Source organism: Bdellovibrio bacteriovorus str. Tiberius, assembly GCF_000317895.1.
GTDB lineage: Bacteria > Bdellovibrionota > Bdellovibrionia > Bdellovibrionales > Bdellovibrionaceae > Bdellovibrio > Bdellovibrio bacteriovorus_F.
In genome coordinates, this window is sequence record NC_019567.1 from 1,951,942 (window position 1) to 2,006,750 (window position 54,809).

Here is a 54,809-nt window from a genome sequence, read left to right on the forward strand (position 1 = left end):
ACATGTCCCAGAAGTTCACCCTGTATGATGATATGACCGTGGCGGAAAATCTGGCCTTCACTGCGGCCTTACGAAAACTTCCTGATCAGCAGCTTAAAAGCCAAAAAGAACGATTGCTTGATTTCATTCGCTTTAAAGCCTCGGAAAAAACTTTGGTGAAAGATCTGCCGGGCGGGATCAAGCAACAAGTCAGTCTGGTGTCGTCACTATTGCATGATCCCGAGATTGTGTTTTTAGATGAACCCACGGCGGGTGTCAGTCCGGCCTATCGGCAGCGATTCTGGGCGCTGATTCGTGAACTGGCCAAAGAAGGCAAAACCGTTTTTGTCACGACTCACTATATGGATGAAGCCGAACACTGTGGCCGGATTGCTTTGATGAGATCCGGGGAGCTGATAGCCCTGGATTCACCTGACGGGCTGAAGTCTGCGAACTTCCCTGATCGCAAGTCCGCTGAAGTCAGTTTGGAAGAGGTCTTTATTGCGGAAGTGGAGGGACGATGAAAATTCGTTCCATCTGGGCCATTGCGCAGAAAGAAGTTTTTCATATTGTACGGGACCCCTTCACGCTGGCGCTGGCTTTGGGGATGCCGGTTATTATGGTGCTCTTTTTTGGGTTTGCCATTGAATTCAATATGGAACGCATTTCATTGGCGATTCACGATGCCAGTAAAACCCCAAACTCGCGTCTGTTGGAACAAGCGTTTACCAGTTCTGATTACTTTCAGTCCCGCTATGTGCACAGTCCGGCCGAGGCCCTGCAATATTTGGATGAAGGCCGGGCGCATGCCGCTCTTTTGGTGCCGCCGGCATACGCGCGGGATCTGAAGCCCCTGCAGGAAAGTGCGGTGCAGATTCTGATCGACGGGGCGGATAATTCTTCAGCCGGATCAATTCTTGGGTACCTGGGCGGGGTTCAAAAGCGGGTGTTGCAAAATGAATTTGGTGAATTTCGCGAGCCCATTGAAATCAAAACGCGGTATTTATTTAATCCAGAGCTTAACAGCCGCTGGTTTGTCGTGCCGGGGTTGGCGGCCGCGATCATCGCCATCTTGTCTATTTTACTGACGGCCCTGACCGTGGCACGCGAATGGGAAAATGGTTCGATGGAATTATTATTGGCTACACAGGTGCGTCCCATTGAAATCATTCTGGGAAAGCTTTTGCCTTATTCAGTGATGGGAATTATCGCCGTGTTTTTTGTTTTTCTGATGTCGCAGGTGGTGTTCTCGGTCCCGTTCCGGGGGAATTTCATTTTGTACCTGCTGGCGTGTTTGATCTTTCTTTCGACCTATCTGGCGCAAGGGTTGCTGATTTCAGTGGTCACCCGAAAACAGCAGCTGAGTATGCAGTTTGCGATGCTGTCGGGACTTTTGCCGACGATTCTGCTTTCAGGTTTTATTTTTCCGGTGGAACATATGCCAAAATTCTTTTTCTATTTCACCATGCTTTTGCCCGCGCGGTGGTTTATTGAAATCAGTCGTGCGCTGTTTTTGCAAGGCGCAGGGTTTTTCAGCATTCTGCCGTCATTTTTGGCGCTTTGTGCGCTTTTCACGTTGATGATCACTCTGGCCACCAAAAAATTTAAAAGAGACGTCGAACCATGAAAACACTGCTGGGGTTTATCCGAAAAGAATTTCTTCAGACCCTGCGGGATCCGCGCATGCGTATTTTACTTTTCCTGGCGCCCTGTGTGCAGCTGACCATCTTTGGCGTGGCCTTGTCCACTGAAGCCAAAAACATCCGTCTGGGGATTTTTGCGGCCCCCAACGACAGTGCCTTGCAGGAAATTCACCGCAAAGCTTTAGCCTCGGGCTGGTTCATTCCGGCCAAGACCCGGACGACGGATCCTTATGAACAAATTCAAAAAGGTGAAGCCGACGCCGTCTTGGTGGCGCCAACCGGGGGGCTTGATCGCAGCATGGGTCGGCGCGAGGGCGAAGTGCAGCTTCTGATCAACGCCACCAACGTCACCCGGGCCCAGGGGATCGAGCGCTATATGGGAAGCATTGTACGATCGCTGTACCCGCAGGATCCGCCTTTGCGTTTTGATGTGCGGGTTTTGTACAACCCGGCGATGCGTTCGGCTTTGTTTCTGGTGCCGGGTGTGATGAGCATGCTGGTGTGTCTGATCACAATTTTGCTGACCAGTATGTCGATCACAAAAGAAAAAGAGATGGGCACATTTGAAACTCTGATTGCGGCCCCCGTGTCGCCCGAGGAAGTCATTCTGGGTAAAACCGTGCCGTTTGTTTTGCTGGGGTTAAGCAATATTCCTTTGATTGTCGGCGTGGCCATGGCGTTGTTTGATATGCCTTTGCGGGGAAGTTTATGGATGCTGCTGCTGGCGGCGGTGGCCTTTGTGTTTTGCACGGTGGGGATCGGATTATTTATTTCTACGATCGCCAAGAACCAGCAGCAGTCGATGATGGGTGGTTTCTTATATCTGTTCCCGTCGGTGCTTTTGTCCGGAATGGTCTTTCCGGTGGAAAACATGCCGTGGGTGATGCGGATTTTTTCTTACATCAATCCGCTGACATATTTCATTGAGCTTCTGCGAAACATAATGCTTAAGGGTGGGGATCTGCGCCTGATAACGACGAATGTTCTTATTTTGGTGGTGATGGCGGTGATTGCCATCACCGCCAGCTGGCGTCGCTTTAAAACGACTCTGTCGTAGGCCCTGGTGCTGTATCGGGTGCTGGGCGGGACATGGTTGTCAGGCGCTCTAAATCCATTTCAATCACATCCAGAGTGCCATAGTTGTCAGCGCGTAAGTGGATGGACAGGTGATACAGGTCATCTGTGGTGCGCTTCATGATCATGACTTCACCTTGGCCTTGAGAGACGCGTTCATAGGCTGCATACACGTCGCCCTTTTCGCAGTAACGGCTTTGCGGGTGGTGACGGGTCGAAACAGGCAGACCGAAAGAGCGGACATGTTCCTGTTCGCCTTCCCAGCGCGAGAAATAAATCGCGGTGGCATCGCTCATCGGATGCACGCTCACCTGGGAATACTCGCACAGGGATTCGTGGGGCTTGGCGCCCAGGTTTTCACAGGAAAGCATGCGATAGGTGCCTTCCATGTTGGAAAAAAGCGCCGCGTTTGCCGACGGGACGGCAGACAGAAGGGTCAAAGTGCAGAGCCAAAGCTTCAACATGGGGTCTCCTAAAATGTGTTTAGGGACCTTTTATGCGATTAAATGCGAGAGTCATCTTTTAAGCAGGTAACCTAGATGACGTTTTCGACAGGTCTATTCAGGATTACTCAGAACTGGTGGCGGCGGTGGAGACTTTTGTTTTTGATGTTGCCCCCAAATATAGCCTGTAAAATAGGCAACGCAGCCTATGAGAGCAAAAACCATCCATTTTTTGATGCGACCAACCAACAAAGTTTTCATTTTTTTGATTTTTACCCGTTGACAATAGGGTCAGGCAACAGTAATTTTGTGTCTCTCGAAACGATGCGGGAGTAGCTCAGTTGATAGAGCGATGCCTTGCCAAGGCATAGGTCGCGGGTTTGAGCCCCGTCTCCCGCTCCAATTTTTCTTTAAATTGGAGTGACCGCATCCGAGATATTCTAAAAAATTTAAAACCCCTGAAGGAAACTTCAGGGGTTTTTTTATTCCCAAAATCCCGTATTCTTACAAACAACAAAGGAGCCTCTGTCGTGGGACTTTTTTCAGTGATCTATGCGGTGATATTCAGTGTTGCGGTTGTGATTTATATCGCCTCCACGATTCAATACCAGCGCCTTATGCGCAATATGGAAAAGATCGCTCAAAGATCCGGCCTGCGGGTGGATGATTCCCTGCAGGGCGTGAAAAGAGCTCACGAAATCCATGCTCGCGTCGGAACGGCCGACTCTAAACAGGTGCTGGATAGAATTGAAGCCATCATTCCGGCCTTCATGATGCGTTTTCGTGTGGTTGTAGGTCTTGGGGTGGTCGGTTTGGTTCTGGTTCTGTTTGAAATGTAAAATCCCCGGCTGCCAAAGAAAAGTTGCCTCCAGGTGAAGTGTCAGACACCCTGATAAAGATTCTGTTTCAATAATCTGATGAAGGAGAGTTCCAATGACTGAGTTAGTGACTTGTGTTTGGTTCGATCACGGCGAAGCCAGTAAGGCTGCCGCATTTTATGCAAAGACTTTTCCCGGCAGTGAAGTGGGGCGTGTGAACACAGCTCCGGGTGATTTTCCTGGTGGCAAGAAAGGGACCGAGTTGACGGTGGAGTTCACCGTGATGGGGCGCAAATTTGTGGGCCTGAATGGCGGTCCGATCTTTAAGCCCAATGAATCGGTCAGTTTCATGGTTATCACCGAAAATCAGGCTGAAACCGACCGCCTTTGGAATGCCATTATCGAAAACGGTGGCGCGGCCAGCGACTGCGGATGGTGCAAGGATCGCTGGGGGTTCTCGTGGCAGATCACGCCTAGAATTTTGCTGGATCTGACGACCAGTAAAGATGCAGACAAAGCCAAGAAGGCTTTTGAATCCATGATGACGATGCAAAAGATTGATATCGCCAAACTGGAAGCCGCAGTTAAATAATAAATTTTAAGTCGGAATGATTTGAAAAAGAAAAAGGCGCAGTCTCCTGCGCCTTTTTTATTTAGTGCGGTTGTACGTCCGTCATTTCAAAGAAGCTGGTGGACAGGGCGAACAAAGAGTCTTTGTTTTCGCTGTTTTGCAGATCGGCCATCACTTCCAGACGGAACTGGCGAATCTTGGCAGCGATCTCTTTGGCTTTCTCGCGGCTGGTGGGAACCATGGTGCAACCCATGTCCCAGCGACGTTTGTTTTCGCCACTCATCGCTTCTGTCGCCTTGGTCTGCATCTGCAGGAAATAGTTGCGGGCTGCCACGGAAGAACCGCCATAGCTTGAAGAGTACTTCGCATCACTGGAAACCCATTTGCCATCAGCAGTTTTTTCAACCAGCTTCATGGCTTCCAGGCGCTCCAGGGCTTTTTCAGTCACATCCGTCAGAAGGCCCAATCGGCGGGAGATGTTTTCAGCAGTAGGCTCGAAGTCTTTCAATTGCAGAATCTGAGTGATGGCTGTGTAGTACCAGTCAGAGATAACCGCGAATTGGTCTTCACCGATTTTTTCAAACGCTTCTTCACGGGCATTCACACGTTGCAAAGCCATTTCACGAAGAACGGCGCTGCGGGCGTGTTCAGACAAAGCCAGATCCACGAAGAATTCACGCTCGGACGGGGAAAGGTTTAGTTTTGTTGCCAGATTCACCGCACGGCTTTCAGACAAGCCGACTTTGCCGTTTAGAATCTCAGACAGACGAGAGCAAGGAACTTCCAGGTCACGGGAAAACGCGCGAAGAGAATAGGAAGGATTTTTGCGCTGGCGACGCTCAAGTTCTTTCAGGATAAAGTCTCTGTAATGATGCTTTTTGGTCATAAGAGCTCCTCTTTTGTGACGCCCTTTATATATCTGAATTTCGCTGTGTCATCTAGAGGAGTGACTCTAATCCTGCAATTTGTTCCAAAAGTTTCCACGAGATTCCGATTTTGGAACCTGTCGTGAATCTAGACACTTAAGTAAGAATTGCAAGGACGGCTCGTTTGCGTGGTGAGGACCCTTTAAATGCGATAAGAAGGTGTTTTCACTTCCCAGGGGTGGCTTATGAATTCGTTAAAATCGAGTGTTTGTGTTGCTGTGGTTTTGTTTTTGTCTTCGCTGGCGTTTGGTAAAGATTGCACAGTTTTGGTGTCCTCCCATTATCGTGATGAGCTTCGCGAAGTCATCCGCACAGAACTTTCCGGTCACGGAGTGACGGCGCTTTTTGCTGATGAACTTCAGGTGCATGATCTGGACACGCCCTTTGAAGAAGTGCCACCTGAAATTCTGCCGGGTCAGGAATTCAGTTATCTGTATCTGCCAACGCCCAAAGCCCTGCCTTCGCTTTATCTGGGGCAGCTTTATACAAGTTATGAAGAAGGTCTTTATAATATCACCACCATCACCGAGTTTACTTTCGGAGTGGGGCGCATTGGTTCTTGCAAAAGCACCAAGCATGAAGGTGTTCGCTGTTCAGTCAGGCTGGTGGAGCCGGGGTTGACTTATGAGCGAGTGGTGGCTGAATCCACGCGCGACCTGGTGGTGGTGGATGGGCGACTGAAAAGTCTGGATCGCACCAAGGCCACTTCGGCTGACGTGCGAGAGTATTTACGTCAGTTTGCCACGCGCGCCTGTCAGAAATAATGCTGAAAAACCTCTTCCTCTGATGGCGCTTAAAGCATATCCTGTTTGTAAATTCAAACCGGGGATATGAATGAAGTTACCGCATGTGAAGATTGTACCGGCCGTTATCGCTTTTTTTGTGACCTGTCTTTTCTGGTTCGTGATTTCTCCGCCGGAAGGGGTCGACATCAATGCCTGGCGTTTGCTGGGGATCTTTGTAGGCACCATCACCGCCATCATCGGTAAAGCGCTTCCAATCGGGGGTGCTGCCATGATCGGGATCCTGCTGGTGGGTATCACGCAAGTCACCAATCCCGGAAATCCCGGCAAAGCCATGGGTGATGCACTCAGTGGATATTCCAACACCCTGATCTGGTTGATTGGTATTTCGTTCTTTATTTCCCGCGCTTTCATTAAGACCGGCCTTGGTTCCCGCGTGGCATATTACTTTGTTCGCGCCATTGGGAAAAAGACTTTGGGTATCAGCTACGGACTGTCTTTTGCCGAGTTGGTGCTGTCTCCGGTCATGCCAAGTAACACTGCTCGTGGTGGTGGCGTGCTTTATCCGATCAATCGCTCCATCTCAGAATCCATGGGATCACTTCCGGATGAGGCCACTCGATTGAAGGTCGGTGCGTTCCTGACTTTGGTGGCCTATCAGATCAACGTGATCACTTCGGCGATGTTCATCACTGCGACTGCGCCCAATCCTTTGGTGACAGCTGGGATTCGTGACATCGCCAAGATCGATGTGTCTTGGGCACAGTGGGCGATGGCGGCATTTGTGCCGGGCTTGCTGGCGATTCTGATCATCCCGTGGGTGTTGTTTAAGCTTTATCCGCCGCAAATCAAAGAAACTCCGGATGCTGCGGGTTATGCGAATAAAAAATTGCAAGAACTGGGGCCGCTCAGACTGGATGAAAAAATTCTGATCGGTGTCTTTTTCCTGCTTCTGTTTATCTGGGCAGGTGGACCTGAGTTGTTGTCGTCAGATCCTTTGTTCAAGGTGGATGCAACTGCTGGCGCATTTGTGGGGCTGGGGGTGCTTCTGTTCAGTGGGGTGCTTACTTGGGATGACCTGTTGAAAGAAAAGGGCGCCTGGGACACGGTAACGTGGTTCTCGTCCCTGGTGATGATGGCGACGTTCTTAAACAAGCTGGGCGTCGTGGCGTGGTTTTCTAAAACCGTGGAATCCTCGATCGCACATTGGGATCTGGGGTGGATGCAGGCAGCCGCTATTTTGGTTCTGCTTTATGTGTTCATTCATTATTTCTTTGCCAGCAACACGGCCCATATCTCGGCATTGTTTGCGTCGTTCTTTGGAGTGGGTGTGGCCTTGGGGGCTCCGCCATTGATGTTTGGTCTGTTCCTGGGCTTTGCATCCTCGTTGTGTGCGTCCTTAACCCACTATGGAACGGGGTCGGCTCCGGTGCTGTTTGGAGCTGGATATGTGACGATGGGAGAATGGTGGAAGTGGGGCTTTGTGGTGACGCTTCTGAACCTGCTGATTTTCGCTGGCGGCTGTGCCATTTGGTGGAAGGTTTTGGGGTATTGGTAAGTTTAAAAGCCTAAAACTTGGGCAACTTGTAAATCCTTTTATGACCTTCTGCGAAAACTGTTTTCAAAGCGGGGGAAAGCGTACAAGATAGTTCTTCATTCCAGCGCGCGGGTGGTGGAATTGGTAGACACGCAGGTCTCAGAAGCCTGTGGCCGAAAGGCTGTGGGGGTTCAAGTCCCCCCTCGCGCACCAAACAAAAAAGCCGACTTTGTCGGCTTTTTTTGTTTTATCTGTTAGCACTCCAGCTTCGCTGGAGTAGTTTCTGAAGTTTCCCGCCTTCGATTTTCGTTTTGGGTTTTGTCGTTTTCTGCCGATGGCAGAAAACTCCGGTCGCTCGTTTGGAGCGGATTCAGTTTTTTTGCCTTTTTATTTCTTCTCAATCGCGAGAACGAGACCTGAAATTCTGCTGTCGTCGCTGTAGCGGATAATTATGTTTGATTTCGGGGACGTTGCTTCATTCAGCAGATCGCCCATGGTCATACCCAGGCGAAGAGCACTTTCCTTTGTCAGAACGATCTTGCCTTTTTCGGTGACAATGACGATGGCGGGAGAGGCGTTAATCAATTCTCCGGACTTGTTGTAAAAGTCGGCGTTGCTGACCAGCGTGGCGCTTTTGATTTTTCCGTTCAGGTATCCAGAATTGGGCTTCTTGGCCTGCTCCAGGCAAAAAACATCAGAAACGGAAGGTTCGCAATTGAACCCCAGATCCATGACTTTCACAGTGGCAGCCAGGGATGTAGAAGAAATAGCCAATAGACAAAAAGCGGCAATGGACGCTCTCATAAGACAACCTTTGTTTTAATTTAAAACTATTCAGTCACCTAAAGTGCATGAACCGTGCTCGTTATTTGGCCTCTAAGGCAATCAGGAACTGCTTCTGTTTTTTGTAGGCTTTAAACAGTTCATAGTATTGCTTCAGCTTCCTTTCTTTGATGCTTTCAACGGTTTCTTCGTGGGCTTCCTGCCACAGAAATCTCAGTTCGCGGTCCATGCGATCCAGTTGTTGGGGGATGTTTTCTTTGCTCATATTTAGTCCTTTTGTTTATTTCCAAAGTTTCATGAACTTAAACTGCTATTCCCGGGCCGGGGTGTAAGGGCTTGAAAACTTTTAGGTCTTAAAATGGAACGCCAACAATTGGTGGCTTAAATGTGGAAAGTGCAGTTGGCAGCCTACTTTGGTTGGCAAAACATACCGATATCAAGAACATGTCAAAATCACATGACCTTCTTAAATTTATCGGCGACTCTGCGCAAATTTTCTTTGAGCAGCAGGCGGGGGAAAGTCTCATTTCGCGAATCCTGGATCTGTGTATTCAGGCCACCGGGGCTGATCGCGGAACTATTTTTTTTGATTCCCAAATCAACCTTGAGCAGCATTTCAAATACCTGAACAGCTATATCGCCACGGGCATCCGCAATCAGACCATCGTGATCAACACAGATCAGGGGATTGCCGGAAAGGTGTTCCGAACCCGTAAAAGTCATTTTTCCAACTGTGTGGCTCAGGACGGCGACTTCTATCTGGGGGTCGACAGCAAGACGGGATATCAGACAGAAAAAGTGCTGGCCGTTCCCTTGCACTGGAAGGATGGCAAAGTCATCGGGGTGATCGAGGTTCTGAATAAGGCCGACGGAGACTTTGATGAATCCGACCAGCATGCGCTGGAGGCATTGTCCATGCTGGCAGCCGTGGCCTTTGAAAATTACGAAATTCATCAGAAAAATGAAGATTCTGAATCCGCCATTGAGCATCGCAAGAATATCTGGCGCAAAAGTATTTCTTCCGTCAGCCTGCATTCAAAAGCCCCGGAACTGCAAAAGATCTATGATCATATTGAAGACTTCGGAAAGTCAGATTCCAATATTTTGATCACCGGCGAAAGCGGTGTGGGAAAAGAAGTCATCGCAAGGCTTGCACATCATCATTCCAGTCGTCGCGACGGGCCTTTTATTGCCATTAACTGTGCTGCTATTCCTGAGTCACTGTTTGAGGCCGAGCTTTTCGGCGTGATGAAGGGGGCTGCGACCGGGACTGTCGCTAGGCAGGGGCAGATTGAACTTGCCCACCGCGGGACCTTGTTCCTTGATGAGATCGGTGAAATGCCGGTTGAAATGCAGGCCAAGCTTTTGCGTGTTTTGCAGGAAAGAAAAGTGCAGCGACTGGGTTCTACGGAATCCCCGAAAGCGGTGGATTTCCGTTTGATCTGCGCGACCAATAAACATATCGATACGCAGATTCAAGAGGAAAAGTTCCGCGAGGACCTGTTCTATCGTATCAATGTCGTGAACCTGCAGATTCCTTCTTTGCGTGAAAGAAAAGGGGACATCCCGGATCTGGCGCAGGCCATTTTGGAACAACTGCATAACAAACGCGGCTGGAAATTGAAATCGGTCAGTCCCGAGGCTCTGGAGCGGTTGATTGACTATCACTGGCCGGGGAATATCCGCGAGCTTGAAAATAAAATTGAAAGTGCCTGCCTGTCCGCGGGGGATCGTGCGGTGTTGATGCCGGATGACTTCCAGTTTAAAGCGCGCACTTCCTTGAGTGTGGTCCCCGCTGCAGAAACACCGGAGGATCATATGAGACGCTATGACAACCTCAGTTTGCGCGAGGCGCGCGAGGCCTTTGAAACGGAGTTTGTCGACCGGGCTATTCAGGGTTCTTTGGGAAATAAATCCGAGGCCGCAAGGCGATTGGGAGTTTCCCGTGAAGGTCTTAGAAAGATACTGATCAAAAAGACCGCCTAGAATCCACCAACAGTTGGCGCCAACCTGGCAACCAGGGTGGGCGTCTCATTTTTAGATTGTAGTGAAATCGTGGAGTTACCACCTGGCCCTGTCCTTGCCTTAAGGAAAGTAGCGCAGACGAAATTGCGTGAAACTTTAAACAAGGAGAGAGTTCGTGTTATTCAATAATGAAATCAGAAAAGTTCTGTCCGTAGCGATCCTGATGCATGTAGCGACCCTGGTGGCCTGTTCTGCCAAGGTGGACGAAGAAGTGATCGATTCCCCCTCTATTGTTGTATCCTCTGACAAACCATCGACTGTGATGGGAGCTGTTCAAGGAGTGATCGTCGAGGTCGGTAACGGTCTGGTGGCTGACGGCCAGTCCGCACAAAGCGTGCAGGGAAAAATCCAGGCCTTGAGTAATGTCAATGATTTGTGTAACGAGCACGCCATGCCGCTGGATGAGCAGGGTGGCTATATGGACAGTCAGGGGCCTGATTATCCGTCTCGGCTGTTTTACTGTAAGCTTGCTCAAAACAGCGGATCTCCGGATTCGATCCCGGGTTCGTTTCAGCAGATTAAAGCGATATCCTGCATGCTTGAAAAGGCGGGTTTGGTTTTCGACAATCAGGACCGTCAGGTCCATCTGACCCCGGATACGAGCTGTTTCACCGCCCAGCAATTGGCTGACATGAACATTCAGGCCATGACCGTGACGGTGCGGGCCTCAAAACCGGCCTTCTTTAACACGTATTATGACTCAGGGGTTTCTTTGACCATTCCGGATATGGGAACCTACCGTATTGCTGCCAAACTTAGCGGTACGAAAATGGAGTTCCTGACTCATGATGACCAGTCGGCCTATAGCCCGAATAAATCCGGCACCTATGCGGCAAGTTTTGATGTGCTGACGGGCGAGCTGAAGTACGAAAGCCGTGGTGACCGTTTTCAGTGCTCTGAAAACAGTTCCTGCGGTTGGTCCCGTCATGATCGTCTGCTGGCGCAGGTGGGTATGACAAACGGGGAAATCACTTCCGTTTCAAAAATTGAGGCCATTGCAGGTGAAATCTACACGGACCATAACAATGCTTACTCGGCTCGTGTGTCCACGATCAAAGGCAGTCTTGCAAGTGGCCTGAAGGCTCGCTACTTTATGGTGAACACCAACACCAGCAATGATCTGGGTGATGCCACGAAGTATTCTGAGGTTGTGAACAACCGTTGTTATACTCATGCTTCGGATCAGGCGGATTGCAGCACCAACCCGGGAATTGAGCTGCCGCAGGAAGTGAGCTTTAAGTTCAACCTGCATCCAAGTACGCAGTTTACTTCGACTCAAGACTGGGTTTCTCAGTTGACCGGACTTGGATTCTCAAGTGTTAACTTCAGCGATGTACAGTAAGTTCTGTGCCAACGAAGGGGGCTTTGGCACCCTTCGTTTTGCTCTTTGTGAAAAGGAAAAGGGGCTGATATTATGGATTCCATGAAAAATTCCCTGATGCAGTTTTTTGTCTTTTGCAGTTTGCTGGCCGGATGCGGTTTGAAAGTCATAAGCCCGGCGGATGAAAATCCGAACAAAGGAACTTTGGCCGTGGACTGGTCGGGCGATGGTCCGAAGGTTGTGGGGACATTCACATGCCGGATGAAATCCATGGGGAACCGCTTCTTCGGTTTTGGCAAAAGCGAGGATGAAGCCCGTCAGGACGCCATGGGTAAATGCAAAAGCCACACACTGCTTTCCTTCTGCGAGAAAGAAAAGATCACCTGCGAAAAGAACTAAGTGTTGCAGACTCAAAAGTTTGCAACGACTTTATTACCTGAACCTGCCGCCCGGCAGGTTTTTTCTTTATTGATTCCTCAATCGTGGTTATTCCTCCCTTCACATTTTTGGAGGAAACTATGCGTATTCTTGTATTGTCTTTCGTCGCTTTGATTTCTTTATCTGCCCAGGCTCAGACGGTGTCTTTGGATGCTCCAGAGCATGCCAAATATTACTGCGAAAAACAGGGTGATGCCCAGGATCTTGTGGTTCCATCTGTTTTTATGGTGATCAGAAAAGCTCACACCACCCAGATCGTTCTTAACGTATTGGATGCCGAGTGCAAAAACCACAAGGTGGTGCCAAAGGCCTCCAATCGCTTCGCAAAGCCTTCACTGACTGATTTGAGCGATGTGCACGCGATTGCGGCATCCCCGCGTATCTTCCGTTCCAATGAGGTTTATCACAATGTCGTGCTGGAATTCTATTCTGATGCTTTGGCGGCAGGTGAGCGTAACTTCCTTTTGAAGCTTTATTCTCATGACGGGGGCGTTTATCAGATTATCGTGACAGTTCGTAACGGTGCCACATTTCTTCAGGCTTACTAAATTCGATTGTACCTTGAGCGTGAGGGGCGCTCAAGGTTTCACGATTTGGGATCCTTCCTGGCTTAAAACCAATGGTCCTGTATATTCAGAGCTTTCAATAGTTCCAGTGTGCAGTTGACCGTTGGGCCAGAAGGTCACGGCCCCGTTCAGATTGGACAGCAAAACTGTTTTGCCGTTTAAGAGGAACGGGGTCTTGTTTTTTATTGAACCCGACATCAGCATTCCGTTTTCATGAAATTTCAGCAGAATCATACGTGATAAAGGACCCGCGTAACCGATCGGGAAAATCTGCCCGTTGATATTGAAGGTGTATTCGTCCGCGCTGGTGTACAGGAAGGATTCGATCTTTCCGCTCGGATAAAAATTGACGTATTTACCGGAGATGTTTTGTCCGTGCAGATTCCCGCCCCAGACAGTGGCGGTCTTTATGTTCCCATTTTCGTCAAATTGGGCTGCTTCCAGTCCTACGGCAAAGCCATGATAGTCGACATGCTTAAGACCTGCCGTGCGCACCAGATCCAGCATCATGCGGTTGTCGAAGGTTTTCATCAGGTAAGAGCTGATAACCTGATTGAAATAGCGGACCCCTGGTGAAGAAACAATACCCGTTTCGATGGCCTCGCGATAGATCAGTTCATGAAGCACCAGTCCGGCTTTATGATCTTCACTGAGTTTTTCAAATAATCGCAAATCAATCACATATCGCTGATCCCCGGGCATAATCAAAGCCTTGGGGCGCTGGATGGCGACCTGTTTGATTTCACATTCCTCAGGGATGATGACCACGCCGGAATCGCGAATCGGCAGGAACTTGCCAACAAAGAACCACTGGGTTTCTTCATCAAAGGTCCGGAACCATTTTTTATACATTTTAGCGCGGGTTGGATTCACGTCCTCCAGACGGTGCAAGACATAGTACACCTTTTGCTGAAAGCTCATGTGTGCGGGGCCCAGCTCCAGTGGAATGCGGCGCTGTTCTTCAGCTTCATAATAATCCAGCAGTCGCAAAGAATTTCCACAGGAAATCACGTTGCCGCCATTGCCAACCCAGTCACCACCGGCCAAAGACATCGCAGAATAAAAAAGAAGATGAATCAGTGTTGTCAGATGAAGCTCCTAATTGGATTTCGGGGGAAGGATGGGGAAGCACTGCAGATTCACGCGGTAAAGGTCGCCCTTCTTGGATTTTTCATCCAATTCAAAGACGTCGTCGCGAAACTTTAGCGTCAGTTTCTTAAGTTTCTTGAATTGTTTTTCGTCCAGGGCCACGGTCAGGAAAGAATAGTCACGTTCTTGCACCGGGACACGGGAAAGCATCTGCCTTGCCAGTTCCAACGTGTTCAAATGGGCCTGCTGCAGGGATCGGGAAGGGATGTCGTGAGGCGAATACAAGTTCTTGTGGTTGCGCTCCCATACAGGGCCTTTGCGGGAAATAACCTGCAGGTCTTCCAGATTTTCCAGGCATTCGTTCACGCGGGGCTCGTTGATTCCGGTTTTGGCGGCGATCCAGGTTGCGGTGCTTTTGAAATCGGCCAGGCGAAACACTGCCAGAATCACAAAGTATTCCCATTCATCAAAGAGCACAGCATAGCGGCTGGGATCCAGTTTGTATGAGGATTCGGCCGGTGGTTTGTTGACCCCCAGGCTTAGCAGGAACATTTCCTGATCTTTGGGAGCAAGGGAAAGCTTTTGCATCACTTTGGCAGCTTCTTGCAGGGGCACCAGGCGTTTGCCTTTGATAATCGAAGACACCGTGCCAGGATTCATTTCCAGAAACTGGGCGTAGGAACGCAAAGAATAGCGTTTGTTTCGGGCTTTCTTGGCCTGAAACTGTTCCTGAAGTTTGATTGCGAAATAAGGCAGATTCTCAAGTCCCGACATAAGAATCGCAGAACTAACAGCCCCCTCAAGTTCGAGCAAGTTTACATTAGGGAACAGGCGCTTTCATGGGGGCAATTGAAATAATTCGCCACTTCCTTTTGAAAAGAACGATGAAAACGACATTTCAAAAATGTAAGGAATAACTACTTGGGATTTTTGTCGGTTTCTTCGCCAGTGTTCCATTTCTGATGGGCATTGTAAATAGCATCAGTTGTAGCCTGGCGCACGTATTCAGCTTTCATTTCGTCTTCAGGTATGGAGTAAATTTCGCACATCTTCTTCAGTACATCGATTGGCGGCTTGCGATTGCCGCGCTCCAAATTGGAAAGAAACTGCGGTCGGTTGTAGCCGAGCAATTTTGCGGCGTCTTGTTGGGTTAGAAAAGCGCCGAGTCTCTTTTTTCGGATAAAGTCAGATAAGGACACGTCCACCTATGCATGATTAGTTCAGATTTAAGTTTGTTGCCTTAGTACTGATAATAAAGCGGACTCAAAAAATCCTCATGCGAAATTCAATTTCCTTGGAACTTGTCATAAATGTAAACCAATGAAGCTGTAAATAAACAACCACCATTGGTTGATAGTCGAAATACAATACAATTGCCAAGGCCCCACTCAATACTGATAAGGTACATTATAGGTAAAAGCTCGGTAAAAATGGAGTTTTTTATGTCACTGGTACATCTCATCCGAAATGAGTTTGAAACACCCTCTTACATGACAGATGAAGAGGGCATTATCCACGTGTGGAGTCCCGCCGCAGAAAAATATTTTGGATTTTCAGAACAGGAAATTCTGGGTTCATCCGAGTATCAGCTGTTTTATGATACCGCGGAAGAAGTAAGTCAGGGGGGAATTCGTTTCAGCTGGCGGTATCGCAGGGATGGTGAAGTGCTTTTCGTACAGGAACAGGTCGTGGAAATCTCTGATCCGGATGATCACGACATTCGCTTTATGAAAGTGCTTACGGATTACACCGCGCAGTTTACTCCTGCTGAGGAATGTGAGTTGTGGGTTGCACACTATGCAAAACGCAGGGTCGGAGTGGCGGCCTTTGATTTGCAGTCTCAGCTTTTTTCCAGTCTGAATGAATCGTTCGCCAAAAACTTTGGTTATACTCACGATGAAATCAAAGGCGTCAGTTACGGGTCTCTTTTGACCCCTGAATCCAGCAATCTCAGCCCGCGCGTGCTTGAAATCATGGGACGTGATGGGTGGGGAGTTTTCAATGTGACTTATCGTCGCAAGGACAATACGACGGGTCTATTCAAGGCCGAGGTTGTTCCGGTGTGGCGTGATGGCCATGTGGTGATGAGTGCCTGCCACGCGACCAATGAAGAATGGACTTCGGATATCAGCAAAGCTCTTGCAAAGACTGCCACCTGTGTCGTTGACAATATAGGCAAGGTTCACAGCTGGGGACCCGATGCCCCGATGTTGTATGGATACAGCGGAGAGGAACTTCAGGACTATTCATTACTGTGCGATGAAGGCAGCAAGGTGGAATGGTCCCCGCAGACTCGTTTTGGCTGGCGACGCCGCAAGGATAAAAGCCGCCTGTTTGTTCAGGAAACTATTTTGCCATTTGTGGATGATGGCATCGAAAATCAATTCTTGATCTATACCAAGGATCTGACGAATCGTCTGTCAGACAGTGCCAAGAACAAAATGATGACCCTTCATCGGGGGAATGTCGTGGGCGCTCACAGTCTCTTGACCCAGTAAAAAACAGGACAGAGCAGTCTACATCCCTCTGTCCTGCCTTATAAATTTATCTGTTGGTACTTGTACGGTTGCCTTGTTGTTGCTGTTCCTGCCGGCCGCCGCTGCTTCTTTCAGAAGTCTGACCACCTTGTTGTGGCTGCTGCTGACGCTGCCCTTGACTGGATTCTCTTTCTTGATCTCTCTGATTTTGTTGCGAGCCTTGGTTTGGTCTTTGGTTATTGTCGCCCATAAATACCTCCTTGTGGTGTATGGTTTCTGAAGTTAGGCTATTCCTTTTGCTTGGGCAGCGATATAATTACCTTCATGATTTCAGACAGAGTCACGACTTTTACTGGACTGTTTTTCACACAGTCCACCAGTTGTGGTGGACATTCATTGGTTATATTTAAAACGCGCTTTGAGAAACTTGTGTGTAGGCTTCATGCACAGAACGAACGGTCCACATCAGGGAGTTTCGCATGAAGTGTTTGTTGATTGAAGACGATCAGGAAATTGCAGGGCATATTATCGAAAGTCTGGTCAGTATTTGTTATGACGTGAAATATGTTGATGATGGGACCAAAGGTCTGCAGGCGGCCCTGGTCGACCGCTACGATATAATTATTCTTGATATGATGATGCCCGGAATGATGGGCGCTGATCTGATTCAGGCTCTGCGAAAAAATAATATCAGCACCCCGGTTCTCGTTGTCAGCGCACTCAGTGCGACCAGTGATCGGGTGGAAGGATTAAGCCGGGGCGCAGATGACTATCTGCCAAAACCTTTTTCAATTCTTGAGCTGCAAATCCGGGTCAGAAATCTGGTGAAACGTTCTTCTCAAGCCGAAGAAATTGAAATTCGCTGTCAGGGGCTGCACTTAAACCGCATCCGTCGCGAGGTTTCCCGGGAAGGCAAAGTGATTGATTTGCAGGACCGGGAATACCGCATGGTGGAACTGTTGATGTCCCATCCGGACAAGATCATCAATAAGCAGCTGATTCTGTCCCATATCTGGGGCTATCACTTTGATCCGCACACCAATATCGTCGATGTTCTGATGTGCCGCGTGCGTGCGAAGATCGACAAGGGATTTAATCAGCGCATGATCTATACAGTGCGCGGCGTGGGATACACTCTTCGCACCTCAAGCCGCTTGGCCGAAGTGAGCCGAGCTGACGGACGATTTACCTCGTCGTACTTTTAATAAGACTGCTCGTGGCAGTCTTTGAACAGCAAGCTGTGATTGCCCGTGCCGGACTGGTAGTACGAGTTCACAATATAGTAACCGACCTTTTTATCCTGGTCATAACGGAAGTCCACAGTCAGATAATCAAAACCGTGAGCTTCTTTATCCAGCTGGCAGGTGGTCAGAACCTGGTTGATCCCTTTGAATTCAAAGACGCTTTGGTCGCAAGAATCATTCTTGGGGTGGATGTTGATGCCACCGACCAGGCCTGCGCCATTTAAGGGCTCGGACTTAAAGATGTTGCCGCTTTCATCATAGATATCATGGCGAAGCTCTTGAAAATCAGCTGAAAAGACGATTTTTTCGTTATCCCATTTTTCAGATGTGCATACGATATTTGCGGCCCATGTTGCAGGGCTTGCAGTCAATACCAATGCAAATAATCTTGATTTCATAGGTCCGCCTTATTTGAAAAGTGCCTCTATGGTTGATGGGGGTGGTCCTAGAGTCAATGTCGAGATATGGTGAGTGACAGAGTGTCATGGGATATTACCAGCAATTTACAATAAAAACTGTTTCGGCGTACAATGTGAACATGAAAAATCAGGGATTTTCTTATTTGAAGCGCGTTGTTCGAGTTGTGGCCATTTCTTATCTGGGAATTGTGTTCTTGTTGTACTTCTTCCAAGAGCGCTTCATCTTTTTCCCTAAAGTTCTTTCTGCGGATTATAAATTTCAATTCGCCGGGGATTTTCAGGAAAAAATTCTGACTGTGGGCGATACTCAAGTTCACAGTTTGCTGTTCAAGGTTCCAGCTCCCAACGGGATGATTCTGTATTTCCACGGCAACGCCGGAGCCATGGACAGCTGGGGGGAAGTCGCCTTGGAGCTGTCGCAAAAATCCGGTTACAATGTTTGGATGGTGGATTACCCGGGATTTGGCAAAAGTACGGGGTCTGTCCGTTCGCAACAACAGCTGCTGGATGTGGCCCAGGCCTTTGTCAATGAGGCCCGGCGCGAGGGCCCAGAGCAGCGGTTGTTCATTTATGGCCGCTCGGTCGGTTCAGGAATCGCCGTAAAGACCGCCGCAGAAAATAAAGTTGATGGATTGATATTGGAAACTCCGTACACCAGTTTGTTTGAAATGGCGAAGCTGCGCTTTTCGTGGTTCCCACAGATTCTGTTGAAGTATTCGATGCCTTCAAGTCAGTGGATACAGAATGTGAACGCACCAATTTTGATAGTTCACGGCGACGCAGACCAGGTCATCCCGGCAGAGATGGGATACAAACTTTCTCAAGCTTCCAATAGGAGCACATACGTTCTTATTCCGGGAGGGAATCACAATAATCTCTCTGAATATGGAGCATACTGGGATGCTGTACTCTCTATCCTGAAGTAAGGAACACATTGTTAAGATTCAGAGAGGATTTTAGCTAAGAAGACTCGTGTTTCATCCGAAAAAAGAAACATGATCGGTTTTAATCTGGCACGTAATCTGGTGTTAGCCTCTCTGAAGTACGGTATTCCCGTAGCTTCGGTTGCTGTTGTTGCTCACTTTGTGGCGACTAAGCCTGTATCATCAGTTCAAGTCCAGTCTGAACAAAAGCAAAGAGCCCCGGCATCCGTTGTGATGTCTCAAGGCGGGACAGCGCCGTCAAATTATCAAAAAGAAAACCGATCCCATGGGTCCCATTTTTATCAGCAGCGTAGCAACCGTCCGGATTCAGGTTCTGCATCCAGCGATCTTGGTTATCGGGAGGTGGAGGCTCCGGCTCCACCGCAAGAATCCAGTTTAAATTCTCAAGGGTATAGTTCTTCTGATGGTCAGGACTTGTCGTCTTACGCCATGAACTCTTCCAGTGCTGGTGGTTCTCGCAGCAGTAACGTGGTGGCGCGTTCGACAGCAGGGAGCTTAAAATCCAGGAAAGATGATGACGAAGATGAAGAGTCCAGATCTGCCGAAGTGACGGCGGGGGCGGGTATTTCAACTGAGGCTGTTTCCGCAAAGGCCGAGTCGTCTTCAGGCAGCCGTCCTCGTGTGGATGTTCTATCGCCGCTGGTGAAGATCGCTTCGGCGCCGGCCTCGGTGGCGGAAACAGATTTTTCTGTGGAGTTTTCAGCCACTGATGATTCAGGTGTTGTCAGCTATTTCGAATGCCGTTTGAATTCAGAGCTTTGGGCGCGCTGTGAAAGTCCGGTTGTCTATTCTGATTTGGATGAAGGCGCTTACGCGTTTGCCGTGCGAGCTGCTGATAAATCCGGAAATGTCTCTGTGGCGGTCCAGCATGAATGGAAGGTGGACCTGACAGCTCCGGTCCTGACTATGACTTCTGTTCCAGCTTTAATGTCTAATTCTTTGATTGGTGTTTTTGGTCTGCATGGTGATGATGGGGTCGGTTCAGGGATTTTGAGATTTGAATGCAGCCAGGACGGAGTTCTTTATTCTGAGTGTCCCGCGATGGTGAGTATGGCGGTGACTTCAGGGGCGCGCACTCTGACGGCGCGGGCTATAGACAAGGTCGGGCATGAATCTTTGCCCGTGGCTTATTCCTGGGTGGTTGATATTATCGCCCCAACGTTGAATTTGACTTCAGTTCCAAATGTTCTGACGAACTCGACTTCTGCCACTTTTGATTTCCTGGGCAGTGACACGGGTGGATCTGACACGATTGCTGGCTATTTCTGTTCTGTGGATTCGGCAAGCTATGCTTCTTGCGTGCCGGGAGTGTCCTATGCGGCTTTGGCTGCAGGGGCAAAAACCTTTGACGTCTATGCGGTGGATGGGGCAGGCAATACGTCTATAGTTTCTCGTCATTTGTGGAAGATTGATATTGAGGCGCCGGTTGTAAGTTGGACGAAAGTTCCGGCGGTTCATTCCAATGAAAATCCCACGTCCTTTGAATTTTCTGCTGCTGATACCGGGGGTGGAGTTGTCACTGGATTTGAGTGCCGCGTGAACAGTGGTGCTGTTGCTGCTTGTTCCAGTCCGTTTTCTACGGGCGCGCTGGGTGATGCCGCGCACTCATTTGCCGTCAGAGCTTTCGATTCTGCGGGAAATGTCGGGGCGTTTATAACGCATTCCTGGAGCCTGGATACATCAATTCCAGTTTTGACCGTAACAACGCCAGCTGCCAACAATCAGGTAATCCCTGCTGCCAGCGTGGCTAATTTTACATTTGCCGGCAGTTGTTCTGAAGAGGGGCGTGCTGTGAGTCTGTCAGGCGCAGTTGCCGCGGCGACAACGTGTACTGCCGGTGCCTGGACAGTGTCTTTGGATTTACATTCTTTGACGGATGGTCCGGTTGCAATCGTGGTCAGTCAAACAGATGTGTCTGGAAATACAGCCACGGCGTCTCGCACAGTTTTGAAAGACACAACAGCGCCGCAAATCAGTCTGGGGACTGTGGCTGCGAAAAAAGGCGGCGATGCCACAGGTCTGTCATGGACTATGACAGAATATACCGCGCCTGCGGGATCTAATTTCCAGATCGATATCTTTGACGGCAGCAGTTGGTCGGCGTGGGGCAGTAAGGCAGCTACGGCAGGAGTGAACAGTGCCGTGGCTTACACCGCGTCCAGCCTGACGGTTCCGGTCCTTAATACGACACATGCCCAAGTTCGGGTGTCCTTCACAGATGCAGCAGGAAACCACACTGCAGTGACTTCCAGCGATTTCTTGATCGACAGTCTGGGGCCTGTTGTGGGCAGCGTGACGGTGAATAGCGGGGACGGGCAAAGCTCCAATAACAATATTGCTATTGCGGCAAGTGTTACGGATGTTCTTTCCAGGGTCCTGAAGGTTTGTACAAAAAACACCAGCGTTCAGCCTTTGGTGTCGGATGGTTGCTGGGTTAATCTGGCAAGTTATGGTGTGACTCCGGCACAAAGTATTTCCACGTCAGACATCTATCATAACGTGGGTCTGGCTTCGGGTTCTTACAATGTGCATGTATGGTTTATGGACGAGGTCGGAAATATTTCCCCAGCTGGCGGTAATTCGGGTGTTGTGACTTACAATTCTCCGACGCCGCCATTGATTGAAAATCTGCAGGTGTCATCGACCGACACCCCTTCGGTGCCTTTAAGCAGCACGGATCTTATGGTCGGGGCTGGGCAAAGCATTTATGTGAAATGGAAAGTTTCCAGCACCTCGGGTCTGGGATCTGCTCCTGTGAAGATCTCCTATTCTGTTGATGACCTTACCTATTCAGGCGGTCCGGCTTCAGCGCTGGCGAATGCTGCCAATGGTGCTTGTGCACTGACGGGCGGATTTACAGGTTGTGCTGTTTTGCCGGCGCCGCAAGGAACGTACTTTAAAACGCGCGTGGAAATCACCGATACCAAAGGATTTATCAGTGTCAGCGTCAGTAACTCGATGAATGCGGGGGCGGTGCGTTTTGTTGCCGGAAGCACGGATCTGGGGTTGGGCGCCAGTGCGAAATCAGCTATTCTGCAGCCTGAATCCACAAACGGCATTGCGGTGCTTGATGATGGGCGCATGTTCCTGATCGACACCCGCGGTTTGACTTGGGTGAATCAGGCCACCGGGGTGTACGAGGTGATTGCCAAAAAGACCGGAACCACCAGCGGGGATGGCGGGGCGCTTGCCAGTGCCACCTTCACAACCCTGACGGGCATTTATGTTGATAACAACAACAATCTGCTGATTGTGGATGGCAAGCGCGTTCGTCGTGTGAATACCAAATTGGCCAATCTGCCAATTTCCACCATTATTGGCGGCGGGACCGATGGGGCGGATTCTGTGGCCGTGGCCACGAACTTCCTGGCGCCGAATAATATTGGTCGCATGTTTATTTCTCCGAACGGGGATATCGTCTTCCGTACTGATGGTACTAATGGAAAGCTTCGCAAGTACACGGCTGCAACCGGCGTGATTTCTGCCATTCAAATGAAAGGGACAGGAAATACCTTCAGTGCTTCGCAAAACGTGGCTTTGTGTGCGTGGCAGGATTATGCGGTGGCCTTCAAACCAACGGGTGAAATCGAACGTCTGTTATGGAAAGTGGAATCAACAGGTCTGACCGGAAACTGTCCATTCGGTTCAACGGCGGAATGGAAAGGGTATGCTCAGGTGGATCCAGCGACTGGCGATGCCATGCTGCCAGCGCCGGATTGGATCGTTCCTTCAGCACAAGGGCGTCGTGAGTACAGTAACTTCTATAACAATAAAAACGGTGACTTGATTGCGGCGGCTTCAAGTAGCGCCTCGTCGTCCAAGGCCGTTTATAAATTTGATACAACGACCCTGAAGTGGACCACCCTGTACGGAAAGAATGTGCACGGGACCTGTGATGAAGGAACGGATCAGGACAAATGTGCGATTGCGGTCAGCAGTCTTTCGTTCAATTCTCAAGGTCAGATTTTCTATGTGGATGCCAAGAATCGCACAGTGCGCACCATTGATGCTGATTCAAAGATTCGCAATCTTGCGGGGGATCCGCTGGGATCTCCGGATGGAATTCAGCCGGCCTTGGCGCGTTTTGCTGATATTACGGACGTTAAAGAATACGTTCATAACGGCATCCGCGATTTCTATGTCTTCGACTTGGGTAATAGCCGCATCCGTCAGTTCCAGGAAGGTGTGGGTCTGACAACCGTGGCCGGAGCACAGGTTTCCACCGGTGCTGCCAATGGTGATGTCGCGGCGACAACCACAATGAACACCACCGCTGACAGTCAGCCGCATCGTTTCAATGTGGATGCTGCCACCGGGGATATTTACTACCCGCGATCTGGTGGGATGCTGAGCCGTATCGTGCGTGCCACGGGATTGTGGGAAGATCTGACAAACTCAGGATTCGGTTATGGACCGGCTCCTTCCGGGTTGGGGAATGGTCATATTCTTCTTTATACTTTCCATTACAGTCAAACTTTGGGTCATATAAATCCTTCTTTGTCCATCGTGAACCTGACGGACAAGTCGCGCACCGTGATCGCAAACCCACCGGCGAACACAGTGGCGACAAACGTGTTTTGTGCTGAAGGTACGACTTTGAAAGGCAGCTGTATTCCTATGGGATATCGTAACAACGCCAAACACCAGGGCAAGTATGATGTCGCGACGGGCAAGTGGATGTCCCATGATGGGGATGGGAACGGTCGTTTCGTTCTGGTGGACTTTGCCGGGGCGGGCATCATGGGCGCAGATCTTGTTAAGGTGAATCGCACGATCATCGGTTTTGATTCCGATCGTAATGTCGGTTTATCCAAAAACAACATCTATGCGTGCGCAAGTAATGGGCTTCTATATAAATATGATTTGAATAACAGCAATCAGGAAACAGCGCTGCCTCTGCCGAACACGACTTTTGTGTGCGAAGGGGCGGTAAACTATTCTCCGGGCCGAAATTCCCTGTTCTTCATCTACAAACAAAATGGTTTGAAGGGTGTTGCTGAATACAAACTGTAGTTTTGTTCCGTGAGCATCGTTGAATGAAAAGATGTGTTCCCTCTGAGGGATGCGAGGAACTAAACGATTATATAAGTCTTGCCAGTGCACCCAAAAAAGTTGAAGAATTTCTCAAGATTTTTTTGGAGATGTATGTCGAATCCGTTCGGTAATTTTTTGAAAAGCAAACTCGATGAAATTCAAAAACGAAATCCACGTTTTTCTTTCCGGTCCCTGGCAAAAAAAGTAGCAATATCTCCAGGCTGTTTGAATGAACTTATGCATGGTAAAAGACCTTTGAGTGAATTTTACGCCAGTAAAATTGTTCTGGGGCTTGAGCTGGGTGTGGAAGAGCGCAATCAGGTTTATTCCATGATCGCCACGCGCTCGCGCAAATTCGGTGTGCAAAAACGATTGACCGAACAGCAGTTGGAGCTGATTTCCAGCTGGGAGCACTTTGCGATTTTAAATCTGATGCGCATCCCGCAATTTCAATCCAGCGAAAAATGGATCAGCCAGCGACTGGCGATACCGGTGGAAAAAGTGCAGCACAGTCTGGATTTGTTGATGAATCTTGGTTTTATCAAGATGCAAGGGGCCACCTTTGTGCGCACGGTGGCAAGCCTGGGGACATCCTCTGATATTCCAAGTCATGCCCTGGTGCAGGCCCACGTATCTGATATGAACAAAGCTATAGAGGTGCTGAAAGTGACAACGACAGACCGCCGGGACTATTCTGCGATCACCATGGCTTTTAATCCCGATAAAATGACCGAAGTCAAAGCGCTGATCAAAAAGTTCCGTCAGCGCCTGACCTTGCTGGCTGAAGAAGGCGAGCCCTCCGAGGTCTATAATCTGAATATCCAGTTCTTCCCTTTGACTGTGCCCATTCAATAGCGAGTAAGGGTCTTACTCGCGCGGGCGGGCTTCGATCAGTTCAACGTGAAAAATCAGGTTGGAGTGGGGTTTGATAAACTGCCCGATTTGGCGCTCGCCATAGGCCAGGTGGGCGGGCACATAGATCGTGCGCTTTCCGCCTTCCTTCATGCCTAAAAATCCAAGACTCCAGCCGGCGATCACTTTTTTGGATCCCACCACAAATTCAAATGGGCGGCCGTGGTCATAGCTTGAGTCAAACTTGGTTCCGTCTTCCAGAAAGCCTTCATAGTGGCAAAACACCAAAGCGCCTTTGCTGGCGGTCTGGCCGGTTCCAATAACGGTGTCGGTGATTTTTACTTCAGGCAGTTCAGATGTCATGGCGACATACTACGTAAAGACGGCAAAAGCGGCAATGGGGAAAATAAAAAAGGCGCTGACTTCCAGCCAGCGCCTTTTGGATTCGAATCCAGCAAAGGGTCTTATTTGCAAGTTTCGATGTATTTGTTCACAGCAGAGATCGGACGCTCACGTCTCCAGTCAGCCTGCTCATATTTGTACTGAGTGTAGGAAGTGGAGAACATAGTGTCTTTCATAACAGAGCTTACGCAACGTGGGTATGCAGAGTCATTGCGGTTCCATTTTTGGCAAACTTCTTTTTTTGTGAAAGCAGAAACGGTTTTTGTTGTCGCAGGAACAGTCACCATTTTACGGCCCACGCATACTTTTTTAGGGCGAGTGGAATCAGAGTAGTCTGTTTTTACAGAATCGCAGGTTTCAACAGTGTGCTGAGCCACGAAGATTTTGAAAGAATCTTTGCCGGCGTTCAGGCAGATTTGCTGAGCTGTAACATAGCCACGAGCTGGGATGTACGGGTTGGAAGAGCTGTTGTAAACGATTTCAGTGGCAGCAGTAGCCAAAGTCGGCAACATCATAAGCATAGCGATCATCAGTTTCATAAAAACTCCTTTTGTTTTGATGTCGAGATGTTTGACATAGATAATTTTCCAGGACAAGCGGTGCTCCATGAAAACCTTTCACTGCCCTTGTGAACGTTCACTAAACCTGTGAACGGTTGGTGGGGCCTTGAGGTATAAGGGTCCCACGATGAATAAGTCTGATATTCTGAACTACAAGGATTATCGCGCCTTTCTGGCGGACTATAACAGTTGGCGCAGTGAAAACCGCGCAGGCTGGAGTCTGTCCGTGTGGACTCGTCATCTGGGTCTTTCCTATCCATCCGCTCTGTCGATGATCCTGAATCGCAAAAGACATATCGGCGACAAGCTGCTGGATACCATGTGCCAGTACTTCGAGTTCTCTGAGCTTGAAAAGAATCACTTCGCCAATCTGGTGAAATACGAAAAATCCATCGAAAGCAGCACACTTCGTATCATGGTGCTGAACCATCTCGACGGGGATAAGAAGAACTCGCTGGCCCGCTATATCGTGCGCGAAGGTCTGCGCATGCCTCGCTTTGAAGATGCCGAAAGCCTGGCCGAGATGCTGGCGCCGATTCTGGGAATGAAGTCTTCAGAGGTTCTGGTTTTAGAGCCCGGGGTTCCGGAAAAGCCGGATCCCAAATCCATGCACCAGGAAGTGCTGGGACTGCTGGATCGGTCCTTTGATTTGGTTCCCAAAGAGTCCCGTCAGTATTCGACAAACTTCATCCGCATGGAGTCTTCGCGTCTGCCCGATGCTATTGCCCGCCTGCGGGCCTTTCAGCGCGAGTTTATCGCAGAGTTTGACTCCGAGGTTGGGGATTCCCTTGTGTGCTTCCAGAATGCCGTATTTGCAATGCTAAAAGAGTCTGCTCCAAGCCAAGAGACTTTGCCATCTTCCAAAAATCGGACCTGATCGTTCCGCGAATTTCCGCCTATATTGCGCTTTTCAGAGCTGCGGCATCTATTGAGCCCGGCTTTTTTAGTTCGTATAGTTTTTGGCGTGAAGAGAGAATTGGAAATTTTAACGAAAGGTTTTCCTGTGAAAATGCTTCTGACTGCTTTTGTTTCTTTGTTGTCTTTGTCTGCAACTGCGCAAGCCGCTGTTATGCAAGTGGACTGTGTTGGTGCTGACACTCAGATTACTGCAAACCTGATTGTTGAAGGTCGCAAGGTGACAGGTTTTGTGGCAGCGGCGGGTTCTGGCATTGATGCTTTCCAAGCTGATGCCAATGGTTCTTACATCTTCTATAAAGCGGGCGAGTACTATACAGATTTCGATCTTGAGATCATCGAGTTCTGGGGTATTTCCGGTGATCAGTCCGTAGGCTACAAATCCTACACTGATAAAAACGGTAAATTTGTTCAGACCGTATTGGTGAATAAAAAAGCGGTTAATGCCCAGTGCATGATCGGTAAGCAGTAGTCCTTTCAAATACAAGGATGGCTTTAATTAAGGCGCCGGGGAAGTCCCAGCGCCTTTTTAATTGGTTTTCAGTCATGCAAAATACGCATATCTGGATTCCGACTATGCACTCGCTGTTAACGGGCCCTTTGGGTATATTGCCTTCAAGAAGCAATTACGAAAAAAGGAGGCTTCCATGATGGGATTTATTGAATCTCTTAAAGTGAAACTGTTCGGACCATCCGTTCTAGAATGCCTGGCACATTTAGACTAGGCCCACTTAGGCCGTAGACTGTGGCCGTGAACAAGCCCGCTAATGCAGCGGGCTTTTTTATTTTCTGGACACTGGACTTTCGATATCGCTGCTTTTGCACAGGGGTCCAGTACCATCAGGCCTCCCGGGGCTTATCATAGGGTAGGTTCAAAGGGAGGTCTTTATGGCTACCAATAAAAACTTTAACGAAAGAAATGCGGATAAAAACAGCAGTGTAAAACAACCTGCCAGTAAACCCGCTGAAAGAACCGAAAGAACACAGCAGCCTTCCCATACAGAAGGTGACAACAGAAGCTCTCGCTCAACCACAGAAAGATACTCACGCGATGAGGAAATGGAAGAGTGATGAACTTGTGATATTTGCAAAAGAGGGGCGTTAAGGCCTCTCTTTTGTTATGGAGGTGTTATGGAAGAGCTTTCGTCAAATATTTCTCAAACCTCACGACGTTTTCCGCTGACCGCCTTGTTAGGGGTGTTCGGAGGCGCGGCCGTAGGTCTCTATTTCTACAACAGATATAAAAAATCAAACCGGGACAATACAGGGTTTTTACGAGAACAGCAGGAAGTCGACACTTCTTCAGAGGATTCCTTCCCGGCCAGTGATCCGCCGTCCTGGAGCAGTGGGCATAACACGGACTGGCACTGAAAGCAGTTCAATGGCCTGTCTGGCGGCCCGTTGACCGCTTTGCAGGGCTCCGTGCACAGTGCCCTGATCTGCCGGGCGAGCCGTGGCCTCTCCGGCAATGATGATCTTTTGTGCGAATGGCAGGTGCAGGCTGTGCGGGGTGTTTTCTTTTTGCAGGCCAATGTAGGAATAGGCTCCCAGGCTGAACGGGTCCGCTGACCAGTTGTGGGTAAAGTGGCGGCTGTATTGGGCGTTTATGAACGTGCTGGTTCGGCGGGTGATAAACGCCAGGGACTTCAGAGCTGCGGCAACACGTCCGGATTCTTTCCAAAAACTCATTTCGTAAGCGCGGGGGCCGCCTTGCCATGCGACCAGAAGGTTGTTGTGTACGGGCAGTTGAGTCCACCAGGTGGGGAAATCAATCCGGGGATCCGCGTGCAGAAATCCTGCGCCCCGGTCGGTCAGGTTTTCCCAAAAACGAGTTTTAAATTCAAAAGTGATGCGCTGGATGTGACCACAGTGAAGGACGTCCAGGGCCTTTTGCAACGACGGAAGTGGAGGATCCACGACCAGTTTTTTAACAACACCCAAGGGCAGGGTGATGACCACGATCGGTGCCTGCAATTTGAAGCGTCTTTTGGAAAGTCGATGATATCCGTGAATCTCGATGCTCTCAGGAGTGTGACATAATTTCTGCACCACGCGACCCAGAAGTAAACTCGAGGATTCTTGCACAGCCTGTTTTTTCAAGTTCTCGATAATGAAAGAATATCCCTGCTGGGGACGGAACTCGGTTTTTTCCTTCAGCTGCGGTTCGTCGACCTGTTCTGATTCGGCCAGATATTTTTCACCAACGAAATTCAGATCCGCCGCCAAAAAGCCTTCTACATAAGAAATGAAATTTTGTTTTTGAAAGGGGGATTCAAAGGTGTGGCTGTTGATAAATTCCTGGCCGGTCCGGTCGCGTTTTCTTTCTTTTCTCAGGTGCGATGAAACTTTGTCCATTTCTTCCCAGAACCGGGGCTTTTCGAGAATGCGTTTTTTATGGATCTGGTGCCGATGGTCGGTGACCTCGATAAACGAACCCCCTTGAGGTGTCAGCAGGTCAAAGATCTCTTTGTGTGCGCCATGAATGAATTCAGCACCGTATTCGATCAGCGGTGACGCTGATGGATGACTCCAGGCGCGTCCTCCGACCCGGTCCCGCGCTTCCAGAATCACAAAGGGGATATTCTGTTGTCTTAGTTCCCGGGCGCAGCTCAGACCCGCGGCCCCAGCGCCCACAATGATGACCTTGGGCTGCTTCATAGAACCTCCTGGGATCAGTTTTTCTTTCTTCGTGGAAAAGTTCAAAATGTATGATCTCACAACAGCAGCGACAATAGGCTGGGTGGGACGCTGTTGTTTAAAAGTATTCGGTATTTTAAGCACCTTTACGCGGGGCCTTTCGTAAAATCAGGGGATACAAAGGGGGACTCCATGCAGATTTACGAACTTCTGAAAAAGGACCACCGGGAAGTGAAAAAAATGTTCGAACAAGCGCAAGGCGCTTTGGATGATGGCAACCTGTTTGAGGCGGAAAAAGTGTTTTACAAGATTCGCACTGAGCTGACTGCTCATGCCAAGTCCGAGGAAGAGGTGTTTTATCAACCCCTGAAAGCTCTGGCGCGTGATGAAAAATCCGAAGAGCTCAGTTGGGAGGGTCAGGAAGAACATCATGTCATTGCCCTGCTGCTGAATGAGCTGTCACGTCTTGGTGCGAGTGAACCTTCGTGGAAGGCCAAGTTGACCGTTCTGAGTGAGCTGGTCGATCATCACGTCGAAGAAGAGGAAGGGGAGATATTCAAAGCCGCGAAAAAGCATTTCTCGGATGCCGAGGCGGTGGAGATCGCAGAACAGATGACGGCACTGAAAGAGCGCTACAAAACCATGATCGATGATGCGCTGGAAGAGGATGTGGAGATATTCACCCATCCGGTGCGCAAGATTCCGTCAGAGGGCTTGCGTCCATCTGCGTGAGGTGAGAAGCTGTGGGTCGAAAGAGGGGACGACCATGCGTATCAGGCAAGTGGGTTTTTCGTCACGTCTGAAGGCTCACAGAAAAATTCTGACCCTGGAGACGCTGAAATTTATTGTCGAGTTTTTCAAGGACCGCGACGCCCGGATGGCGGCGTTGCGATCGGGTGTGCCTGAAAACTACGCTTCCCGACAGGGCCAGTGGCTAAAAAAGCATCCGATTGTGCTGGCGGCGATGGAAGCGGATCTGGATGATCGTGAGATGTTAAAGCTTGAAAAGGCTCTGGTCGAAATTGACCGCCAGATGGAGACCTGCAAAGAAATTCTGGGTCTGCAGGATTTTTAGCAGCTCTTGTATTTTCACCTCGAAGCTACCGTCTGAAAATAATGTCACTAAACTGAGGGTAAAAGAGGTGACCTATGGCGCACGGTTTTTTCCTTTCAACAACCCTCGGCGTTCTTCTTTTCAGTCTTCAGATATTTGCCGCCACTCCGAAAGAGGCAGACCTGGTTTTGGCGCAGGCTCATCAGAAGATGATCCTGCTGGTGGACGGACTTTTTAATTCCGGCCAGATCACTGAAATCGACAAGTTGCTTTTGGTGTCGGATCTGAATGGCTATAAAACAGCTTATATGGCCTACTCCAATGGGGCAGCGCAAACCCACACGTATCTGAAAAACAAGAAGCAGCGTGAAGATTATTATGCCAATAAAATTCTGTATGTCTCCAGCCGCCTGGAAAATCTGGCAGCCAATCCGGCGGGCAATATTGCTGATATCACTGAAGAGGTGACGGATTTTGTTCCGGCGGACAGCAAGTGCGGGGTGCCGGTGGATCTTCCATGTGTGGCCCATGAAGTGGAACTGCGCATGGATATTATTTATCTGAATATCAACAAACGCAGCTCCAAGGTGCGGGCAAAGTTTAAAAAGGTGGCCGATCAGGGGCTGCATGCGGCAGAGCTTTATGCCCGCATACTGGCTTCACTGCGAACTGATAGGGGCGCTTTATACCCGACCGAATACATTTACAATAAAGACCGTCTGGTTATGAGTGTGAAACAGGAAATTGAAGAGGGATACTAGTGCAAAAGTCCCTGGGCCTGATAATGCTGATCTTTTATGCCACGGGTATGATCCTGGGGGCGGGTGTTTATTCGGTGATTGGCAAGGCGGCCGGAGTCGCGCATGAAGGATTGTGGCTTAGCTTTTTGCTGGCGGCGGTGGCGGCGCTATTGACGGCGCTTTCTTATGCGGAGCTTTCGACTCTTTTTCCCAAGGCAGGCGCTGAATATGTTTATATGAAAGAGATCTTTCCGCAAAAAAAGATCCTTTCTTTTTTGTGCGGCTGTTTGATGATCTTCGCGGCGATTTGCACGGCATCAACTGTGGCACTTTCTTTTGCCGCGTATCTGCAGGATTTTTTCAAAGCACCGGAAGCCTTGGTGGCTATGGCGGTGCTGGCGCTTTTTACCTTGGTGAATATCTGGGGGGTGCGCGAATCGGGCTGGATGAATATTGCATTCACGCTGGTGGAGTTGTCGGGTTTGGTGATTTTTGTCTATATGGGATTCAAACAGCCGGAATTTGGCAAAGCGCTTTCGGCTCCGCTTTCCTGGGGGGTGGCGACTGGAGCCTCGCTGATCTTTTTTGCGTATCTGGGATTTGAGAATATGGTGAACTTGGCAGAAGAGGCCAAAGAGCCTGAAAAGAATATTCCTCGCGCCATCTTAATCAGTCTGGTGTTAACGACGGCAGTCTATGTGGCGGTCAGTCTGGCGGCGCTGGCGTTGATGAATCCGGAAGATTTGCAAAGTTCAGATGCGGTGCTAAGTGAAGCTCTGCTTAAGCATTCCCCGGAAGCTGCTAAAATGCTGGGAGGTATCGCTCTGTTTGCTACAGCCAACACAGTCATGATCGCCCTGTTGGCGGCCAGCCGGATCGGTCTGGGGATGGCGCGGGGCCGGGATTTGCCAAAAATGTTTGCAGCGATCTTACCCAAGCGGCAAAGTCCATGGCTGGCGTCACTTTTGGTGTTTGCCTTGGCTTTGTTGTTTTTGCCACTGAAGAAAATTGAAATTATCGCCAGCGTTTCTTCATTTGTGACGATTGTGGTTTTTATTGTCGTCAATGCGGCTGTCATATACCTGCGTCGAAAAGAGCCCAAACGAAAAAGACCGTTTCGGGTTCCGGGATCCGTCGCCGGATGGCCAGTGCTGCCGGTTTTGGCAGCGGGGATTGCTTTGTTCTTTTTATTTAATTTTGAAGAGCAGGTTTACTATGTCGGTGTGGGTATTGTGATTTTTGTACTGGTGGTGTATCAGGCGCTGCATCGGCGCCGCGCCTGATAGATGAACTACTTGGCTTTTTCTTTTTTGCAGGTTGGGTAAATGGCCTGACCAGACCATGTGCCGTCTTTGCAAGTCAAAGTGTCGGAAATGCAGATTTCATCCGCAGGAACGGAAGGTTTCAGCCAGCCTGTGGCTTTGCCGCCGTCCGGGATTGTTCCCAGCGGGGTATCACAGCTTCTTTTTTCGCTGACCACCGGGGCTGCTTTGGAAGGGGAAGCTTCAATGGCCGTTGGGGCCGCACCTTCGTACAAGCGTGTCCCGCCGCCCGGAGGCGGGGATGCTTTAGGCAGCTCGGCTTCAGCAGATGGAGTGGCTTTTGGCTGACTGGAGCAGCCTGCAACAAGAATCAGGGTGGCAATCATGATGAGTGTTTTCATATTCTTAGTTTGCTTTCAATAGTAACCAATTAACAAGTTCCAATTTGTATTTTTGCCTGGATCACAGGTCCAAGGTTTGAGTCTGGCCGCGAAGTTTGTCTGAGAGCTGACAGAGGGAATTCTTGTCTCTTGGTGTTCGCAGAAAAATGGCATGTACTCAAAGGCAACAAGAGAGGTTTTTATGGTTCAGTGTGCACTGTTGGTTCGCTTTGAGGCCAAGCCCGGGAAAGAGGCTGAGGTGGAAAGATTTCTAAAAAATGGTCTGGCGCTGGTGGAAGATGAACCAGAAACCACGGCATGGTTCGCCTTAAGATTGAATTCTCACGAGCTCGGGATTTTTGATGCGTTTCCGGATGAATCGGGGCGAAAAGCGCACTTGGCGGGAAAGGTGGCTGAAGCCTTGTTTGCGCAGTCGCCTGATTTGTTTGCGGCCGAGCCCCGCATCGAGCAGATTGACGTGATTGCCGACAAGCTGCCGGGCTCCGGAAAAAGTGCGCGAGAACTTCCTCCGGAAGCTTACGCACCTTAAGTTTTTTGCTGCAGCCTTTTCCAGCCTTCGTAAAGTCGGTCCCTGGCGCCGACCAGCGGGGTGTGGGTGATCTTGATGGATTGTTCGGGAAGGGCTTTTTGCATTTGTTCATAGATGCGTGCCGTGGAAAGTCCCACGGCTTCGCCATCGTCGTTTGAAAGCGCGTAATACACTTCCTTGATGCCGGTCATATGCATCGCTGCCAGGCACATCGGGCAGGGTTGGCCGCTGGCATAAATCACGCAGCCATCCAAACGCGGGCTTTCCAGCACCTGACTTGCGGCCCGAATGGCAGAAAGTTCGGCGTGAGAGGTGGGATCTTGTGTCAGCAGGATCTGATTCACTCCGGTGGCGATGACTTCATTGTTTTTAACCAGCACGGCTCCAAAAGGACGGCCATGGTGTTCTTGCAGGTTTTCTGCGGCAAGATTCACGGCCATTTCCAAAAATCTGATTTGATCGTTGTTCATGAAGAACTCCTTCTTAAGTAAGAAGTTTTGGCAGGATTTCTTTCAGCAGGTCTTTGTCTTTTTTGGACAGGGGCGAAAGGAATTCGTCTTCCACCTGTCTTTGCGTTTTGGCGATGGTGTCAAGGTCCTTCGCCCCTTTCGGGGTCAATTCAATGACCTTGATGCGGCGGTCCTCCGCGCCGGGTATCCGACGTACATATTTCAATTTTTCCAGTCCATCGATGAACTTTACCATGGAGGCTTTGTCTATATACATTTCCTGCCCCAGGACGATTTGACTCTTAGGCCCTTGAACTTGAAGAAGCTTCATAATTCCCAGTTGAGGACCGACAATCTTATGTTGAAGCAGGGCGCGTCCCATCATGTCCTTGTATCTAAGTGCACACTTATTGAGACAGTACCCAAAGAAGGCCTTTAGAACAGGATTGAACGAGGTGGCATCGCAGCTGGAAGGGGTTGCGGATGATTTTTTCAAAGAAGACCTCCTGTTTGATAGATCGTAACACAAACCGTTTGCAACGCAAACCATTTGGGCGTACAACCAATAAAGATTAGGTGGCTTATGATCACATTGAAATACTACGGCAAAGTTCTTGTTGTTGGTGCGCTGCTGGGGGGCTCTCTCCATTCTCAGGCGGCGGGTCTGCATCTGCAGGATGCCTTGAATGAAGCTCTGAACAACTCTCCGAAAGTGCAAAAATCCGAATCCCAATACCGCGAAACCGGCTGGAAAAAGACAGAGTCCTATTCCGGATTTCTGCCCACGCTGTCGGCTCAGGCCAGTTACCTGTTTGATAAGAAGTACGCCCTGGTGGATGTAAATCTTAATAATGTGCCTTTGGCGATTCCGCAGGTGGTCCCGACGACCAATGCCTATTTGACGGCTCAATGGTCGGTCTTTGATGGCTTCGCCAGTACGAACCGGTACCTGAGTGCGGATGCTTTTAATGAATCCGCCAAGAGCGACTTTGACTGGACCCGTTTTCAGGTCCAGCGCGAAGTGACAGTGCTGTTCTATAAGGCACTGGCGGCCAAAGAACTGAAAACCGTGGCTGAACAAAACGTGCGTGCCCTGGAAGATCATCTGAAAGACGTGCGTCTGTTTAAAAAAGTAGGCTCTTCGACCAATTACGATGTTCTGCGCGTCGAAGTTCAGATGAGCGAGGCTCAATCCGAACTTTTAAATGCCACGGATAACGTCGAACTTTCCCGCGGACGCTTAAGTGAGTCGCTGGGAATGGATCAGGATGTGCCAGAGGTCGATGGGATTCTGCCGCGCTTGAGTCCGGAGGTTGTGGCAAAACTTGATAAAGCAACCCTGGAAGATCGCAAGGATCTGCAGGCTTTGCGTCAGCGCGCCGAAGGATTTAAGCACCAAGAGGACTCTGCGGAAAAATACTGGGTGCCGCGCATTTCTTTAATTGGTCAGTATCAGTACTACAACAATCGCAATGACCGCTTTGATGATTTCGATCAGTTCCGTGATGCCTACCAGTTCGGTGTGATGCTGAATTGGAATTTGTTCGACGGAATGACCTCGATTTCCCGTTCCAAGCAAAGCATTGAACAAAAATACCAGGCCGAAAAGACCGTGCGTCAGGCCGAGCTGAAAAGTCAGCGCGACTTCGACATGTGGAAAAAGAAATTTCTTTATTACTGCAAAGTCTATGAAGCCCGTTTGAACGATATTTCCAAATCAGAGGAAAGCGTTCGTCTGGCCCGTGAAGGTCAGAAAGTCGGGGCCCGCACCAATACGGATGTGTTGGATGCCGAGGCCGAACTTTACCGTGCTCGCGCGGGGGCGGTGAATGCTCAGGTCGGGGCGATCGAAGCGATCGTCAATCTGGAGCTTAGCACCGGTCAGCAATTGGTTAATTTTAATTAAGGATCAGGACAATGGATAAAAAGAAAAAATTATTGGCAGGTTTCGGAACTGTGGCGGTGCTGGTTGCGGGATACTTTCTGTATGAACACATGATGTACGTTGCGACTGACAACGCGCAGGTCGAAGCGCACTCGGTGATGATCGCCGCCAAAGTGGGCGGCTATATCAACGCGGTTCATATTAATGAAGGCATGAAAGTCAAAAAAGGCGATGTGCTGATCGAGATCGACGACCGCGATTATCAAAATCACCTGCGTCAGATCAAAGGCGAGCTGGCGTCTTTAGAAGCGAAGAAAAGAGACGCGGACAAAAATCTGCGCCGTATTTCTGAATTGTTCTCTAAAGGTGTGGTTTCTCAACAGCAGTTTGATGCAACGACGACATCTTTGGCGGAAGTTAAAGCCAAGTACGAGGCTGTCAGTGCTCAAGTGGCTCAGGCGGAACTGAATTTCCAAAACACTAAAATTCTTGCTCCGTCGGATGGTTTTATCGCCAAGCGCGCCGCTGAAGTGGGGCAGCTGGCCTCCCCGGGTGTTCCTTTGGTCGGCTTTGTCGACGCGGGCGAACGCTGGGTGACGGCGAACTTCAAGGAAACTGAAATTGAAGGTGTTGTTCCAGGTAAGAAAGTAAATATCGATGTGGATGCGATTTCGGGCCACAGTTTTGTCGGAGTGGTGGAATCCATCAGTTCTGCAACCGGCGCGACGTTCACATTGCTTCCCCCGGATAATGCCACTGGGAACTTTACCAAAGTGGTGCAGCGTGTGCCGGTGAAGATCCGTTTTGAAAATGTCACCGCAGAACAAGTGGAAGCTCTGAAAGCGGGACTTTCTGCATTCGTGAAAGTGCATAAGCACTAAATCCTCCGGTTAGAGGGCTATATGAAAAGAGAATCCGTACTGATTATCGTGGTGGCCGTGATGGCTTCGCTGCTTGAAATCGTCGATGCGTCCATCGTGAATGTGGCGCTGTCGTCGATGATGGGAAATCTGGGGGCAACCCTTGAAGACATCAGTATGGTCATCACCGGTTACGCCATCGCCAATGCCATCATCCTTCCCGTATCGGCGTGGCTGGGCGAGCGCATTGGTCGCCGGGTGTACTTTCTGGGGTGTATCGCTCTTTTCACCCTGACCTCGGTTGCCTGCGGTCTGGCGCCCAATCTGGAAACGCTGACCGTGTTCCGTATTCTTCAGGGGCTTGCGGGCGGGGCCCTGCTGCCAACGTCGCAAACCCTGATCTATGAACAGTTCCCGAAAGAAAAAGCCGGGATCGCCGGAGCGATCTTCGGGATGAGTGTAATGATTGGTCCTGCTTTGGGTCCGGTGCTGGGTGGTTATCTGACGGACACTTTCGGCTGGAGATCCATTTTCAACATCAATCTGCCCTTGGGATTGCTGGCGCTGTTCATCGGAAGCCTGGTCATCTTTGATCGTGAAAAAGAACCGGGGAAAGAAAATCACAAATCAGAGCTCGACATCTGGGGTCTGACGTTCCTGGTGCTGGGCATTGGCTGTTTGCAGTATGTTCTTGAGCGCGGTGAGGCTGATGACTGGTTTGCTTCGAATATTATCTTGCTCAACGCCGTCATTGCAGCAGTCGCATTGCCCCTGTTTGTATGGTGGGAATTGCGCGTGAAAAATCCGATCATCAATGTGCGCCTGTTTCTGCAGCCCTTGGTCAGCAATGGTGTGTTCCTGATGGGTATGATCGGCTTCTTCCTTTATGGCGTGGTCTTTATCCTGCCGGTGTTTGTTTCCAGAACTCTTCACTATGATGCAACCCAGATCGGGGTGCTGTTCATTCCGGGTTCGATTCTGACGGCGGCGTTGATGCCGTTTATCGGTCGGGCCATGGTGCAAGGGGTGGATCCAAGAAAGCTGATCTTTGTGGGGTTGTTGTCCTTGGAAGTGTGTCTGTACACGATGACTTTGCTTTCGCCGCTTTCTTCAGAAGGCGAGATTTTACGCATGCTCTTTATCCGCGGTTTCGGCATGGCCTTCTTGTTTGTGCCGATCAACTCAAGCATCTTAAGTCAGTTTAAGGGGGTTGAGATGGGGCAGGTGTCGGGGTTGCTGAATCTGTCCCGTCAAATCGGGGGCAGCGTCGGGATTGCTTTGATCGGCACGATGCTGAACAAAAACAGTCATCAAAACTATTTGGATCTGACTTCGAAGGTGTCCCTGTTGAATGCCAACACTCAAAGCGCTTATTACGGGGCAGCCAATACCCTGGGCTCTAAAATGAGTGAAGGTCTGGGGATGGCTACGGGGAACGAAGCGGCGCTGAAAAGTCTTTATGGGCGCATTCAGAATCAGGTGTTCATGTTGAGCTTCCGCCAACTGATGTTCCTGATGATGATTATTTTTGCGACGGCTTTCATCCCGCTGGCGCTGATCCGTTTTAAGAATAAAACCAATACGGTGGTGGATGCTCACTAAAACAAAAAAGCCCTCGTGAAGAGGGCTTTTTTATCGGATCGCCGAGATGATTGTGGCGCTGGCGAATTGGATCGGGCTTTGCGGCTTACCGGACGACAGCTTCACCCAGCTGCATAAAAGCAAAGCCAGGAATATAAAAAACCAATTACTTGGGGTCAGCTGCAAAAGCATAAGTGTCCGTTAGTCTTTACGACTTTTAAGATAGCCTAAATAGTACTCAACTCCGCTTGTTATACTCAAAATGACGCTCACCCACAAGACTCCGTACCCAATTTTGTCCAAATAAGGGATATGGGGTTCCAGGTTTCCAATAATTACAATAGGGATGGCCACCATTTGCATAGCGGTCTTCCATTTGCCGGCTGGTTTGGCCGCGATAATGATTTGATCTGCCGCAGCAACAGAGCGGATACCCCCGATAAAGTTGTCCCGGGCCAGGATAATGATCACCATCCAGGCGTCGATTTTGCCCTGAGCCAGCAACATCGCCAGAACGCTGGTGACCAGGATCTTATCAGCGATCGGGTCCATGAATTTGCCGAAATTGCTGACGGCGTTGTATTTGCGGGCATAGTAGCCGTCATAGTAATCGGTGATAGAGGCCAGAATGAAAAAGCAGGCAGCAGCGACATTCCAGCCCAGAGTGTTGGGCCACATCAGTGCCACAATAACAGGCACAAAGAACACCCGGCTTAAGGTGATTCTTGTTGGAAGATTCTTCTGAAATTCTGTAACTGCCACAAACACTCCAATCGCTTCGCGCTGGACTAAAGGTAGCAATTTAGACTAGAAAGAATCAATGTTTATTCATCGTCACAAAGTGCAGTTTTACGAAACAGATCTTATGGGAATTGTTCACCATAGCAATTACCTCAGATTTTATGAGGAAGCCCGTGTGGCCTGGGCACATGCTCACGGGTTGTTGGATTACCAAAAACCGGGTTCGGCGAGTCATTTTGCGGTCTATGAGACTCAAGTAAAACATGTGAAACCGACGTTCTTTGGGGATGACCTCGAGATCGAAGTGCAGGCGCGCACCGAAGGCAACAGACTGGTGTTTCAGTACCGTCTGCTTGGGCGTGGCCGTGATGTGTGTTCTGTTGCAAAGACAGTTCACGTCCCACTGGGGTTGGATTTAAAACTACTAAGATTCCCGGCAGATATGAAAGCCATTGTGAATAAAGAATTGGAGAAAGAAGCATGGATCGAAACCTGGCTTTAGAATTCGTACGTGTGACCGAAGCAGCTGCTCTGGCATCCGCCCGCTGGGTGGGTCGTGGCGAGGAAAAACCCGCTGACGCTGCTGCCGTGGACGCCATGAGAAAAGCTTTCGACATCATCAATATGGATGGCACCGTGGTTATCGGTGAGGGCGAGCGCGATGAAGCTCCCATGCTTTATATCGGTGAAAAAGTCGGCACCAATTCCGGTGATGCACCGGCGTTGGACATTGCCTTGGATCCGTTGGAAGGCACAACGATCTGTGCAACAGGTGGAGTGGGCTCCATTTCCGTGATTGCTGTCGCGGAAAAAGGAAAGTTCCTGCATGCTCCGGACACTTACATGGATAAAATCGCCTGTGGCCCTGCGGCCAAAGGTGTGATCGACATTGATAAATCTGCGACTGAAAATATTCACGCGGTGGCCAAAGCTTTGGATAAAGCGGTGAATGACCTGACGGTTGTAATTCTGAACCGCCCTCGTCATGAGGCTTTGATTGCTGAAGTTCGCAGAACCGGCGCACGTATTCACCTGATCGGGGACGGTGACGTTTCCGCGGCGGTGGGCGCGGCCTGGCCGGATTCTGGTATCGATCTTTTGATGGGGGTCGGTGGGGCGCCAGAGGGTGTGATTTCAGCAGCGGCGATGCAGTGCCTGGGGGGAGACTTCCAGGGGCGCCTGAAATTCCGCAACGATGAAGAGCGTGCTCGCGCCACTCGTATGGGTCTGAAAGATCTGGACAAGAAATTCACCGTGGATGAACTGGCTTCGGGTTCCGTGATGTTTGTGGCAACGGGTGTGACAGATGGTCCTTTCCTGAAGGGTGTTCGCTTCCTTCCGGATGGCAAAGCAAAAAGTCATTCCGTGGTGATGCGTTCTCAAACAGGCACTATCCGTACTATTGAAGCTTTCCACGATCTGTCCCGCAAACCGAGCAAATAGATGGCGACATCGCTTCACTGTTTTAGCTGCAACAAAGAGCTGACATTCCCCGGGAATGTCGGCCGTCGCGATGAGTGCCCGCACTGTCGCGCAGACGTTCATGTTTGTAAAAACTGTGAGTACTATGATCCCAAGGTCTATAATGAGTGCCGCGAAACTCAAGCCGACGTGGTCCGCGAAAAAGACCGCGCCAACTTCTGCGATTACTTCACGCCTCGCAAAGGGGCTAACTCTGCGGAAGACAAAAAAGCAGCGCTCAGAGCTGCGGCAGAAGCATTGTTTAAGAAAAAGTAATCCTGTCGCTCCATTCTGAGTCACTTCATTCGAGGGCCCCCATCGAGCCTCAGAAAATGAGTTCAAACTCACAAAATAAATCCAGTTTATAGTGCTAATTACCGAAATATGAGTATGGGCACACTTTGGACGTATTTAGCTCGTGTTTTACTGCTGTTTTTTTCATGTTTACAGCTCGGCTGCACGTTGTCCGCCTCGCTGGTGAAGGAAGGTTTTTTCTCCTCCACCCAGGATATTCGCATCGTAGAACAGGTCAGCTCTTTTTCTGTTTCGCCTTTGGACAGTTTTAAAAAGTACAAACTGATTTCTCAACAACCCATTCGTCCTGAATCCCTGACGGCTGCTGATTTCCTGCGGGGTGGTTCGGCTGAAGGGGTCGTGATTGTTATTGAACCCACAAGCTCGGCACTGGAATTTGACGTGTTCGTCTCGGTGTCGGCCCAAGCCGGTACGGTGGTTCTGGAGTTGCCACCCGGAGTCGTGCAATTTCAGGATGGGACGACAAACTCCCTTACGCGTTCAGAAGAGTCTTTTAGCACTGGTGCCGCCAAGCAATCCCGTGTCGCTCTGGGGGAAGAACATTTATGCTATGTCGATCAAGACAAGGCGCTGCGGTGTCAGGGGTATTACTATGGAGGGCAGACGGGCATTGGCGACAGCAGTTCCGGGTCCTGGTATACGGGGCGCACGGTGGATGCTTCTCTTGTTGGTGGTTCTGGTGAGTTTGTGAAGGCCTCCGGTGCCAGCTATAGTTCCTGTGCTTTGTCGAAAGACGGCCAACTGTACTGCTGGGGTGACAACTATGAAGATGAGCTGGGTATTGGCGCTGGTATCATTGAAGTTCTGTTGCCGACTCCGGTTTTGATGACGAATGTGACCGGCGAGGCGCGATTAATTGATTTCGCTCTGGCGCATGAATCCTTGTGTGCGATTTCCATCGCCGGGGATTTGTACTGTGCCGGCAAGGTCTCATCTGCGACCACGGGCCTGCTGACAAAGATTGATTGGACAGGCCTTGCGCAGTCGGCTGCGCGAGTTGTACAGGTGTCGGTGGGATATGATTTTGCCTGTGGCCTGACGGAACATGGTCGTATTTTCTGCTGGGGAGTCAACGATCAGGGGCAGCTGGGAGAGGGCGGTTATACTGATTCAGCGACGCCCGTCTTGCCTGATTGGAGCGCACTTTCCAGTGAGCCCAAATTTATCCATTTGGCGTCAGGGGAAAAACACACTTGCGGTGTGACTGTGGAGGGGTTGATTTACTGCTGGGGCAGCAATTCATACGGTCAATTGGGGGATGGCACGGGCGACAACAGCGCGATTCCGGTGCTTGTTGATAGTTCCATGTTAAGCGGATCAGAAAAGTTCCAGGCCGTGACGGCCAGTCATGACGGGACTTGCGCAACCTCTTCGGCGGGGAAGATTTATTGTTTTGGCGCCAACTGGCATTACCTGTCCGGGAATGGCAGTTCCGACGTGATTTTTGTTCCGACTCTGGTTGATTCATCCATGCTTCCGTCAGGACAGCATTATCGCGAAGTTTACATGCATGAAGGCCGCACGTGTGCAGGCAGTACCGGTGATGAATTATACTGCTGGGGAAGTCCTTACAATGAAGCTTTCTTCAGGGATACCGAGGCCTTTATGCCGGTGGAGGTTGACACCTCTGTTCTGCCGTCTGGACAGTATTGGTCCGCCGTCACCCAGTATTCGGGCGGGCGCGGTTTGGTGCTGCGTTCTTCCGATGGGACGGCCTATGCTTTGGGAAGTGGTTCACCGGGAACAGAGAATGGAGATTTAGCTCCACGACTTTTGGATACTTCCACGATGAGCGGCAGCACTAAGTTTAAAATGCTGACCCTGAATCGCGGGGCGATTTGCGGAATCAACAATGATGACATTTTGCATTGCATGGGATTTGGCGCCGTTGTGGGGCAGGGAGGCGCGATAGTCGAACAGGTTACTCTGAAGGCTGTCGATACAAGTTCTATGACGGGTGCGACGACTTTTGCTGATGTGGAAATAGGAGAAATGGTTGCCTGTGGTGTGGCGACAGACGGGGTCGGGTACTGCTGGGGGGGATCCTCATTTTCTTCCGGACTTTATAACCCCGTCATGGGTAACGGGTCGGCAATGATACGCTACAAGCCCCACCCTATAACTGTCACGGGGATTGCGGGTGCCAAAACTTTCAAAAAGATTTCAGTCGGTCAGTATCATGCCTGTGGTCTTCTGACCGACGGGGAAGTTTATTGCTGGGGTAACTCGGTCTACAGTCGCCTGGGTCACAGCAGTATGTTTTCGGTATACACTCCGGCGGCATTGGATAAGTCGGGTATGGTTGGATCGACCTTATTCAAGGATATTCACGGCGATGATGAAACTTTCTGCGGGATCACTACGGATAACGTCACCCATTGTTGGGGTGAAGGGTATTACGGTAATTTAGGAAACAACACGGCAGTGGTGTCTAATTCTCCGGTGCCGGTTTCTGTCGGGGGCTTGTTGACGCCGGCGGCTCCACTGATGGTGAAATCATTTGAACGTTTTGCCTGTGGGATTCTGGATTCAGCACTTAATATTTACTGCTGGGGTCGTGATATACCTGCGGGCCTTTCAGACAGCGTGAATCCACTTCCGGTCGCAGTTCAGAAAACCGGCATGCTGGGAACGCCTGTCAGCATCAATGGCGGGGATAATTTGTATGTCACAACCTCGGCCAATAAGATTTACTGCATCGGGCGTGATTGTGGTCTGGAAATGGACAGAACCATGCCCCACAAGCAGTTTTTCGAAAACTACTAAGAGGTTCCTGGTTCTTTTTTAGGCCCACACTGCGTTATCTGTGTTTGTTCTTTAGTCTGATTGTTTTTTGGATATGCTTTAAAGCATGAAAAAACTGATCGCATCCATTTTCGTTTCTGTTCTGATGTTGGGTTCTGGTGCTATGGCCGCATCCCAGTGGGAAAATCTAAATCAAATCATCAAAGACACCGGCACGATTTCAGAAACCCAGTTTGGGATTTATCTAACATTGTCCAGTATCGTACCGATTGGGACCGAAGGGGCTCGTCAGGCTGACTATCTGAGCGCTGTGGGCGGGTATGATGAAAACGGGAATTTCCACTCTGGACACCTTGAAGGCATTTCCGAGCAATGGTTGATCAACGCTGACGGCAACTGGTCGATTGATCAATGGTTGTTCCGAGTGTCTGTCGATGGCGAGATTGACTGGATCGCGCACTATCAGATGGTGCAAAAGCCCAACGGCACAATGATCAGCCATGATTCTTTGATCGTGGATGATGGCGAGGGTGAGTCCAAATGGCATTCCTGGGTTGAGGATTGGTACGCACGCGTGGGAGCGAAATAGCAAAGGCGATGTAACATAATCGTTTTGTGGTCTAGGCCCGCGTTGACTCGATGCTTTGAAATCGACACACTAAGGGCCTATGGCAAAAGCATCCACAACCGAAGTTTTCAACTGCAGCGTCGAACAATTCTTCAAAATCATCTCTGACTACGACAAGTATCATGAGTTTCTGCCGGAAGTGAAAAAGTGCTCGGTTCTTAAAACCGAAGGCAACCGCAAGCTGGTTGAATACAACGTGTCTGTCGTAAAAAGTTTTAAATATTCTTTGTGGATGACTGAATCCGCACCCAAAAGCATCTCCTGGGAATTTGCCTCTGGCGATGTGTTTAAAACTTCTGTGGGTTCCTGGAAACTGGAAGACGAAGCCGGTAAAACCCGTGCGACGTACACGGTTGAAGCCACTTTCAGCATGTTTGTACCAGGTCCGATTGCCAACGCCTTGGTCAGTGTGAATCTACCAAATATGATCAGCAGCTATCACAAGCGAGTGAAACAACTTTATGGCAACTGACGGAAGCAAAAAAGACGACAAGGACAACTCGGGGGATCTGAAAGGTCTTCTGGGTGACACGGTAAAAAAGGTTTTCACCGCGGGTGTCAGTGCCGCGTTTATGACCGAAGAAAACCTGCGCGCCTATGTCTCTGAACTGAAGCTTCCCAAAGAAGCACTGAATTTGCTGATTCAAGGGGCGCAGAAGTCCAAGGACGAGGTCACTCAGCGCGTGACCAAAGAAATCGTCGGGATCATTCAGAAGATCGACTTCGTCAAAGAAGCTTCGAAGTTCGCTGAAACCCATAAATTCAAAATCACTGCTGAAATCGATATCATCAAAAAGGATACGCCTGCTTCCAAGGACGAATCCGAAGATAAAGCCTAAAATACAAGACTTAAGTCTGTCTCAAGTTGAGACAGACTTCTGCCGAAGAGATCAGCATGGAACAACTTATTCTAAGTCTGATCTCTGTCGTTTTATTCTGTCTGTGCTGCCATCAGTTCATTCGCACGATGGTAAAGCCTATTCCTGTGCTGGCGTCGGAAAGACCTTATGCCCGGGGCGCCATGCAGCTTGGCAAGTTCTATAAATCCATGGCTTGGGGCACGATGACCATGGCATTTCTTGGAGGCCTTGTTGTTTCCTTCCAGCAGGTCTTTTTGACTTTGTAGTTTGTTTCTTTGATGCGCTGAGAGAGGCGCATCTTTCATTCTTGTGGCAGCCTTGAGTTTTCGGAGGTTGTTATGAGTGCTTTTCAAACCGTGAATCCCGCCACTGGCGATGTTCTTGGATCCTACAATCACCTTTCCTGGTCCGACACAGAAAAAAATATTGAACAGGCAGCAAAGGATTTTCAAATCTGGCGTAAAGTTTCGTTCAAAGAACGCGCGGAGGTTTTGCTAAAGCTTGCGCAGGCCTTGCGCAGTCATAAATCTGAATTGGCGCAAATGATGAATCAGGAGATGGGAAAACTCATCGCCGAAGGTAAAGCTGAAGTTGAAAAGTGCGCCGTTACATGCGAGCACTACGCCAAAGAGGCTGAAACCATGCTGAAAAATCAGGTGGCAGCGTCTTCTCCGTACAAACATGCCGAAGTCAGCTTTCAGCCTGTCGGGGTTGTTTTTAGTGTCATGCCCTGGAATTTCCCTCTGTGGCAGGTGATCCGGTTTGCGGCTCCCGCACTGATGGCGGGGAATGTGATTTTGCTGAAGCATGCGGATTTGACCGCGGGCACCTCTGAACTGATTGGTAAAATCTTTAACGACCTGACGCCGGACTATAAACTTTTGCGCAACATTCAGGTCAATCACGACGTGGCAGCCCAGGTGATTGCGCATCCGGTGGTGCATGGTGTGACGTTCACTGGCAGCAGTCAGGGTGGCAGATCGGTTGCGACTGAAGCGGCCAAGAATCTGAAAAAGATCGTTCTGGAGCTGGGCGGCAGTGATGCCTATCTGGTTTTGGAAGATGCCGATGTTGAGGCCGCCGCCAAGGCGTGTGCGAAAGTGCGTCTGGTGAACTGCGGGCAAAGCTGCGTGGCGGGGAAAAGGTTTATCGTGAACGAAAAAGTCGCCAAAGATTTTATTCATCACTTCAGTAAAGAAATGAAAGAAGCTGAGCTGGCCCCTTTGGCGTCAGTGAAATTTCAAAAAACCATCGTCGATCAGGTGGAAAAACTGAAAAAATGGGGCGGCAAAGTTGTCCTGGGTGGTTCGGCTCCGCAAGGGGCGGGGGCCTTTTATCCAGCAACGGTGGTGGTCTTTGAAAAAGATCATCCGGAAGTGCACCGCGAAGAAATATTTGGTCCGGTGGCGTCGGTGTTCATCGTAAAAAACACGGAAGAGGCCTTGGCCGTGGCCAACTCTTCGCCGTACGGTCTGGGCGGTGGAATCTTTACTCGAGACGTGAAAAAGGGCAAAGAGCTGATTGAAAAAGAGTTGCAGGCCGGATTTGTCGTGGTGAATGATTACGTGAAGTCGGACCCAAGAATCCCGTTTGGCGGGATCAAAGAATCCGGCTATGGCCGCGAGTTGGGTCATTTCGGAATCATGGAATTCGTGAACATCAAGACCGTCGCGGTTGCAGGGGAGTAGAGTGAAACTGTCAAAGGCCAAGCAGGATCTGGATCACCACGTATGGAAGCTGATTAAACTTCATTCGCTGCAGGATAAAAAAATTCTGGTGGCGCTTTCTGGTGGCACGGATTCAGTGGCTTTGCTGCGCAGCTTGACGAAGGTGCATAAAAAAAATCTTCTCGGGGTTTGTTACTTTCACCATGGCGAGGACTCCAATCAGGAATATCGCAAAGAGGCGCAGGAGTTTTGCGAAAAGCTTTGCAAGAAGCTTGAGATTGACTTTTACCCATTGCGCGCCTCGCAAATGGCTAAATCAGAGGCAGAGTATCGCGAGCTGCGTTATGAGGCTTTGGACCGCCTGAAGAAGGAAGAAGGTTTCGAACTTGTGGCTACAGGGCACCATCGGGATGACCTGCTGGAGACAAGATTGATTCGTTTGATTCGCGGCACCGGGGCTCAGGGGTTTGCGGCGATGCATATTCTGCGGGATGGTTTGTTTCGCCCGCTTTTGGAGATTTCCAAGAAAGAGCTTAAAAAATATCTGCGTGAAGAGCGGCTTCGAAGCTTCGAGGACCCAACCAACAAGGGACTGGACCCTTTGCGCAATTGGCTGCGGGAAGAGTGGCTAAAATCCCTTGAAAGACGCTCCAGAGGCTCGACTGCGGCCTTGGCCCGGTCGCTGGAAACCATTGCTCAAGAGATTGAAAATCGCCCATGGGGTGACTTGCTGGGGCAGAATGAGGCTTATAAGACACAGGGCTTGCGCCGGTCTTTTTACCTCACACTGAGTCCGTTTGAGCAAAAAAGATTGTTGGCCCAGTACCTGTTTTCCCTCGGAAAACGAGATTTTTCGCAATCTCACCTGGAAGAAATTCAAAAGCGCCTGGACAAGTCGCAAAAAGTGATCACATTCAAAGTCGCTGGATGCCAATGGGAAGTTAACGCAGAGCAAATCAAGGTCCAGTCCTGATTTGAGAGGACTTGTTTCTCACTCTAAAGTTTCTTTTTTTGAGAGGGCATTCATGCTACCCTTTGAGGGGTATTAGACCTTCGACCGAAAGGAACTGAAATGCGATCAACCCAGAAAACGCTGGCTCTATGGTTCTTCCTGATCATCATGGCTGTGTTTCTATTTCAAGCCTATGAGAGCAAGCATCAAAAAGCGATTGCTGACTTTAATTTCTCCAAATTCACTGAAGCCGTAAAGGCTGGTGAGGTGGCAACTGTCACCTTCCGTCAGGATTCCAGCGAAGTCGTTGGTGAAATGAAGCCGGAATTCGAAAAGAAATACAACGGCACTCACTTTGCCATCATCGGGAACACCCAGGATGAGGGCTATAAATTCCTGCAACAACACGGCATCACGCCAAATTACGAGCGCGCTGACAACGGCGGTTTCTTCCAGTCTTTGCTGGTGAACTGGCTGCCGCTGATTCTGATCGTGGCGATGTTCCTGTTTATCATGCGCCAGATCCAGGCCGGTGGCGGTAAAGCCATGTCCTTCGGTAAATCCCGTGCACGTCTTTTGACGGAGCATAAAAACCGCGTGACCTTCAAAGAGGTTGCCGGTGTGGACGAAGCCAAAGAAGACCTGCAGGAAATCGTAAGCTTCCTGAAAGACCCTAAGAAGTACACCAAACTTGGCGGCCGCATCCCTAAAGGGGTTTTGCTGGTGGGTTCTCCGGGTACTGGTAAGACGTTGCTGGCTCGCGCTGTTGCGGGTGAAGCGGGCGTTCCATTCTTCACAATTTCCGGTTCTGACTTCGTTGAAATGTTCGTCGGTGTTGGTGCCAGCCGTGTTCGTGATTTGTTCGAACAGGGTAAAAAGAATGCTCCATGCCTGATCTTTATTGATGAGATCGATGCCGTAGGTCGCCATCGTGGTGCTGGTATGGGTGGTGGTCACGATGAACGTGAGCAAACCCTGAATCAGTTGCTGGTAGAGATGGATGGTTTTGAATCCTCTGAAGGCGTGATCATGATCGCGGCAACCAACCGTCCTGACGTTCTGGATCCGGCGTTGCTTCGTCCAGGTCGTTTCGACCGTCGTGTGATCGTGAATAAGCCCGATCTTAAAGGACGTGAGCAAATCCTTGCGGTGCATATGCGTAAAACTCCACTGGGTCCTGATGTGGATGCTTCCAAAATCGCACGTGGTACTCCGGGCTTCTCGGGTGCGGATCTTGAGAACCTTGTGAATGAGGCAGCCCTGGTGGCGGCTCGTTCTGACAAGAAGTATCTTGAAATGGACGATTTCGAAAAAGCGAAAGACAAAGTCACAATGGGTGCGGAAAGACGTTCCATGGTGATTTCTGATGAAGACAAGAAAGTCACGGCTTACCACGAAGCAGGTCATACTCTGGTTGGTAAAAAATTGGCTGGTTTGGATCCGATCCACAAAGTGACCATCATCCCTCGTGGTATGGCACTGGGTGTGACTCAGACTTTGCCGGAAAAAGAAAGCGTGTCCTTGTCCAAGTCCAAAGCTGAAAACATGATCGCCTTCCTGTTTGGTGGTCGTGCGGCTGAAGAATTGATCTTTAAAGACATCACCACCGGTGCCGGAAACGACATCGAGCGTGCGACTGAAATCGCCCGCCGCATGGTGTGTGAATGGGGTATGAGCAAGCTGGGTCCTTTGGCTTATGAAACCCGCGACAATCCGGTGTTCATGGGTATGGGCTATGGCAACAAGTCCAAAGAGTACTCTGATGCGAAAGCTCAAGAGATCGACACTGAAGTCGAAAAGATCATCAAGGACGGTTACGAGGTTTCCATCCAGATCCTTCGTGACAACCAGGATGCTCTGGAGCGCCTGACTCAAGCGTTGCTCGAATACGAAACCATCGACGGTCATGAAGTCGACATGCTGGTGAATGGCGCGGCAGTTGCGGAAATTGAAAAATACCGCAATACCAAGAAAGACACCAACGCGGCAATTATGAACGCGGCGGAAAAGAAAGGATCTGGAGATCCGGTGGGTAACACCGGCCCGGTGACGATCTAAAAATTCTGAAACCCAATCTGCCGACACTTCGTCGGCAGAGCCTTTTTGACGACAACAATTTTTTATAAAGGCATCTTAGATGTTGCAGCAGTTTGTCGACAATCTCGTGTTCATCGTCCAGCACTTGCGGGTGCAGGATGCTATCGACATGCTTCTGGTTTGGATGGTTGTTTATCGCATTCTGGTTCTGATCAAACGAACCGGGACGATTCAAATGCTTTCCGGCCTAGGGGTTCTGGCGATCGGGTACATCCTGAGTATCTGGCTGGAGCTCTTCACCTTTAACTGGATTCTTGAAAAATTCTTCTCCAACCTGTTTGTGATCGTGGTTGTCCTGTTCCAGGGCGAGATTCGTCGTGCACTGGCTCATATCGGCAGCAACCCGTTCTTCAGTGATGCCTCCACAATTCAGGAAACTCAGGTGATTGAAGAGATCGCCAAGGGGATTATCCTGACCGCTCAAAAAGGCTTCGGCGCGTTGGTGGTGGTTGAGCGCGAAATCGTCATCGATTATCACATTGAATTCGGCACCGAAATGGATTCCAAAGTCTCTGCTGAATTGCTGGCATCCATCTTCCATCCGGAAAGTCCGATGCACGACGGGGCGGTGTTGATTCGTAATGGTAAAATTCATTCTGCGGGTTGTTTCCTGCCGCTCAGTAAAAATCCGGCCTTGGATAAGAACCTGGGGACGCGTCACCGTGCCGCCATTGGTTTGACTGAAGAAACCGACGCTTTGGTGTTTGTTGTTTCGGAAGAAAACAAATCCATTGGTATCGTTCAAGGGGGTCACTTGAGTCCTAACGTGGAACTGGGTGATATCCGTAAAGCTCTTTATGAAACTTTCGGTCTTAAGTACAAGGCCTTCTCTCAACAAGGGGAGGTTTGATGAGGCGTCGTTGGTCGAATGTCATCACCGAAAACTTCAGCTACAAAGTTGTGGCGTTGTTTATATCGTTGATTCTGTGGCTGACCATTTTGGGTCGCCGCGATTTTGTTCTAAGTAAAAATATTGATATTGAGCTGATCACGGCGCCGGGCACCCATGTGGTGGCTCAGACGACGGATCATATCAAGGTGAAGGTTTCAGGGCCTCGTTCTTCATTGAAAAAGTTCCTGGAAAGCTCACTGGCTCAAAGTATCACGCTGGATATCTCGCAAAGAGGTGAAGGTGTGGTGAACGTGGATATCCCTCTCAGCAAAATTGAAGTGCCGCTGGGTGTGCGAATTCTGGGTGTCCGTCCAAATCAAATTCAAGCAGAAGTGTTGCTGATAAAGGAAAAGCCCCGTGACGAACAAGAAAGCCGATAAAGTGGAAAAGAAAACAAGACTGTTTGGGACTGACGGTATTCGCGGGACTGCGAATCAGTATCCAATGACTCCGGAAATGGTCGTTAAAATTGGTCAGGCCATCGGTTATCTTTTGCGCAAAGAGGCTGAAGAAAAATCCTCCAGCGTGCGCAAAGTGGTTATCGGAAAAGACACGCGTCTGTCCGGTTATATGATCGAGCAGGCTTTGGCTTCCGGGTTAAACTCCATGGGTGTGTTCGTGCAGCTGGTGGGACCACTGCCAACTCCAGGGATTGGTTATTTGACCCGCACCATGCGTGCCGCGGCGGGGATCGTGATCTCTGCTTCCCACAATCCATTCCATGACAACGGGATCAAAGTGTTTGGTTCTGATGGTTTCAAAATCTCTGAAGAGATGGAACGCGAAATCGAGCGCCTGGTTCTGGAAGAAGACCTGACACCACTTCTGCCGCCAAGCAAAGAAATCGGTCGCACTCGTCGTATTGAAGATTCTCAAGGACGTTATATCGTTTACGTAAAGGGCACATTCCCTCTGGAGTACACTCTGGATGGCATGCGTATCGTTCTGGATACCGCTAACGGAGCGTCTTATAAGGTTGCTCCATCCATCTTCCAGGAGCTGGGTGCGGAAGTGATCCAGCTGGGTGATGATCCAAATGGCACAAACATCAATGACAAGGTCGGTGCGTTGTATCCGCAAAAGCTGGCTGAATCCGTTTTGCACTATCGTGCGGACGTGGGTATCAGTCTGGACGGGGATGCGGACCGGGTGATCATGGTCGATGAAAAAGGCGAGATCGTGAACGGAGACCGCATTTTGGCGATCTGTGCTTTGCATATGAAAGAGCGTGGCCTGTTGAAGGGTGACACTCTGGTGGCAACGCAGATGTCGAACTTCGGCCTTGAAAAGCGCATGAATGAAGCAGGCATCAAGCTTGTAAAGACCGGCGTGGGTGACAAATACGTGGTCGAAGAGATGCGTAAAAATGGTTACAACCTGGGTGGCGAACAATCCGGTCACATTATCTTCCTGGATCACACCACAACGGGTGATGGTTGTATCGCGGCGTTGAGTGTTCTGGCGGTGATGAAACAAACTGGCAAGAAAATGAGCGATCTGAATCATGTCTTTGAAGACGTTCCGCAGATCCTGATCAATTGCCGTGTAAAACGCCGTGCCGAGCTTTCTGAGCTTGCCGGATACAACGACATGATTCGCAGTATTGAGAAGAAACTGGCTGGCAATGGCCGCGTCTTCGTTCGTTTCTCTGGAACTGAGCCCGTGATTCGTGTGCTGGTTGAGGGGACTGAGAAAGCTCAGATCACTCAATTTGCGGAAGAGATCGCCTCTTTCCTGGAAAAAGAACTGTCTTAAATATAAGGGGGGCGACATTCTGTCGTCCTAAAAGTCTATGAAACATAAAATTCGTTTGGGTGTAAATGTGGACCACGTGGCGACGCTTCGTCAGGTGCGTGGTGGGACAACGGCTTATCCTAATTTGCTGGATATGGTGAAAAAGTCCGTCAAAGGTGGCGCAGAACAAATCACGATTCATCTTCGTGAAGACCGTCGTCATATTCAATTGGAAGATCTTAAGGTGCTTTCCAAGCATTGTTCAGTGCCTCTGAATCTCGAAATGGCCGCGACCTCTCAGATGGTGACTTACGCCAAGAAGTATCGTCCTGACTGGGTGTGTTTCGTTCCTGAGAAGCGTGCTGAACTGACCACCGAAGGTGGTTTGGATGTAAAGAAAGGCTTTAAGAAAATGTTCCCGATGGTTGAAAAGCTTCAGCGCATCGGCATTGAAATCTCCATGTTTATTGAGCCTTCCATTGAACAAGTTGAAGCCTCTTATGAAATCGGTGCTGACGCCGTTGAATTCCACACGGGTAAATGGGTTATGCTTAAAGGAGCTCGCAAAGCCGCTGAATGGAAGCGTCTTTGTGATGCTGCTGAATGGGCGCATTATCTGGGGTTGAATGTGCACGCAGGCCACGGGCTTGATTATGAACATTCCAAACTTATCAATAAGTTGCCGCATCTTCAGGAAGTGAATATTGGACATTCTCTGGTGTGTTATGCGCTCGAGCATGGCATGGAAGAATCTGTCCGTAAGATGAGAAAAATCCTGAAATAATATGACCATCCTGAATTCCCAACACATCGTAAAAAACCTCCAGGAGCTGAAAAGCTTCTGGCAGGAGTTTTTGCCCCACCTGAATGACCGCTGCATTTTACTAATGAGCGGCGATGTCGGTGCCGGCAAAACGACCTCGGTGCAAATGATTGCCGCCGAGCTGGGAATGCGCGATGTTCAGTCACCAAGCTTTGCCATTCATCTGCGCTATGAAAATGCTGAAGGCAAAGCCCTGGATCATCTGGATCTGTATCGTCTGAAGGATGACGACGATCTGGAAAGTTCCGGTTTCTGGGATCTGTTTGCCCAGAAAAATTCACTGATTATTATTGAATGGGCAAACCGCCTGGATTTCGATTACCTGCCGCTGAACTGGCAGCGTGTCGAGGTGCGCTTTGAAAAACTCAGCGACACCGAAAGAAAAATCACCACCCGCCAAGTTTAAAAGGTACCTCTTGCGGCACTCTCCGCAGGAGGGCCCACCGCAATTTTGCATAAGCGTTGCGTTAGTTGTAGCCGTTTTGATAAGCCATTTCGTAGTTCGGGAAGAATACGCGTTTCCAGACCGGGATCTTGTTGATCTCTTCAGGTGGAACCACTTTTTTCAGTTCCAGATCGCCCACTGGATTTCTGCCGACTTGTTTTTGCACGCGCATGCGGAACTGATAAGGTTCCTGGGTGTCACGATAGTCGTTTGAGAAAATGCCCAGACGGTTGTCGAAGGCTTCCTTCGAGGCTTTGCTGTAATCACTCACCACGCGTTTTTCAAACGGATAGATGAAGTAAATCATACCCCAGCCATTTTTAAGCATTTCGATATTGAGTTCATTTTTTCCATTCAACAAACGACCCAGGATACGTCCGTGTTTGTCGATCTGGCTGTCTTCACTGAGAGTGATAATGCCATCAGCCGGGATCAGGGATCGCAGGAAGTCGCGAGCGGCCAGCGCCACATCCCCTTGGGTTTCTTTCATGAAGTCCACTTCCGGGGTGTCAACGCCCATCAAGCGCACTTTGACTCGGGTGTTGTTTGAAACGTCCACTGCTGTCAGTGTGTCGCCGTCATGCACGCTGAGAACTTTAATGCGTGTGCCTTGGGCCCAAAGAAGAGAAGGAAGAAGCAGGACAATGAAAAGTACTGAAAGGTTTTTCATGGCCCTGAAAAGTAACGGCATTAAGGTTAAAACTCAATAGGGGCAGGGGGGTAACGTATTAATTTCCCGGCCCATTTTGTGAGACGGGCTTATCTTGTTCCTGAGGCGTTCTTGGTTGGATTCGCTGGGGTGGGATGGAATTTATTTCCAATTCCGTGGGCCTTCAGGTTGTTCGCAGTTTCCTTGCACTCGGAGCGAGCCCCACGATGACGCCAGGACAGCTGGGCTGATCCTTTGGCATCGGGATGGGCATCAACAAACAGCTCCACGCGACGGCGCAAATTGCGGTGGAAGAGTTTTTCCTGAGGTGAGCACCCTGCCGGAGTCATGCTAAAAATAATACGCGCGATACGGCTGCGGGAGGCATCCTGAACTGTTTCAACTGCCATCGGGCAGACCACAGTTTCGGATGCGGACTTGATTGTGATGGTCGCGTGGTCGAGGTCTTCGATGTTAATTCCGGCCGAGAGACTTTTGGCTTGAAGCCATTCGTCCTGCAGCTGGCAGGAATAAAGTGTTTTTTTATTCTGAGCTTCGGCCGCTGAAATGAATCCGAATATAAAAATGAAAATCAGAAG

The 54,809-nt window shown here is 49.7% G+C and carries 60 protein-coding genes, 2 tRNA genes and 1 pseudogene (2 of these 63 only partly in view); 45 read left to right on the plus strand and 18 right to left on the minus strand.

Going from position 1 to position 54,809, the window contains the following annotated elements:
• The 3 genes in view from BDT_RS09285 to BDT_RS09295 are tightly spaced (each overlapping or abutting the next) and all read left to right on the plus strand, a layout consistent with a single transcriptional unit that may run on beyond the window.
• Positions 1-503 carry the 3' portion of an ABC transporter ATP-binding protein gene (locus BDT_RS09285; RefSeq protein WP_015090981.1) on the plus strand. It extends 238 nt beyond the left edge of the window, so 503 of the gene's 741 nt are visible here — the last part of the coding sequence; its start codon lies off the left edge, out of view; its stop codon occupies positions 501-503.
• On the plus strand, positions 500-1,606 hold the full coding sequence (locus tag BDT_RS09290) for an ABC transporter permease (protein WP_015090982.1): 1,107 nt from the start codon (positions 500-502) through the stop codon (positions 1,604-1,606). Before BDT_RS09285 ends, BDT_RS09290 begins: the two co-directional genes overlap by 4 nt.
• A complete protein-coding gene (locus BDT_RS09295; RefSeq protein WP_015090983.1) occupies positions 1,603-2,679 on the plus strand; it encodes an ABC transporter permease in 1,077 nt (358 codons plus the stop codon). Before BDT_RS09290 ends, BDT_RS09295 begins: the two co-directional genes overlap by 4 nt.
• Here BDT_RS09295 and BDT_RS09300 read toward each other — a convergent pair.
• Positions 2,660-3,160, minus strand: coding sequence for a hypothetical protein (locus BDT_RS09300; protein ID WP_051026293.1), 501 nt, complete (start codon positions 3,158-3,160; stop codon positions 2,660-2,662). The two genes, BDT_RS09295 and BDT_RS09300, sit on opposite strands and share 20 nt — an antisense overlap.
• A gap of 305 nt (positions 3,161-3,465) precedes the next feature.
• Here BDT_RS09300 and BDT_RS09305 point away from each other — a divergent pair.
• The 3 genes from BDT_RS09305 (at position 3,466) to BDT_RS09315 (ending at position 4,549) form a co-directional block, all read left to right on the plus strand.
• Positions 3,466-3,541 (plus strand) — tRNA-Gly (locus BDT_RS09305).
• Positions 3,542-3,669: 128 nt separating this feature from the next.
• Positions 3,670-3,978: a hypothetical protein gene (locus BDT_RS09310; RefSeq protein WP_041577532.1), complete on the plus strand. Its 309-nt coding sequence runs from the start codon at positions 3,670-3,672 to the stop codon at positions 3,976-3,978.
• Positions 3,979-4,072: 94 nt separating this feature from the next.
• Positions 4,073-4,549 carry a VOC family protein gene (locus BDT_RS09315; RefSeq protein WP_041577534.1) on the plus strand — a complete coding sequence of 159 codons (477 nt, stop codon included), beginning with the start codon at positions 4,073-4,075 and terminating at the stop codon, positions 4,547-4,549.
• Positions 4,550-4,610: 61 nt separating this feature from the next.
• Here the strand turns inward: BDT_RS09315 and BDT_RS09320 are convergent, their stop codons facing one another.
• Positions 4,611-5,414, minus strand: coding sequence for a TIGR02147 family protein (locus BDT_RS09320; RefSeq protein ID WP_015090987.1), 804 nt, complete (start codon positions 5,412-5,414; stop codon positions 4,611-4,613).
• A 225-nt stretch (positions 5,415-5,639) separates the two neighbouring features.
• Here BDT_RS09320 and BDT_RS09325 point away from each other — a divergent pair, with 225 nt between their 5' ends.
• The 3 genes from BDT_RS09325 (at position 5,640) to BDT_RS09335 (ending at position 7,947) form a co-directional block, all read left to right on the plus strand.
• Complete coding sequence (locus BDT_RS09325; RefSeq protein WP_041577536.1) at positions 5,640-6,218, plus strand: hypothetical protein; 579 nt, start codon at positions 5,640-5,642, stop codon at positions 6,216-6,218.
• A 70-nt stretch (positions 6,219-6,288) separates the two neighbouring features.
• Positions 6,289-7,755 carry an anion permease gene (locus BDT_RS09330; RefSeq protein ID WP_041577538.1) on the plus strand — a complete coding sequence of 489 codons (1,467 nt, stop codon included), beginning with the start codon at positions 6,289-6,291 and terminating at the stop codon, positions 7,753-7,755.
• 105 nt (positions 7,756-7,860) lie between these two features.
• A tRNA-Leu gene (locus tag BDT_RS09335) sits at positions 7,861-7,947 on the plus strand.
• A 174-nt stretch (positions 7,948-8,121) separates the two neighbouring features.
• On the opposite strand, the gene BDT_RS09340 is transcribed toward BDT_RS09335, so the two are convergent.
• Positions 8,122-8,538 carry a hypothetical protein gene (locus tag BDT_RS09340; RefSeq protein ID WP_080602373.1) on the minus strand — a complete coding sequence of 139 codons (417 nt, stop codon included), beginning with the start codon at positions 8,536-8,538 and terminating at the stop codon, positions 8,122-8,124.
• Between the two features lie 61 nt (positions 8,539-8,599).
• On the minus strand, positions 8,600-8,782 hold the full coding sequence (locus BDT_RS09345) for a hypothetical protein (protein WP_015090991.1): 183 nt from the start codon (positions 8,780-8,782) through the stop codon (positions 8,600-8,602).
• 179 nt (positions 8,783-8,961) lie between these two features.
• On the opposite strand from BDT_RS09345, the gene BDT_RS09350 reads away from it, so the two are divergent.
• The 4 genes from BDT_RS09350 (at position 8,962) to BDT_RS09365 (ending at position 12,849) form a co-directional block, all read left to right on the plus strand.
• The gene (locus BDT_RS09350) at positions 8,962-10,503 is read left to right on the plus strand and encodes a sigma-54-dependent Fis family transcriptional regulator (RefSeq protein WP_015090992.1); all 1,542 of its coding nucleotides are present in this window, start codon (positions 8,962-8,964) and stop codon (positions 10,501-10,503) included.
• A 154-nt stretch (positions 10,504-10,657) separates the two neighbouring features.
• The gene (locus BDT_RS09355; RefSeq protein WP_015090993.1) at positions 10,658-11,884 is read left to right on the plus strand and encodes a hypothetical protein; all 1,227 of its coding nucleotides are present in this window, start codon (positions 10,658-10,660) and stop codon (positions 11,882-11,884) included.
• A gap of 72 nt (positions 11,885-11,956) precedes the next feature.
• Positions 11,957-12,262 carry a double-stranded RNA binding motif domain-containing protein gene (locus BDT_RS09360; RefSeq protein WP_015090995.1) on the plus strand — a complete coding sequence of 102 codons (306 nt, stop codon included), beginning with the start codon at positions 11,957-11,959 and terminating at the stop codon, positions 12,260-12,262.
• Positions 12,263-12,381: 119 nt separating this feature from the next.
• Entirely contained in the window at positions 12,382-12,849 is a 468-nt protein-coding gene (locus BDT_RS09365; protein WP_015090996.1) for a hypothetical protein, read from the plus strand.
• Positions 12,850-12,879: 30 nt separating this feature from the next.
• On the opposite strand, the gene BDT_RS09370 is transcribed toward BDT_RS09365, so the two are convergent.
• The 3 genes and pseudogenes from BDT_RS09370 to BDT_RS19545 form a co-directional block, all read right to left on the minus strand.
• Positions 12,880-13,920 carry a hypothetical protein gene (locus tag BDT_RS09370; RefSeq protein ID WP_015090997.1) on the minus strand — a complete coding sequence of 347 codons (1,041 nt, stop codon included), beginning with the start codon at positions 13,918-13,920 and terminating at the stop codon, positions 12,880-12,882.
• Between the two features lie 45 nt (positions 13,921-13,965).
• Complete coding sequence (locus tag BDT_RS09375) at positions 13,966-14,730, minus strand: DUF4423 domain-containing protein (protein WP_015090998.1); 765 nt, start codon at positions 14,728-14,730, stop codon at positions 13,966-13,968.
• 251 nt (positions 14,731-14,981) lie between these two features.
• A pseudogene (locus BDT_RS19545) lies at positions 14,982-15,161 on the minus strand (helix-turn-helix domain-containing protein); the annotation flags it as partial.
• Between the two features lie 237 nt (positions 15,162-15,398).
• On the opposite strand from BDT_RS19545, the gene BDT_RS09385 reads away from it, so the two are divergent.
• Complete coding sequence (locus BDT_RS09385) at positions 15,399-16,454, plus strand: PAS domain-containing protein (protein ID WP_041577544.1); 1,056 nt, start codon at positions 15,399-15,401, stop codon at positions 16,452-16,454.
• A 46-nt stretch (positions 16,455-16,500) separates the two neighbouring features.
• On the opposite strand, the gene BDT_RS19210 is transcribed toward BDT_RS09385, so the two are convergent.
• Complete coding sequence (locus BDT_RS19210) at positions 16,501-16,683, minus strand: hypothetical protein (RefSeq protein WP_148278789.1); 183 nt, start codon at positions 16,681-16,683, stop codon at positions 16,501-16,503.
• Positions 16,684-16,912: 229 nt separating this feature from the next.
• Here BDT_RS19210 and BDT_RS09395 point away from each other — a divergent pair, with 229 nt between their 5' ends.
• Positions 16,913-17,638 (plus strand): response regulator, encoded by a 726-nt coding sequence (locus BDT_RS09395; protein WP_015091002.1) that lies wholly within the window; start codon positions 16,913-16,915, stop codon positions 17,636-17,638.
• On the opposite strand, the gene BDT_RS09400 is transcribed toward BDT_RS09395, so the two are convergent.
• Complete coding sequence (locus tag BDT_RS09400) at positions 17,635-18,075, minus strand: hypothetical protein (RefSeq protein WP_015091003.1); 441 nt, start codon at positions 18,073-18,075, stop codon at positions 17,635-17,637. The genes BDT_RS09395 and BDT_RS09400 overlap by 4 nt on opposite strands.
• A gap of 140 nt (positions 18,076-18,215) precedes the next feature.
• On the opposite strand from BDT_RS09400, the gene BDT_RS09405 reads away from it, so the two are divergent.
• The 3 genes from BDT_RS09405 to BDT_RS09415 all read left to right on the plus strand — a co-directional run bounded on the left by BDT_RS09405 (position 18,216) and on the right by BDT_RS09415 (position 24,929).
• On the plus strand, positions 18,216-19,022 hold the full coding sequence (locus tag BDT_RS09405; RefSeq protein WP_158320233.1) for an alpha/beta hydrolase: 807 nt from the start codon (positions 18,216-18,218) through the stop codon (positions 19,020-19,022).
• 69 nt (positions 19,023-19,091) lie between these two features.
• Complete coding sequence (locus tag BDT_RS09410; RefSeq protein ID WP_041577548.1) at positions 19,092-24,053, plus strand: hypothetical protein; 4,962 nt, start codon at positions 19,092-19,094, stop codon at positions 24,051-24,053.
• 132 nt (positions 24,054-24,185) lie between these two features.
• The gene (locus tag BDT_RS09415; protein ID WP_015091007.1) at positions 24,186-24,929 is read left to right on the plus strand and encodes a DUF4423 domain-containing protein; all 744 of its coding nucleotides are present in this window, start codon (positions 24,186-24,188) and stop codon (positions 24,927-24,929) included.
• 12 nt (positions 24,930-24,941) lie between these two features.
• Here BDT_RS09415 and BDT_RS09420 read toward each other — a convergent pair whose 3' ends face one another.
• Together BDT_RS09420 and BDT_RS09425 are read right to left on the minus strand one after the other, a co-directional pair.
• Positions 24,942-25,289: an FKBP-type peptidyl-prolyl cis-trans isomerase gene (locus tag BDT_RS09420; protein ID WP_015091008.1), complete on the minus strand. Its 348-nt coding sequence runs from the start codon at positions 25,287-25,289 to the stop codon at positions 24,942-24,944.
• Positions 25,290-25,390: 101 nt separating this feature from the next.
• Positions 25,391-25,867: a hypothetical protein gene (locus BDT_RS09425; RefSeq protein WP_235046329.1), complete on the minus strand. Its 477-nt coding sequence runs from the start codon at positions 25,865-25,867 to the stop codon at positions 25,391-25,393.
• 148 nt (positions 25,868-26,015) lie between these two features.
• On the opposite strand from BDT_RS09425, the gene BDT_RS09430 reads away from it, so the two are divergent.
• From BDT_RS09430 to BDT_RS09445, 3 genes are all read left to right on the plus strand, one after another.
• The gene (locus BDT_RS09430) at positions 26,016-26,765 is read left to right on the plus strand and encodes a hypothetical protein (protein ID WP_015091010.1); all 750 of its coding nucleotides are present in this window, start codon (positions 26,016-26,018) and stop codon (positions 26,763-26,765) included.
• 132 nt (positions 26,766-26,897) lie between these two features.
• Complete coding sequence (locus BDT_RS09435) at positions 26,898-27,275, plus strand: hypothetical protein (RefSeq protein ID WP_041578318.1); 378 nt, start codon at positions 26,898-26,900, stop codon at positions 27,273-27,275.
• 416 nt (positions 27,276-27,691) lie between these two features.
• On the plus strand, positions 27,692-27,874 hold the full coding sequence (locus BDT_RS09445; RefSeq protein WP_041577552.1) for a hypothetical protein: 183 nt from the start codon (positions 27,692-27,694) through the stop codon (positions 27,872-27,874).
• 231 nt (positions 27,875-28,105) lie between these two features.
• On the opposite strand, the gene BDT_RS09450 is transcribed toward BDT_RS09445, so the two are convergent.
• Positions 28,106-29,461 (minus strand): flavin monoamine oxidase family protein, encoded by a 1,356-nt coding sequence (locus tag BDT_RS09450; RefSeq protein ID WP_041577554.1) that lies wholly within the window; start codon positions 29,459-29,461, stop codon positions 28,106-28,108.
• A 171-nt stretch (positions 29,462-29,632) separates the two neighbouring features.
• Between BDT_RS09450 and BDT_RS09455 the strand changes: the two genes are divergently transcribed.
• From BDT_RS09455 to BDT_RS09470, 4 genes are all read left to right on the plus strand, one after another.
• Positions 29,633-30,172 (plus strand): hemerythrin domain-containing protein, encoded by a 540-nt coding sequence (locus BDT_RS09455; RefSeq protein ID WP_015091013.1) that lies wholly within the window; start codon positions 29,633-29,635, stop codon positions 30,170-30,172.
• A 34-nt stretch (positions 30,173-30,206) separates the two neighbouring features.
• Positions 30,207-30,515, plus strand: coding sequence for a hypothetical protein (locus tag BDT_RS09460; RefSeq protein WP_041577556.1), 309 nt, complete (start codon positions 30,207-30,209; stop codon positions 30,513-30,515).
• Positions 30,516-30,589: 74 nt separating this feature from the next.
• Positions 30,590-31,255 (plus strand): hypothetical protein, encoded by a 666-nt coding sequence (locus tag BDT_RS09465; RefSeq protein WP_015091015.1) that lies wholly within the window; start codon positions 30,590-30,592, stop codon positions 31,253-31,255.
• Positions 31,255-32,517, plus strand: a complete 1,263-nt coding sequence (locus BDT_RS09470; RefSeq protein ID WP_015091016.1) for an APC family permease — start codon at positions 31,255-31,257, stop codon at positions 32,515-32,517. The genes BDT_RS09465 and BDT_RS09470 overlap by 1 nt, the downstream gene beginning before the upstream one ends.
• Positions 32,518-32,525: 8 nt before the next feature.
• Here BDT_RS09470 and BDT_RS09475 read toward each other — a convergent pair whose 3' ends face one another.
• Positions 32,526-32,897 (minus strand): hypothetical protein, encoded by a 372-nt coding sequence (locus BDT_RS09475; RefSeq protein WP_015091017.1) that lies wholly within the window; start codon positions 32,895-32,897, stop codon positions 32,526-32,528.
• A gap of 181 nt (positions 32,898-33,078) precedes the next feature.
• Between BDT_RS09475 and BDT_RS09480 the strand changes: the two genes are divergently transcribed.
• Positions 33,079-33,426: a putative quinol monooxygenase gene (locus BDT_RS09480; RefSeq protein ID WP_015091018.1), complete on the plus strand. Its 348-nt coding sequence runs from the start codon at positions 33,079-33,081 to the stop codon at positions 33,424-33,426.
• Here the strand turns inward: BDT_RS09480 and BDT_RS09485 are convergent.
• Together BDT_RS09485 and BDT_RS19085 are read right to left on the minus strand one after the other, a co-directional pair.
• Positions 33,423-33,896, minus strand: coding sequence for a nucleoside deaminase (locus tag BDT_RS09485; RefSeq protein ID WP_015091019.1), 474 nt, complete (start codon positions 33,894-33,896; stop codon positions 33,423-33,425). The two genes, BDT_RS09480 and BDT_RS09485, sit on opposite strands and share 4 nt — an antisense overlap.
• 13 nt (positions 33,897-33,909) lie before the next feature.
• Positions 33,910-34,371, minus strand: coding sequence for a MarR family winged helix-turn-helix transcriptional regulator (locus BDT_RS19085; protein WP_158320234.1), 462 nt, complete (start codon positions 34,369-34,371; stop codon positions 33,910-33,912).
• Between the two features lie 87 nt (positions 34,372-34,458).
• Between BDT_RS19085 and BDT_RS09495 the strand changes: the two genes are divergently transcribed.
• The 3 genes from BDT_RS09495 to BDT_RS09505 are packed head-to-tail and all read left to right on the plus strand — an operon-like array spanning position 34,459 to position 38,222.
• Positions 34,459-35,781: a TolC family protein gene (locus BDT_RS09495; RefSeq protein ID WP_015091021.1), complete on the plus strand. Its 1,323-nt coding sequence runs from the start codon at positions 34,459-34,461 to the stop codon at positions 35,779-35,781.
• Between the two features lie 11 nt (positions 35,782-35,792).
• Positions 35,793-36,641 (plus strand): HlyD family secretion protein, encoded by an 849-nt coding sequence (locus tag BDT_RS09500; RefSeq protein WP_015091022.1) that lies wholly within the window; start codon positions 35,793-35,795, stop codon positions 36,639-36,641.
• A gap of 21 nt (positions 36,642-36,662) precedes the next feature.
• Positions 36,663-38,222 (plus strand): DHA2 family efflux MFS transporter permease subunit, encoded by a 1,560-nt coding sequence (locus BDT_RS09505; protein ID WP_015091023.1) that lies wholly within the window; start codon positions 36,663-36,665, stop codon positions 38,220-38,222.
• A gap of 180 nt (positions 38,223-38,402) precedes the next feature.
• Here BDT_RS09505 and pgsA read toward each other — a convergent pair whose 3' ends face one another.
• Positions 38,403-38,963 carry a CDP-diacylglycerol--glycerol-3-phosphate 3-phosphatidyltransferase gene (pgsA, locus tag BDT_RS09510; RefSeq protein WP_011164370.1) on the minus strand — a complete coding sequence of 187 codons (561 nt, stop codon included), beginning with the start codon at positions 38,961-38,963 and terminating at the stop codon, positions 38,403-38,405.
• A 58-nt stretch (positions 38,964-39,021) separates the two neighbouring features.
• Between pgsA and BDT_RS09515 the strand changes: the two genes are divergently transcribed.
• The 16 genes from BDT_RS09515 (at position 39,022) to tsaE (ending at position 53,522) form a co-directional block, all read left to right on the plus strand.
• A complete protein-coding gene (locus BDT_RS09515; RefSeq protein ID WP_015091025.1) occupies positions 39,022-39,444 on the plus strand; it encodes an acyl-CoA thioesterase in 423 nt (140 codons plus the stop codon).
• Positions 39,423-40,385 carry a class II fructose-bisphosphatase gene (glpX, locus tag BDT_RS09520; protein WP_041577561.1) on the plus strand — a complete coding sequence of 321 codons (963 nt, stop codon included), beginning with the start codon at positions 39,423-39,425 and terminating at the stop codon, positions 40,383-40,385. Before BDT_RS09515 ends, glpX begins: the two co-directional genes overlap by 22 nt.
• Positions 40,386-40,679, plus strand: coding sequence for a hypothetical protein (locus BDT_RS09525; RefSeq protein ID WP_015091027.1), 294 nt, complete (start codon positions 40,386-40,388; stop codon positions 40,677-40,679).
• A 186-nt stretch (positions 40,680-40,865) separates the two neighbouring features.
• A complete protein-coding gene (locus BDT_RS09530; RefSeq protein ID WP_015091028.1) occupies positions 40,866-43,484 on the plus strand; it encodes an RCC1 domain-containing protein in 2,619 nt (872 codons plus the stop codon).
• A gap of 85 nt (positions 43,485-43,569) precedes the next feature.
• Positions 43,570-44,052 (plus strand): hypothetical protein, encoded by a 483-nt coding sequence (locus BDT_RS09535; RefSeq protein ID WP_015091029.1) that lies wholly within the window; start codon positions 43,570-43,572, stop codon positions 44,050-44,052.
• 79 nt (positions 44,053-44,131) lie between these two features.
• Positions 44,132-44,563: a type II toxin-antitoxin system RatA family toxin gene (locus tag BDT_RS09540; RefSeq protein WP_015091030.1), complete on the plus strand. Its 432-nt coding sequence runs from the start codon at positions 44,132-44,134 to the stop codon at positions 44,561-44,563.
• Entirely contained in the window at positions 44,553-44,930 is a 378-nt protein-coding gene (locus tag BDT_RS09545; protein WP_015091031.1) for a hypothetical protein, read from the plus strand. The genes BDT_RS09540 and BDT_RS09545 overlap by 11 nt, the downstream gene beginning before the upstream one ends.
• A gap of 56 nt (positions 44,931-44,986) precedes the next feature.
• Positions 44,987-45,217: a hypothetical protein gene (locus BDT_RS09550; protein ID WP_235046074.1), complete on the plus strand. Its 231-nt coding sequence runs from the start codon at positions 44,987-44,989 to the stop codon at positions 45,215-45,217.
• 72 nt (positions 45,218-45,289) lie between these two features.
• Positions 45,290-46,639 carry an NAD-dependent succinate-semialdehyde dehydrogenase gene (locus BDT_RS09555; RefSeq protein ID WP_015091033.1) on the plus strand — a complete coding sequence of 450 codons (1,350 nt, stop codon included), beginning with the start codon at positions 45,290-45,292 and terminating at the stop codon, positions 46,637-46,639.
• Between the two features lies 1 nt (position 46,640).
• On the plus strand, positions 46,641-47,591 hold the full coding sequence (tilS, locus tag BDT_RS09560) for a tRNA lysidine(34) synthetase TilS (RefSeq protein WP_015091034.1): 951 nt from the start codon (positions 46,641-46,643) through the stop codon (positions 47,589-47,591).
• 99 nt (positions 47,592-47,690) lie between these two features.
• Positions 47,691-49,628 (plus strand): ATP-dependent zinc metalloprotease FtsH, encoded by a 1,938-nt coding sequence (gene ftsH / locus BDT_RS09565; RefSeq protein WP_015091035.1) that lies wholly within the window; start codon positions 47,691-47,693, stop codon positions 49,626-49,628.
• Between the two features lie 79 nt (positions 49,629-49,707).
• The gene (cdaA, locus tag BDT_RS09570; protein ID WP_011164382.1) at positions 49,708-50,517 is read left to right on the plus strand and encodes a diadenylate cyclase CdaA; all 810 of its coding nucleotides are present in this window, start codon (positions 49,708-49,710) and stop codon (positions 50,515-50,517) included.
• Entirely contained in the window at positions 50,517-50,939 is a 423-nt protein-coding gene (locus tag BDT_RS09575) for a CdaR family protein (protein WP_015091036.1), read from the plus strand. Before cdaA ends, BDT_RS09575 begins: the two co-directional genes overlap by 1 nt.
• Before the next feature lies 1 nt (position 50,940).
• The gene (gene glmM, locus BDT_RS09580) at positions 50,941-52,314 is read left to right on the plus strand and encodes a phosphoglucosamine mutase (RefSeq protein WP_015091037.1); all 1,374 of its coding nucleotides are present in this window, start codon (positions 50,941-50,943) and stop codon (positions 52,312-52,314) included.
• Between the two features lie 37 nt (positions 52,315-52,351).
• Entirely contained in the window at positions 52,352-53,077 is a 726-nt protein-coding gene (locus BDT_RS09585; protein ID WP_015091038.1) for a pyridoxine 5'-phosphate synthase, read from the plus strand.
• Position 53,078: 1 nt separating this feature from the next.
• On the plus strand, positions 53,079-53,522 hold the full coding sequence (tsaE, locus tag BDT_RS09590) for a tRNA (adenosine(37)-N6)-threonylcarbamoyltransferase complex ATPase subunit type 1 TsaE (RefSeq protein ID WP_015091039.1): 444 nt from the start codon (positions 53,079-53,081) through the stop codon (positions 53,520-53,522).
• 61 nt (positions 53,523-53,583) lie between these two features.
• Here the strand turns inward: tsaE and BDT_RS09595 are convergent, their stop codons facing one another.
• Positions 53,584-54,231, minus strand: coding sequence for a thermonuclease family protein (locus BDT_RS09595; protein WP_015091040.1), 648 nt, complete (start codon positions 54,229-54,231; stop codon positions 53,584-53,586).
• 89 nt (positions 54,232-54,320) lie between these two features.
• Positions 54,321-54,809, minus strand: the 3' portion of a protein-coding gene (locus tag BDT_RS09600; protein WP_015091041.1) for a hypothetical protein. It continues 12 nt past the right edge of the window; 489 of the gene's 501 nt are visible here — the last part of the coding sequence; its start codon lies off the right edge, out of view; it ends in the stop codon at positions 54,321-54,323.

What these genes read in the sequence shown, in the direction of transcription:
- BDT_RS09290 (WP_015090982.1), top strand. Translation starts at nt 500, where the DNA reads ATGAAAATTCGTTCCATCTGGGCCATTGCGCAGAAAGAAGTTTTTCAT.
- BDT_RS09295 (WP_015090983.1), top strand. Translation starts at nt 1,603, where the DNA reads ATGAAAACACTGCTGGGGTTTATCCGAAAAGAATTTCTTCAGACCCTG.
- BDT_RS09300 (WP_051026293.1), bottom strand. Translation starts at nt 3,160, where the DNA reads ATGTTGAAGCTTTGGCTCTGCACTTTGACCCTTCTGTCTGCCGTCCCG.
- BDT_RS09315 (WP_041577534.1), top strand. Translation starts at nt 4,073, where the DNA reads ATGACTGAGTTAGTGACTTGTGTTTGGTTCGATCACGGCGAAGCCAGT.
- BDT_RS09320 (WP_015090987.1), bottom strand. Translation starts at nt 5,414, where the DNA reads ATGACCAAAAAGCATCATTACAGAGACTTTATCCTGAAAGAACTTGAG.
- BDT_RS09325 (WP_041577536.1), top strand. Translation starts at nt 5,640, where the DNA reads ATGAATTCGTTAAAATCGAGTGTTTGTGTTGCTGTGGTTTTGTTTTTG.
- BDT_RS09330 (WP_041577538.1), top strand. Translation starts at nt 6,289, where the DNA reads ATGAAGTTACCGCATGTGAAGATTGTACCGGCCGTTATCGCTTTTTTT.
- BDT_RS09340 (WP_080602373.1), bottom strand. Translation starts at nt 8,538, where the DNA reads ATGAGAGCGTCCATTGCCGCTTTTTGTCTATTGGCTATTTCTTCTACA.
- BDT_RS09345 (WP_015090991.1), bottom strand. Translation starts at nt 8,782, where the DNA reads ATGAGCAAAGAAAACATCCCCCAACAACTGGATCGCATGGACCGCGAA.
- BDT_RS09350 (WP_015090992.1), top strand. Translation starts at nt 8,962, where the DNA reads ATGTCAAAATCACATGACCTTCTTAAATTTATCGGCGACTCTGCGCAA.
- BDT_RS09360 (WP_015090995.1), top strand. Translation starts at nt 11,957, where the DNA reads ATGGATTCCATGAAAAATTCCCTGATGCAGTTTTTTGTCTTTTGCAGT.
- BDT_RS09365 (WP_015090996.1), top strand. Translation starts at nt 12,382, where the DNA reads ATGCGTATTCTTGTATTGTCTTTCGTCGCTTTGATTTCTTTATCTGCC.
- BDT_RS09370 (WP_015090997.1), bottom strand. Translation starts at nt 13,920, where the DNA reads ATGTCTTTGGCCGGTGGTGACTGGGTTGGCAATGGCGGCAACGTGATT.
- BDT_RS09375 (WP_015090998.1), bottom strand. Translation starts at nt 14,730, where the DNA reads ATGTCGGGACTTGAGAATCTGCCTTATTTCGCAATCAAACTTCAGGAA.
- BDT_RS09385 (WP_041577544.1), top strand. Translation starts at nt 15,399, where the DNA reads ATGTCACTGGTACATCTCATCCGAAATGAGTTTGAAACACCCTCTTAC.
- BDT_RS19210 (WP_148278789.1), bottom strand. Translation starts at nt 16,683, where the DNA reads ATGGGCGACAATAACCAAAGACCAAACCAAGGCTCGCAACAAAATCAG.
- BDT_RS09395 (WP_015091002.1), top strand. Translation starts at nt 16,913, where the DNA reads ATGAAGTGTTTGTTGATTGAAGACGATCAGGAAATTGCAGGGCATATT.
- BDT_RS09400 (WP_015091003.1), bottom strand. Translation starts at nt 18,075, where the DNA reads ATGAAATCAAGATTATTTGCATTGGTATTGACTGCAAGCCCTGCAACA.
- BDT_RS09405 (WP_158320233.1), top strand. Translation starts at nt 18,216, where the DNA reads ATGAAAAATCAGGGATTTTCTTATTTGAAGCGCGTTGTTCGAGTTGTG.
- BDT_RS09410 (WP_041577548.1), top strand. Translation starts at nt 19,092, where the DNA reads ATGATCGGTTTTAATCTGGCACGTAATCTGGTGTTAGCCTCTCTGAAG.
- BDT_RS09415 (WP_015091007.1), top strand. Translation starts at nt 24,186, where the DNA reads ATGTCGAATCCGTTCGGTAATTTTTTGAAAAGCAAACTCGATGAAATT.
- BDT_RS09420 (WP_015091008.1), bottom strand. Translation starts at nt 25,289, where the DNA reads ATGACATCTGAACTGCCTGAAGTAAAAATCACCGACACCGTTATTGGA.
- BDT_RS09425 (WP_235046329.1), bottom strand. Translation starts at nt 25,867, where the DNA reads ATGAAACTGATGATCGCTATGCTTATGATGTTGCCGACTTTGGCTACT.
- BDT_RS09430 (WP_015091010.1), top strand. Translation starts at nt 26,016, where the DNA reads ATGAATAAGTCTGATATTCTGAACTACAAGGATTATCGCGCCTTTCTG.
- BDT_RS09435 (WP_041578318.1), top strand. Translation starts at nt 26,898, where the DNA reads ATGCTTCTGACTGCTTTTGTTTCTTTGTTGTCTTTGTCTGCAACTGCG.
- BDT_RS09445 (WP_041577552.1), top strand. Translation starts at nt 27,692, where the DNA reads ATGGCTACCAATAAAAACTTTAACGAAAGAAATGCGGATAAAAACAGC.
- BDT_RS09450 (WP_041577554.1), bottom strand. Translation starts at nt 29,461, where the DNA reads ATGAAGCAGCCCAAGGTCATCATTGTGGGCGCTGGGGCCGCGGGTCTG.
- BDT_RS09455 (WP_015091013.1), top strand. Translation starts at nt 29,633, where the DNA reads ATGCAGATTTACGAACTTCTGAAAAAGGACCACCGGGAAGTGAAAAAA.
- BDT_RS09460 (WP_041577556.1), top strand. Translation starts at nt 30,207, where the DNA reads ATGCGTATCAGGCAAGTGGGTTTTTCGTCACGTCTGAAGGCTCACAGA.
- BDT_RS09465 (WP_015091015.1), top strand. Translation starts at nt 30,590, where the DNA reads ATGGCGCACGGTTTTTTCCTTTCAACAACCCTCGGCGTTCTTCTTTTC.
- BDT_RS09475 (WP_015091017.1), bottom strand. Translation starts at nt 32,897, where the DNA reads ATGAAAACACTCATCATGATTGCCACCCTGATTCTTGTTGCAGGCTGC.
- BDT_RS09480 (WP_015091018.1), top strand. Translation starts at nt 33,079, where the DNA reads ATGGTTCAGTGTGCACTGTTGGTTCGCTTTGAGGCCAAGCCCGGGAAA.
- BDT_RS09485 (WP_015091019.1), bottom strand. Translation starts at nt 33,896, where the DNA reads ATGAACAACGATCAAATCAGATTTTTGGAAATGGCCGTGAATCTTGCC.
- BDT_RS09495 (WP_015091021.1), top strand. Translation starts at nt 34,459, where the DNA reads ATGATCACATTGAAATACTACGGCAAAGTTCTTGTTGTTGGTGCGCTG.
- BDT_RS09500 (WP_015091022.1), top strand. Translation starts at nt 35,793, where the DNA reads ATGGATAAAAAGAAAAAATTATTGGCAGGTTTCGGAACTGTGGCGGTG.
- BDT_RS09505 (WP_015091023.1), top strand. Translation starts at nt 36,663, where the DNA reads ATGAAAAGAGAATCCGTACTGATTATCGTGGTGGCCGTGATGGCTTCG.
- BDT_RS09515 (WP_015091025.1), top strand. Translation starts at nt 39,022, where the DNA reads ATGTTTATTCATCGTCACAAAGTGCAGTTTTACGAAACAGATCTTATG.
- glpX (WP_041577561.1), top strand. Translation starts at nt 39,423, where the DNA reads ATGGATCGAAACCTGGCTTTAGAATTCGTACGTGTGACCGAAGCAGCT.
- BDT_RS09525 (WP_015091027.1), top strand. Translation starts at nt 40,386, where the DNA reads ATGGCGACATCGCTTCACTGTTTTAGCTGCAACAAAGAGCTGACATTC.
- BDT_RS09535 (WP_015091029.1), top strand. Translation starts at nt 43,570, where the DNA reads ATGAAAAAACTGATCGCATCCATTTTCGTTTCTGTTCTGATGTTGGGT.
- BDT_RS09540 (WP_015091030.1), top strand. Translation starts at nt 44,132, where the DNA reads ATGGCAAAAGCATCCACAACCGAAGTTTTCAACTGCAGCGTCGAACAA.
- BDT_RS09545 (WP_015091031.1), top strand. Translation starts at nt 44,553, where the DNA reads ATGGCAACTGACGGAAGCAAAAAAGACGACAAGGACAACTCGGGGGAT.
- BDT_RS09550 (WP_235046074.1), top strand. Translation starts at nt 44,987, where the DNA reads ATGGAACAACTTATTCTAAGTCTGATCTCTGTCGTTTTATTCTGTCTG.
- BDT_RS09555 (WP_015091033.1), top strand. Translation starts at nt 45,290, where the DNA reads ATGAGTGCTTTTCAAACCGTGAATCCCGCCACTGGCGATGTTCTTGGA.
- ftsH (WP_015091035.1), top strand. Translation starts at nt 47,691, where the DNA reads ATGCGATCAACCCAGAAAACGCTGGCTCTATGGTTCTTCCTGATCATC.
- cdaA (WP_011164382.1), top strand. Translation starts at nt 49,708, where the DNA reads ATGTTGCAGCAGTTTGTCGACAATCTCGTGTTCATCGTCCAGCACTTG.
- BDT_RS09575 (WP_015091036.1), top strand. Translation starts at nt 50,517, where the DNA reads ATGAGGCGTCGTTGGTCGAATGTCATCACCGAAAACTTCAGCTACAAA.
- BDT_RS09585 (WP_015091038.1), top strand. Translation starts at nt 52,352, where the DNA reads ATGAAACATAAAATTCGTTTGGGTGTAAATGTGGACCACGTGGCGACG.
- tsaE (WP_015091039.1), top strand. Translation starts at nt 53,079, where the DNA reads ATGACCATCCTGAATTCCCAACACATCGTAAAAAACCTCCAGGAGCTG.
- BDT_RS09595 (WP_015091040.1), bottom strand. Translation starts at nt 54,231, where the DNA reads ATGAAAAACCTTTCAGTACTTTTCATTGTCCTGCTTCTTCCTTCTCTT.